This window comes from Anaerosporobacter sp., from assembly GCF_031551385.1.
Lineage (GTDB): Bacteria > Bacillota > Clostridia > Lachnospirales > Lachnospiraceae > Anaerosporobacter.
The window spans coordinates 1-42235 of sequence record NZ_JAVBNS010000036.1; the positions used below are offsets into that span (position 1 = coordinate 1).

General features: G+C 36.2%; 43 protein-coding genes and 1 riboswitch. Of the genes, 34 read left to right on the forward strand and 9 right to left on the reverse strand.

The window, feature by feature from the left end; genetic code table 11:
- The coding region (locus RMR19_RS04520; RefSeq protein ID WP_310602308.1) for a GGDEF domain-containing protein at positions 1 to 633 on the forward strand (633 nt) is incomplete at its 5' end.
- 147 nt (positions 634 to 780) lie between these two features.
- Here RMR19_RS04520 and RMR19_RS04525 read toward each other — a convergent pair.
- The gene (locus RMR19_RS04525) at positions 781 to 1536 is read right to left on the reverse strand and encodes a hypothetical protein (protein WP_310602309.1); all 756 of its coding nucleotides are present in this window, start codon (positions 1534 to 1536) and stop codon (positions 781 to 783) included.
- 207 nt (positions 1537 to 1743) lie between these two features.
- Between RMR19_RS04525 and RMR19_RS04530 the strand changes: the two genes are divergently transcribed.
- The 8 genes from RMR19_RS04530 to RMR19_RS04565 all read left to right on the forward strand — a co-directional run bounded on the left by RMR19_RS04530 (position 1744) and on the right by RMR19_RS04565 (position 6854).
- On the forward strand, positions 1744 to 2304 hold the full coding sequence (locus RMR19_RS04530) for an RNA polymerase sigma factor (protein WP_310602310.1): 561 nt from the start codon (positions 1744 to 1746) through the stop codon (positions 2302 to 2304).
- Positions 2301 to 3296 (forward strand): hypothetical protein, encoded by a 996-nt coding sequence (locus tag RMR19_RS04535; RefSeq protein ID WP_310602311.1) that lies wholly within the window; start codon positions 2301 to 2303, stop codon positions 3294 to 3296. The genes RMR19_RS04530 and RMR19_RS04535 overlap by 4 nt, the downstream gene beginning before the upstream one ends.
- A gap of 131 nt (positions 3297 to 3427) precedes the next feature.
- Complete coding sequence (locus tag RMR19_RS04540) at positions 3428 to 3865, forward strand: DUF4869 domain-containing protein (protein WP_310602312.1); 438 nt, start codon at positions 3428 to 3430, stop codon at positions 3863 to 3865.
- 9 nt (positions 3866 to 3874) lie between these two features.
- Complete coding sequence (locus tag RMR19_RS04545) at positions 3875 to 4474, forward strand: hypothetical protein (protein WP_310602313.1); 600 nt, start codon at positions 3875 to 3877, stop codon at positions 4472 to 4474.
- The gene (locus RMR19_RS04550; protein WP_310602314.1) at positions 4462 to 4773 is read left to right on the forward strand and encodes a hypothetical protein; all 312 of its coding nucleotides are present in this window, start codon (positions 4462 to 4464) and stop codon (positions 4771 to 4773) included. Before RMR19_RS04545 ends, RMR19_RS04550 begins: the two co-directional genes overlap by 13 nt.
- Before the next feature lie 36 nt (positions 4774 to 4809).
- The gene (locus tag RMR19_RS04555) at positions 4810 to 5088 is read left to right on the forward strand and encodes a hypothetical protein (RefSeq protein WP_310602315.1); all 279 of its coding nucleotides are present in this window, start codon (positions 4810 to 4812) and stop codon (positions 5086 to 5088) included.
- Positions 5089 to 5480: 392 nt separating this feature from the next.
- The gene (locus tag RMR19_RS04560) at positions 5481 to 5927 is read left to right on the forward strand and encodes a hypothetical protein (protein ID WP_310602316.1); all 447 of its coding nucleotides are present in this window, start codon (positions 5481 to 5483) and stop codon (positions 5925 to 5927) included.
- Between the two features lie 21 nt (positions 5928 to 5948).
- Positions 5949 to 6854 (forward strand): SIR2 family protein, encoded by a 906-nt coding sequence (locus RMR19_RS04565; protein WP_310602348.1) that lies wholly within the window; start codon positions 5949 to 5951, stop codon positions 6852 to 6854.
- Here RMR19_RS04565 and RMR19_RS04570 read toward each other — a convergent pair.
- From RMR19_RS04570 to RMR19_RS04585, 4 genes are read right to left on the reverse strand one after another with little or no spacing between them, the layout of a single operon-like run.
- Positions 6821 to 7591, reverse strand: coding sequence for a toll/interleukin-1 receptor domain-containing protein (locus RMR19_RS04570; protein ID WP_310602317.1), 771 nt, complete (start codon positions 7589 to 7591; stop codon positions 6821 to 6823). The two genes, RMR19_RS04565 and RMR19_RS04570, sit on opposite strands and share 34 nt — an antisense overlap.
- 16 nt (positions 7592 to 7607) lie before the next feature.
- Positions 7608 to 8384, reverse strand: a complete 777-nt coding sequence (locus RMR19_RS04575; protein ID WP_310602318.1) for an HAD family hydrolase — start codon at positions 8382 to 8384, stop codon at positions 7608 to 7610.
- Positions 8385 to 8415: 31 nt separating this feature from the next.
- On the reverse strand, positions 8416 to 9045 hold the full coding sequence (locus tag RMR19_RS04580; protein WP_310602319.1) for a dTMP kinase: 630 nt from the start codon (positions 9043 to 9045) through the stop codon (positions 8416 to 8418).
- A gap of 56 nt (positions 9046 to 9101) precedes the next feature.
- Entirely contained in the window at positions 9102 to 10031 is a 930-nt protein-coding gene (locus tag RMR19_RS04585; RefSeq protein ID WP_310602320.1) for a tyrosine-type recombinase/integrase, read from the reverse strand.
- Between the two features lie 245 nt (positions 10032 to 10276).
- On the opposite strand from RMR19_RS04585, the gene RMR19_RS04590 reads away from it, so the two are divergent.
- Positions 10277 to 10591, forward strand: a complete 315-nt coding sequence (locus RMR19_RS04590; protein ID WP_310602321.1) for a cyclophilin-like fold protein — start codon at positions 10277 to 10279, stop codon at positions 10589 to 10591.
- A 210-nt stretch (positions 10592 to 10801) separates the two neighbouring features.
- On the opposite strand, the gene RMR19_RS04595 is transcribed toward RMR19_RS04590, so the two are convergent.
- On the reverse strand, positions 10802 to 11977 hold the full coding sequence (locus RMR19_RS04595; RefSeq protein ID WP_310602322.1) for a coenzyme F420-0:L-glutamate ligase: 1176 nt from the start codon (positions 11975 to 11977) through the stop codon (positions 10802 to 10804).
- Between the two features lie 275 nt (positions 11978 to 12252).
- On the opposite strand from RMR19_RS04595, the gene RMR19_RS04600 reads away from it, so the two are divergent.
- The 8 genes from RMR19_RS04600 (at position 12253) to RMR19_RS04630 (ending at position 21860) form a co-directional block, all read left to right on the forward strand.
- Positions 12253 to 13401 (forward strand): VCBS repeat-containing protein, encoded by a 1149-nt coding sequence (locus RMR19_RS04600; protein WP_310602323.1) that lies wholly within the window; start codon positions 12253 to 12255, stop codon positions 13399 to 13401.
- Positions 13394 to 14053 (forward strand): response regulator transcription factor, encoded by a 660-nt coding sequence (locus RMR19_RS04605; protein ID WP_310602324.1) that lies wholly within the window; start codon positions 13394 to 13396, stop codon positions 14051 to 14053. Before RMR19_RS04600 ends, RMR19_RS04605 begins: the two co-directional genes overlap by 8 nt.
- 57 nt (positions 14054 to 14110) lie before the next feature.
- Positions 14111 to 15529 carry a sensor histidine kinase gene (locus RMR19_RS04610; RefSeq protein ID WP_310602325.1) on the forward strand — a complete coding sequence of 473 codons (1419 nt, stop codon included), beginning with the start codon at positions 14111 to 14113 and terminating at the stop codon, positions 15527 to 15529.
- Positions 15516 to 16346 carry a hypothetical protein gene (locus RMR19_RS04615; protein WP_310602326.1) on the forward strand — a complete coding sequence of 277 codons (831 nt, stop codon included), beginning with the start codon at positions 15516 to 15518 and terminating at the stop codon, positions 16344 to 16346. The genes RMR19_RS04610 and RMR19_RS04615 overlap by 14 nt, the downstream gene beginning before the upstream one ends.
- Before the next feature lie 152 nt (positions 16347 to 16498).
- Positions 16499 to 17902, forward strand: a complete 1404-nt coding sequence (locus RMR19_RS04620) for an N-acetylmuramoyl-L-alanine amidase (protein WP_310602327.1) — start codon at positions 16499 to 16501, stop codon at positions 17900 to 17902.
- A 239-nt stretch (positions 17903 to 18141) separates the two neighbouring features.
- Positions 18142 to 18247, forward strand: a riboswitch (NiCo riboswitch).
- A 110-nt stretch (positions 18248 to 18357) separates the two neighbouring features.
- A complete protein-coding gene (locus tag RMR19_RS04625; protein WP_331654648.1) occupies positions 18358 to 20124 on the forward strand; it encodes an HAD-IC family P-type ATPase in 1767 nt (588 codons plus the stop codon).
- A 27-nt stretch (positions 20125 to 20151) separates the two neighbouring features.
- Positions 20152 to 20889: a cation-translocating P-type ATPase gene (locus tag RMR19_RS21880; RefSeq protein ID WP_331654649.1), complete on the forward strand. Its 738-nt coding sequence runs from the start codon at positions 20152 to 20154 to the stop codon at positions 20887 to 20889.
- A 200-nt stretch (positions 20890 to 21089) separates the two neighbouring features.
- Positions 21090 to 21860, forward strand: a complete 771-nt coding sequence (locus RMR19_RS04630) for a DUF2087 domain-containing protein (RefSeq protein ID WP_310602328.1) — start codon at positions 21090 to 21092, stop codon at positions 21858 to 21860.
- 164 nt (positions 21861 to 22024) lie between these two features.
- Here the strand turns inward: RMR19_RS04630 and RMR19_RS04635 are convergent, their stop codons facing one another.
- On the reverse strand, positions 22025 to 22321 hold the full coding sequence (locus tag RMR19_RS04635) for a hypothetical protein (protein ID WP_310602329.1): 297 nt from the start codon (positions 22319 to 22321) through the stop codon (positions 22025 to 22027).
- A gap of 347 nt (positions 22322 to 22668) precedes the next feature.
- On the opposite strand from RMR19_RS04635, the gene RMR19_RS04640 reads away from it, so the two are divergent.
- The 4 genes from RMR19_RS04640 to RMR19_RS04655 all read left to right on the forward strand — a co-directional run bounded on the left by RMR19_RS04640 (position 22669) and on the right by RMR19_RS04655 (position 29593).
- Positions 22669 to 23475 (forward strand): tyrosine-protein phosphatase, encoded by an 807-nt coding sequence (locus tag RMR19_RS04640; RefSeq protein ID WP_310602330.1) that lies wholly within the window; start codon positions 22669 to 22671, stop codon positions 23473 to 23475.
- 89 nt (positions 23476 to 23564) lie between these two features.
- On the forward strand, positions 23565 to 24008 hold the full coding sequence (locus RMR19_RS04645) for a hypothetical protein (RefSeq protein ID WP_310602331.1): 444 nt from the start codon (positions 23565 to 23567) through the stop codon (positions 24006 to 24008).
- Positions 24009 to 24048: 40 nt separating this feature from the next.
- Entirely contained in the window at positions 24049 to 24468 is a 420-nt protein-coding gene (locus RMR19_RS04650; protein ID WP_310602332.1) for a hypothetical protein, read from the forward strand.
- Between the two features lie 40 nt (positions 24469 to 24508).
- Positions 24509 to 29593 (forward strand): DUF4132 domain-containing protein, encoded by a 5085-nt coding sequence (locus RMR19_RS04655; protein ID WP_310602333.1) that lies wholly within the window; start codon positions 24509 to 24511, stop codon positions 29591 to 29593.
- A 55-nt stretch (positions 29594 to 29648) separates the two neighbouring features.
- On the opposite strand, the gene RMR19_RS04660 is transcribed toward RMR19_RS04655, so the two are convergent.
- Positions 29649 to 29774 carry a hypothetical protein gene (locus RMR19_RS04660; protein WP_310602334.1) on the reverse strand — a complete coding sequence of 42 codons (126 nt, stop codon included), beginning with the start codon at positions 29772 to 29774 and terminating at the stop codon, positions 29649 to 29651.
- 43 nt (positions 29775 to 29817) lie between these two features.
- The gene (locus tag RMR19_RS04665) at positions 29818 to 31224 is read right to left on the reverse strand and encodes a serine/threonine-protein kinase (RefSeq protein WP_310602335.1); all 1407 of its coding nucleotides are present in this window, start codon (positions 31222 to 31224) and stop codon (positions 29818 to 29820) included.
- 84 nt (positions 31225 to 31308) lie between these two features.
- On the opposite strand from RMR19_RS04665, the gene RMR19_RS04670 reads away from it, so the two are divergent.
- The 12 genes from RMR19_RS04670 to RMR19_RS04725 all read left to right on the forward strand — a co-directional run.
- The gene (locus RMR19_RS04670) at positions 31309 to 31734 is read left to right on the forward strand and encodes a hypothetical protein (RefSeq protein WP_310602336.1); all 426 of its coding nucleotides are present in this window, start codon (positions 31309 to 31311) and stop codon (positions 31732 to 31734) included.
- Between the two features lie 99 nt (positions 31735 to 31833).
- Positions 31834 to 32607, forward strand: a complete 774-nt coding sequence (locus RMR19_RS04675; RefSeq protein ID WP_310602337.1) for a nitroreductase family protein — start codon at positions 31834 to 31836, stop codon at positions 32605 to 32607.
- Positions 32608 to 32618: 11 nt separating this feature from the next.
- Positions 32619 to 32960, forward strand: a complete 342-nt coding sequence (locus RMR19_RS04680; RefSeq protein WP_310602338.1) for an ArsR/SmtB family transcription factor — start codon at positions 32619 to 32621, stop codon at positions 32958 to 32960.
- A gap of 292 nt (positions 32961 to 33252) precedes the next feature.
- Positions 33253 to 34518 carry a Y-family DNA polymerase gene (locus tag RMR19_RS04685; protein WP_310602339.1) on the forward strand — a complete coding sequence of 422 codons (1266 nt, stop codon included), beginning with the start codon at positions 33253 to 33255 and terminating at the stop codon, positions 34516 to 34518.
- The gene (locus RMR19_RS04690) at positions 34508 to 34831 is read left to right on the forward strand and encodes a YolD-like family protein (protein WP_310602340.1); all 324 of its coding nucleotides are present in this window, start codon (positions 34508 to 34510) and stop codon (positions 34829 to 34831) included. The genes RMR19_RS04685 and RMR19_RS04690 overlap by 11 nt, the downstream gene beginning before the upstream one ends.
- A gap of 86 nt (positions 34832 to 34917) precedes the next feature.
- Complete coding sequence (locus tag RMR19_RS04695; RefSeq protein ID WP_310602341.1) at positions 34918 to 36387, forward strand: protein adenylyltransferase SelO; 1470 nt, start codon at positions 34918 to 34920, stop codon at positions 36385 to 36387.
- Between the two features lie 268 nt (positions 36388 to 36655).
- Positions 36656 to 38191 (forward strand): nitrite/sulfite reductase, encoded by a 1536-nt coding sequence (locus RMR19_RS04700; RefSeq protein ID WP_310602342.1) that lies wholly within the window; start codon positions 36656 to 36658, stop codon positions 38189 to 38191.
- A gap of 370 nt (positions 38192 to 38561) precedes the next feature.
- Positions 38562 to 38900, forward strand: coding sequence for a helix-turn-helix domain-containing protein (locus RMR19_RS04705; protein ID WP_310602343.1), 339 nt, complete (start codon positions 38562 to 38564; stop codon positions 38898 to 38900).
- 132 nt (positions 38901 to 39032) lie between these two features.
- Positions 39033 to 39674, forward strand: a complete 642-nt coding sequence (locus RMR19_RS04710) for a TlpA family protein disulfide reductase (protein ID WP_310602344.1) — start codon at positions 39033 to 39035, stop codon at positions 39672 to 39674.
- Between the two features lie 8 nt (positions 39675 to 39682).
- Positions 39683 to 39820 carry a CD1871A family CXXC motif-containing protein gene (locus RMR19_RS04715; protein WP_310602345.1) on the forward strand — a complete coding sequence of 46 codons (138 nt, stop codon included), beginning with the start codon at positions 39683 to 39685 and terminating at the stop codon, positions 39818 to 39820.
- On the forward strand, positions 39817 to 40695 hold the full coding sequence (locus RMR19_RS04720; protein ID WP_310602346.1) for a 4Fe-4S binding protein: 879 nt from the start codon (positions 39817 to 39819) through the stop codon (positions 40693 to 40695). The genes RMR19_RS04715 and RMR19_RS04720 overlap by 4 nt, the downstream gene beginning before the upstream one ends.
- 137 nt (positions 40696 to 40832) lie before the next feature.
- The coding region (locus tag RMR19_RS04725) for a GTP-binding protein (RefSeq protein ID WP_310602347.1) at positions 40833 to 42235 on the forward strand (1403 nt) is incomplete at its 3' end.

Sequence of the window (42235 nt, forward strand, 5' to 3'; positions counted from 1 at the left end):
CAGCTTATCGATTTGCTTGTGGCGATGTTGGTGACCTTTTCTGGAATATCAATTTTGGCAGTCTATGTCAGTAAATCCTATCAGGGCGAAACAAACCGCATTGAGCAACTGATGAAAGAATTAGCATTTAATAATGAAAAGCTAGAGGAGTCAGCAATACGTGATGCATTGACTGGTGTTTATAATCGTCGGTTTCTTACTGATTTTCTGGAACGAGAGCTGAAGTCCTGTGTCGAGACGAATAGTCATGTTTTTGTATTTATGCTTGATATTGACTTCTTCAAAAAAGTGAATGACCAGTATGGGCACGGTACGGGCGATGAAGTACTAAAAGTTTTTGCAAAAACGGTGCGAGATAGCTTGCGCCCTTCAGATGTCGTTGCACGATATGGTGGCGAAGAGTTTGTTGCGGTTCTTCACATTGAAGACTACAATGCAGCATTTGCGATTGCGGAGCGCGTGCGTCTGGCTATTAGTGCATTGGAATTTCGGTATGGTCTGAAAATTACCTCCAGCTTTGGTGTTGCTAAATCTAATACCAAGGACACCGCAGAATCTATTTTGGATAAAGCAGATGTCTGTCTGTACAAGGCAAAACAGACTGGACGGAATAAGGTCGTAATGGAGGAGTAATAAGAAAGAGAAGAAAACCCGTATGAACGTTGGGCTTTCTTCTCTTTTTTAAATCGTAAATATTGTGTTAATAATGAGTGATTGGTATATTAAGAAATTGTCTCCCCTAAATAGTTCGTTTTATTTTTTTTGTAATTCCTTTTCTATCTATTGCACTAAGGCATCTGCTTCCTGACACCATGAATCGTAGGAAATGGATAGAAGGGTTTTATCATAGCGTGAGAACGAAATTTGTGCCTGTTCTCCATTTTCACCTGTTACTCTGATATCAATGGTTGGGTCATTACTAGAAACACCCTGATTAGCATATTCAGCTGACTTGACCGAACCATGAACTGCATTGTATTTCTCTGCCATACTCTTTGCTAATGCCTCGTATGCTTCTGGATTTTTGGCGAGTTTTGCATCAAAACCTGTAGAGACTTTTTTCTTTAATGTTCTGGAATACTGTACAGAATGCAATTCACCTGTTTCAGCGTCTATACTGAAAAAATAGTTCTGTGTGCTTTTTCCCTTTCCATCAATCCACCAAGTGCCTACCCATGTTGCACGGTTATCTTCAGTTGCCGGATTATAAGCCATTTCCAGTGTTTTACCTTCTAAGTCAAGGTTATAGACTTCCCAGAAAGCTTGTGCACCAATTTCAGCCGCAGTGTCTCTTGTGATATCCTTTGCAGTAGGTTTTTTGTCGCGATAATATGGGAGGTTATCATCTACTACCGTATAATTTGCTTTCTTATATCCTTCTGCTGCGTTCTTCTGTGTTGATTGTGAATAGATTGAATCGTTAGACACCGCTGCTTGCGCAAACCCTTGTTGTAGTACAGTAGTGGAACCGATAATTACTGCAGCTGCTAAGGCTGCTTTTAAAAAATTTTTTTGTTTTACATCGTGTTTTTTCATCTCTGATCTCTCCTTTATTTTTTATTGTGTGATCACAAGAACAAATATATAGGTAGCAGATTATAGAGCTATAATAAAAATATTATCAAATTGTAAAAAATCAATTTATGCGATATTCACCAATGTAAGTGATTCTTTTTTATTTTTTATATAATGTGCATAATCTCTAAAATTTTGGTGTCTATATAAGTGAAAGGGGGTATTCTTATGGAAGATGACAGAATTATTGAACTATACTGGGAACGCAAAGAAGAGGCAATAGAAGAAACTAGTCAAAAATATGGTCGCTACTGCAAAAGTATCGCTTTGCGTATTTTAGAAAATATGGAATGTTGTGAAGAGTGCGTAAATGACACATGGTTCAACGCATGGAATGCTATACCACCACAGAGACCGACAACGCTCCGTATTTTTTTAGGTAGGATTACTCGAAATTTGGCATTAAACAGAGTGCGAGACCTTTCTTGTGAAAAACGTGGAGGAGGTCAAGCTGTTTTAGTGCTTGATGAACTAACAGATTGCATTCCTGTATCGCCTTCACCAGAGAAAGTTCTTGAAGATAAGGAAATCACAGCGTCTATAGAACGCTGGCTGGAGACATTATCAAAAGAAAAGCGAGTAGCATTTATTCGTCGATATTGGTATTGTGACAATCTGGCAGATGTAGCATCTTTTATGGGCTGGTCTGAAAGTAAGACAAATTCCCTTATCCAAAGGCTTAGAATTAATTTAAAACATCATTTACTAAAGGAGGGTATTACACTATGAAACAGGATAAACTTTCACGTTGTATTGGCAATATTGATGAAAAATTTATTAATGAAGCAGAGAACTATAGGAAGAAGAACAAAGGTATATGGGTTAAATGGAGTGCAGCAGTGGCTTGTATGTGTCTGATTATTGCAGTAGCAATACCGCTTGTTACAAAAGATAACAAGCAATCGCAGGTTATCAAGGACAACCCTAATGTTCCGGATGAAACAAATGAGACGAATGATATGATAAGTGATAATTATGATGTGTATGTGCCCAAGCTTCAATTGCCCAAGAATGCAAGTGCTGCCCAAATGGATATGATAGGTCTTTTTGTTTATCAGGGTAGAAGTTATACGCAAAGCAAGAGATATAGTATGGAAGAAGCTAGAGAAATAGAAGGTCTTGTAGGAGAATATATAGGTCACGCAATTGGCAATATTGATGAGTGGTCAAATCAAGATGAATATGCAGTAGAGTTTGCATCTACAGTCGAAGGAGATGTATATTCCGTAAAGGGATACAGCACACAATTTCGCCTATGTATGAAGGGAAGCTATAGCGATGAGAATGGCAATACCATAGCATATATAAACTTTTATGAAAATTTGAATGGAATAGGTCTTACAAATGGTAAGGATTTATTTGAAGAACGATTGAATCTTAGTGGGAATTGGAATACAGTAAAGTGTCAGGAACATGAGAACTGGAATAATGAGCCAACTTCAAATTATGTATATCATGATTTAGTTAATGTAATGGATGAAGATATCAATACATTTATAAAAGAGCTATGTGAGAGCAAATTTGAATACGTTTATGAAACCAATCCGAATATTTACGATGATTCTGTCAAGCAAAAACATTTATATTTCTATATGAATGACAATACTGTTGCGGAATTAAGATTGTTTGAAGGCGGATATGTGGGATACCAACATCTAGGATGGTATTTTGTGAAAATGCCTAGTGAGATATTTGAGTTGATATTTAGTGCATGCAAATAAAAAAGATATGAGGTTCTTCTTGAAAATTTACATTTAATAACTTAAACTTAAGATAATAGATTATAGTAGTGTATACTATAAATTGATGTTTTACGTTTGAAAAATCAATCAATAGAGAGAGGAGTACTATCATGCTAAATATATATTATGGCGATATGCCAGAGGCAATATATAATACTGCTGTATATTTTAAAAATGTATATGAAGAAGAATGGATTACGCAGCAGTTGTCGAGAGAGATGATAGCAGATGTGGATAAATCTATTGTTCTGGACAATGCAGTTGTTGATAGTCCTGTTTTAGGAAAGATTCCACCACTTAGCTTGTCGGGTGGAGTAAAAACACTGATTTTAATTGCAAATGTGCCAGAGAAAATCTTTAATGCATCTACCTGTGGAAATAATTGCGCAAAATGGCTATTGAAGATGGGCAGAGAAAAGGATATCACTATCAATCTACGCCATCTGATGGATTTTGGAAATGAGGAGTTTGAGGTGCGTATTCTGAACACAAATCAGATTGTTCACAATATGGCTGAATTGGTACCTATAGCTGGTTTGTATGTATAGAGGTGGATTATGAAAGGAAAATATAGAATCGTTATTGAAAACAAAAAAATCAAATACGATTTTGAGATAAAAAGAAATCTTACAATCATCAAAGGTGATAGTGCAACAGGAAAAACAACACTGGTGGACATGGTGGCGGAACCTTATGAAAATGGAGAAGATAGTGGTATTCATTTGCAATGTAAGAAAAACTGTGCAGTATTAGCAGGAAAGGATTGGAAAACGCTATTGGCAACGTTTCACAATAGTATTTTGTTTATTGATGAAGGAAATGCTTTTGTTGGCTCAAAAGAATTCTCGTCAGAAATTCAGAAGACAGATAATTACTTCGTAATTGTAACAAGAGAGGCATTGCCAACACTTCCTTACAGTGTTACAGAAATCTATGGTATTCGCAGCTCGGGGAAATATGGTATCTTGAAGCAAACTTATAATGAAATGTATAGCATTTATGGAAATCGGAATCAAAATGAGCAAATATGTCCAGATATAGTGATTACAGAAGATTCGGGCGCAGGATATCAGTTTTTTGATTATGTGTGCCACATGAGTAAGGCAACCTGTATTTCTGCGGCTGGAGTGGTTTTGGACCAGGAATGGAAAAGCTGATGACTTTGGTGAGTATTCGTAAGAAATTATACTTGTATCTTCCAGAATCCTTTGAATGGTTGATATTAAGTTCTGGTGTTGTGAAGGATAGTGAGTTGGAGAAGAATTTATCTGAGGCCTACAACTATGTGGAAAGTAGCAAATATGCAAGTTGGGAACAGTTTTTTACAGCATTGCTAGTAGAAAGAACAAAAGATAGTTATCTTGTATATATAAAGTGGGGATTAAATGAGGTGTACATTGAAGGCAATGTGAAAAAGGGGATTTTGGAGAAAATGGAGGAGATTATATTTCTATAAATGTAATGCGGAATTTATATGGAATGTGAGGATTTTATGACTTTACCTCATACTCTGATTAAAAGAACCATGTTGTCAGAATACCTTACTGAGTTAGAGTTTATATTTAATGAGAAACAGATTGTAATGAAAAGGAATGAGAAAATAGTTGATATAGAGAAATTGACTAGTTCATTTGAGGTGGTTCATGTAGATTTGCATGTTGATTTAGGACTCGGTTTTATTTTCACAGTAATGCTTCAATCTCCAAATTATATACTTGCGAGTGCTGACTATATTAAAGATATGTTTAGGGAATATACAGTTGAGTATTGAGTGTATAAAAAAAGAAAAAATTTTGGCGTACCTTATATGCTGTTTCAGCTTATAAGTAGAGGGATAAATCTTTCCGAAGCTAAAAGCGAAGTATTTGAAATCAAGATTCTGGTAAAATGATATTTAAGACAGATATGTATACCTTCTTGCTGTAAGTAATAGGGTATTAAAATAGAGCTATGCTTTAGTTTTCAAAAGATTTCAATCAGTAAAAAAATGTATGAATAATATTGAAATCTTTTGGTAAATGATGTAGAATGAATAAAGGATAATAATAAATTAACAGAAGTATTTATTCTGTCAGATGATAATTGATTATTGTAGATCTGCAGAGAATAGATAATTTGTTCTTATCGTTATATATTATTTTAAGAATAGGAAGTAGAAATGATATGCCATTAAATAAAGAACAATTCCTTAATCAATTTACACGTCAGGCACTGGATGAGAGGATTTCCCTATTTGTAGGTGCTGGCGCTTCGACTGGCGCAGGATATCCATCTTGGTATAACCTATTCAAGCCACTTGCAAAGGATCTTGGAACTGAACTGGATGAATCAACGAATTTCTATAGACTTGCACAATATTATTCTAATAAATTCGGACAAGCCGAACTCCGAAAACGAATTAACGATATCATAAACATAAATAATTTTCATAGCCCTTTGATTAATGAACTTATCGATATTGGATTTACAAATATATGGACTACGAACTTTGATAACGTTATAGAGCTTAATTACAAGAGCCGTAATATTTTGACTAATAAAGTGTTTAAGGATGCGGATTTGTCTAATATAGAGCTCAATAAGCGAATCAACATTTTGAAAATGAATTGAGATGTAACAAATATTGAAGGTATTGTTGCCACTCAAAAGGATTATGAAGAATACTCCGACAGTCATCGAATGATGCTGTTGTTTTTTAAGAGAGAGTTGATTTCCAGTACCTTTTTGTTTATAGGATATAGTTTTACGGATTATTTGGTGATGGACTGTTTAAGTGAAATTACAAGATATTTGGGTGACGCCGCTCCATTTCATTACACAATAATGAAGAATGACCCATGCAACCCATACTTTAACCATTTTATTGATGATATTGAACGCAGATACCATATCCGTGTACTTCTCGTGAACGAGTATACGGATATAATCTTTATACTTCGTGAATTGAATGATAGGATACGGAATAAAAGGGTTTTCATTTCAGGAGCATTCCGATCCTTTGACCAAAAAATTGAGGAGTATTCCCATAATCTGTCGCGTAGTATAACATCGCATCTTTTGGATAATGATTATCGTATCATAAATGGTATAGGCAGGCATTTCGGGACGCACATCATAGGGTATGCCAACGAGTATCTTGCAAAGAAGGGCGTTAAGGATACGGAAAAATATCTTATAGTTAAGCCTTTCGTTGGTCTAGGTGAAGAATCTTCGGAAGATAAAAAGAGGATGCGTGAGGAGGTCATCAGTAGGTGTGGTTCGGTAATATTTGTTTTTGGGGACTATAATCAACATTTCCCCAACCCCAACAGTGGTGTAAAAGAAGAGTTTGAAATTTCATTGGCAAACCATAAAAACATTATACCTATAGCATATCCAGGGATGAGGTCGGAGCTAATATGGAACGAAATAAAAAGCAACTTAACCAAGTATCCATACTTGGAGAAAAGTATTGATTTACTTACTTCCGGATATGATACAGATGAGCTTGCGAAAATAATTGTCTATATTTTAGACTCCGTACAGGATGTTATGTAATGTTCGATTAATATACATATTGAATTCTCCAATAACCATAACTCTCTGTAATCTATTGTCAAATTTAGGAGAGTTTCCGAGAATAACCTTTCGAATGCTTTGCTAGGCACCTCGCACAGAGGATCAATAGTTAGGCTCTTGGACTCTATAATTGTAAGATATGTAGCATAAAGTAACGCAACCCTGCTGTTAAGGTTTGCATTATCGACTTTTGTATACTTATCTAACAATGAATTCACTGGATTTGGAAGGAGTTGCGAATTGTCATCTACTATTTCCAAGATAGTTCTATATCTACAGTTATCCAAAATATCATGCGTGATTTTGCAAGCAATGTGATTGCATATTTCTAAAGTACCAGTGCTACGATAGGTTTCCTTAAATATTAAACTGCTGATCCAACTGAATTCGGAAGGGATTTCACAAGGTTTCAACTCATATAATACGGGAAAAATAACGACTTCTCTTTTATTGTATCTTGATTCAAGTATTTTTATTTCTTCTCTTGCGCATAATGAATCAACGGTGTTTCTTGACAAAATAATTAATGCGTATCCACACCTTCCAGCCCCTTCCTCAATATTTTTTTTTATACGATTATCCCCCATCACCATTTCATGTCTGTCGTACCAAATATCAACACCATAGTTTTTAAGATGGTAGACAACAGGTTGTACTATATCATAACGGTCTTTGGCGGAAAAACATACAAATAGCTTTTTGGAAAAATTTTTCATATTTACTCCTGATTTATTATTTCAAATTTATTAGATGTCTATATATCCAAGCTGCGATGCCATTGCAATCATTTGTTTCCGTGACATAATCGGCAGTTCTTTTAAGGAGGGGAATGGCATTGCCCATAGCCACACCGATACCGACATTTTTTATCATATCTATATCGTTTACGTCATCACCAAATGCTATCATTTGGGTAAGAGGTATACCAAACAATTCTGACGCTCTTTTGGCAGCATGGCCTTTGTTTGCATTTTTATGAACAATTATGGCATCACCAAATGTTGTGTGATAGAAAGTGCCTTCAATAGTCATATAATTTTGCAACGGGATGGATGTAAGGGAATCCGATTTCAACCGAATGCGTTGAACATCGCAGTTCGGTAATTTATTGAGGCTACACTCTTTCCTCTCCCCCGACTCCATATGGCATATTTCTTCGCGAATGCTTGAATAGCTCCATGGTTCATGATGTACATCAATTATCATGTCAGGAAAATCCTTGTTCAATCTTAGCAGCATCAAAGCTGCCTGTTTGTATGGCAACGCGTTGCTTTCAATTAAATGGTCTTTCGCATATATTTCCGCTCCGTTATAGAAAGCTATAAAATCGTATGGCAATCTATCCAAAAGGCGGATGTTCTTCTTTGACCTAGACCGCGCGGTAACAAAGCCTATATGATATCCTTTGTGTTTGCAGTCCTTAATGGCATTTTCTGTTATAGGGGACACAATGTTGTCAGAGGTTAATAATGTTCCGTCTAAATCAAACAGAATCATTTGGTTTTTCATTTAATTAAAACATTCCTTTCATATGAATAGGTTATTTGCGCCATTGGCAGCTTGCGTTATAACAAACGCATTCCTCACTTATTATCTCAAACACTGAAGAGTATACTTTATCAATATCCTGATTAGCATTTATTCTCAAAATAGCATACTTTTCATGAGGAATCATGGTTTCGTATCTTGCTTTTTTCATTATTAAAGATTCTTCGCTTTCGCTAAAATGTGGCATTATTCCGCTTCTTTCGCTTCTTTCTTTAATCCTATCTAAAACAGTATCAATGTCTGCATCAAAATAGATTCCTAGATCAGGAGTCGGTAAACATTCTAAAGCCCTTGATATACACTTATACGAAGGCTCCAGAAAAAGGTCAGCATATAATTTGATGCATATAGCGTACCTATCAAGGATTACATTTTGGCCATTGTTCAGAATAGGTAATATTGTATTAAACATCTTATAGATAACACTACCAATGTGAAGTACATGCTTAAATTCATGTGAAAAGAAATCGCATCTAGAAAAGTGCAGCTTGTTTTCTGCTCGATATAATTCTTCTTCAAATACAGCGGTTGTCAAGCAGGATGTATATACCGTATTCTCTAACCCACTATTCTCTAACATTTTTAAGGCGGTAGATTTTCCGCTTCCGTCTATTCCAAACAAAAAGATTAACTTACCTCTCACTTCATTACCCTCACTTATATAACGTTAATTTATTATTATCCTTTATTCATACTAATAAGATTCCGAGGATGCTTACTCGTCAATATATCTTTTTGTTTAGTCATAGAGACATGCGTATATATTTCTGTAGTAGTAATAGAACTATGTCCAAGCATCTTCTGAATATAACGTATATCAACATCTTCCTCTAAAAGCAGAGTCGCAAACGAGTGTCGGAACATATGAGGGGTTATGTGTAAGTTTATAGAAGCAATGTCTACATATCTATTTATCATAAAACGTACGGACTGATCGGAAAGTCTTTTTTTTAAACGATTCACAAAATAATAACCACAAACATTCATAGTGTCAGCAAATTCATGTTGATAGGCTTGTAAAGCTTGGATTACTTCTGGATTTCCTATCTGTATCATCCGTTCCTTTGAACCTTTTCCATAGATTAAGAGATTTTGACTTGCTAAGTTAACATCTTCAGGGGTTAACAAACATAGTTCAGAAATACGAATACCTGTAGCAAAGAGTAATTCAATTACAGCAATATCTCTAATAATACTCTTTCTTTGATATTCTGTTTCTGCTAAATCTTTTTGTTGGTAGATAGTCTTTAATAAGGTCTGTATTGTATGAAAAGGTATTGTCTTTGGTAATAGTTGTGGTTCTCTGAACTTTATATTGATTTTATTAAAAGGATTACTTGATATTATCTCTTCAAATTCTAAGTATTGAATAAAAGCTTTTAAACTTGCAATTTTGCGTTTAATAGATTTTGGCTTATATAATTTGTGGATTTCTGTGATATATCTATTTATAGAATTTTTCTCAAAAGGTTCGATATTCCACTGTAAAACCATATCTTTAAATTGTCTCAAGTCAATTGTATAGGCCTTTAATGTTTTTAAATCGAGATTTTTTCTAAATTTGCAATAATCTAAATATTCCATTATCTGTATTTCTAAATTGTTCATGTCATACACTCCTAAAGTTTTTATTATATTATGCACTATAAACGGATAAATTTCGACAAAATTTTTATTGCATTTTTTTAGTTATTGACTTAAACCTAACTTTAGGTTTTATAGTAATTATATTATTATAGACTCTGAGTTTATGGTGGGAGATGATTAAAAGAAGAGAATCATTTGAAGCAACAATAAATTTTATTAAAAGAGAGAAGAAGATACAATTAAAAAAATGATAGGATGTGTATAACATGTCACTCGAAAAATTTATAGAGCATGTAAATCAGAAAAATCCGATTATTGGAGCTTCAGAAATGCACTTGTATATCTGTGGTCTTGCACAGGAGGCCATGCAGATTACTGCAGAATTGAATAACTTTTGTCATGAACCATGCGATATTTATCTTTGGTCAGACAGCAGTCTGGTATTATTCTATACCTCATTTTCAAATTCATACAATTATGTTCCCATTGGATATATTGTTGATGTGACTGAATTGACAGATGCCTTGGGAAGCGGAAGTGTGAGCATAGAATTTAAAGCAGAGAGGGCAGATGCAAAATAAGAGATTGATATTTGAACTTTTTTTATAATCCTTTTTTGATTTAAAAGCTAACTTTGAAGAGGTTACTGTTAGAGCATGTCTGAAAATTGATTTACAGACAAAATAGAGGAGGTTGTAACAGTAAGTACAAAAATATACAAAAATGCCAGAATCCTTAAAATCAATAAGCAATTCTGGCATTTCCTTCATTAAATTTAATTCTATAAAAATCTACTTCGATGCAAAGTTTTCAAAATACCCAGAAATCCAAATAATCGGAGTTCCCTTATCACCACTACCACTCATTAAATCACATAAACTTCCTAGTAGGTCAGTATAACGACGAGGTGTTGTTCCAAGTGCTTGGTCACCTAATTCGTTATCTTTTGACTTAATAGCTTCTTCCATAGCGGCTCTAGCTTCTTCTTCGGATTTACCTGCAAAGTCATTGTCTAATAAGAACTTTAATTTCAATTCATTAGGTGTTCCGTTAAGTCCACTCGTGTAAGCAGGAGAAACAACAGGGTCAGCAAGCTCCCAAATCTTTCCTACAGGATCTTTGAATGCGCCATCACCATAAACCATAACTTCAACCCTTTTGCCAGTCTTTTCAAGAAGTGTTGCTTGAATTTGATCAACTAATCCTTGACAGTCTCTTGGGAAAAGTTTAACTTTGTCTTCTGTTGCTTTATTAGAACCTAATAAACCGTAGTTTTCATTATAGCCACTACCATCTACAGATTCAGCAAGGATTTCATCTAAACCATAAACAATTTCAGCACCAGCAGCTTTTAGAATACGTTTCGTTCTTTGGCGAGTATGGATATCACATGCTAATACATTTTTCGTATATGTAAGTACAGCGCGTGGATCATTAGCAAAGATTAACTCAATGTTATCACCAAAGCTTTTATAATATTCAGCATAATCCATTCCTGTAAATGGATGTTTTACGTCATAACCAAATAATTCACGGTATTTCTTTTCGTCTAATACGTCAGTATATGGATTTACTCCAGCTTTATCTAACATATCCCAATCAATTAATTGATTTCCAACTTCGTCAGAAGGGTAAGAAAGCATAATATAAAGTTTCTTACAACCACCAACAATTCCTCTTAGAAGATTAGAGAAACGATTTCTAGAGAGAATTGGGAAAACGATTGCAAGTTCTTCGCCATTGAATTTATTTCGTACATCAGTGGCGATTTGCTCTACTGTTGCAAAGTTATTTTGTGAACGTGCAACAATTGCCTCTGTCATACCGATTACATCTCTATCTTGAAGCTCAATTCCATTTTCATTTGCAGCATTAAGCACACTGTCTACTACGATATTTGCTAAGTTATCTCCAGGTTGAATCATAGGAGCGCGAACGCCTCTGGCTACAGTTCCTAAAGTACGCATATAAAAACCTCACTTTTATCCATATTTTTAATACTGTTATATTGTACCCTTTATCCAGTGATAAGTACAATCAATATTTCTAATGATAGATATAATCTTAGATTATATTACTAATTAGTTATCTACCCCAAGAATTTTGATAGAAAATATTGCTGAAAGAGAGGATTATATGTGGTATAGTAAATAATGTAATTTAATATTTGTCGTAAAAGTATGAAAAAATGATGCATTTATGATGTATAATGTATTAGGGTGTGTTTGGAAAGGTGGTGCATATGAGAAAAAGGAATTATTATATACTATTATTTGTATGTTTACTGTGTGTATTTCAATCTGCTGTATCTGTTACAGCTAGACCTTTAATAGGGGGAGTAGAGTCCTCTGCTAGTGAAGAAGATACTGTAGTGGGTGAAACAAGCGAATTGATGGTGCAATACCAAGAGTATGAACAGCGGTTTGCAGCGATAGAAGAGAGAAGCGATATTGTTGAAAACGGTTTTGATATTATAAAGTATCACGAGATCCCTGTTGTATTTGAGACATTTGGTGAGGAAGAGGTTACATTTATACTGGCACTAGATAGGCAGTATGCGCGTATGGTAATTTTTATAGCAGATAAGCAAGGTACTATTTTATATAAAACAAATCAATTAGAGACAAACAACCGATGCCTAGGGGAAATGAAACAGCCAACGAAAGGAAGTGTGGCAATATCGTTTCAAGATGTGAATAAGGATGGATTGACAGATATTATAATGATTACTAATTGTGAAAATAGTACAGGTGACTATGCGGGAAAGTCCTACAAGATTGGGGATGTATTGTTTCAAGGTGAGAAGACATTTTATCGGGACTATAGAATCTCAGACAAATTGAACCGTTTTAGTATGAACAAAAGTATTGCTTGCATCGTAGCATATGTTCGGGACGGTATCTCTACGGAAGTACTGTACACGGCATCTACATTGAAGGAATTGACAGATCAAAACTTTAAGATTATTCAAGAACAATGCTATTGGAGGGACTTTGAGAAGCAAGGAAGACTTCAAGTTGTGCCAGGAGTTATGTGTATTGCAGAATATAATATTTTTATGATTTACCTTGTGAATGAGCAGGGCAATATCGTGTGGAGTTTCCAGCCGATGGGTGACTATGCGAATCTTTATTCCTTGAAAGGTATGACGGGTAGAGATATGGACGGAGACGGCATGAAGGATTTGGTTGTACTTGCTAGGTACAGTAACGAAGGACCCGATGGAAAGCCGATTGTAGAAAGTGACTGTGCAATCTATTACCAACGAACTACAGGTTTCGATGTGGACACTGAATTTAAAAAGTTTTATAAATGTACGGAAGAAGATACGTTAGAAAAATTGGTAAAAAAGATAAGAAAATACTGGGGGTGGCCACAAGATAATGATTAAGATACTAATCGTAGATGACGAAAAACCAATTTGTGATTTAATTGATATAAACCTGACTGATGCGGGGTATTGTTGCAAAGCGGTGCAGGATGGACTAGAGGCCATAGATTTAATTGAACGGGAACCGTTTGACTTGATATTATTAGATGTTATGTTACCTGGAGCAAATGGATATGACATTATGGAATATATCTATCCGTTGAAGATACCTGTTATTTTTATTACAGCAAAGCATGAAGTAAAAGATCGTGTAAAAGGGTTGAAGCTTGGAGCAGATGATTACTTGGTGAAACCATTTGAAGTAGTGGAATTGGTGGCTAGAGTGGAAGTGGTACTTAGAAGGTATAACAAAGCGCAACGTTTACTTAGTGCGGGAGATATTGTGGTGGATATTGAAGCTAGAAAAGTAACTAGAGGAGGTCGGCCAGTCGTGTTGACAAATAAGGAATATGGTCTTCTAGTCTTGTTTATACGTAACAAAAACATTGCTCTTTTCAGAGAGAGACTATATGAAATGGTGTGGGGGGATGAGTACTTTGCAGATAGTCGAACTCTTGATTTGCATGTACAAAGACTTCGCAAGAAGATGGGATGGGAAGACAATTTGGTAGCAGTATATAAGATTGGTTATCGATTGGAGATAGAAGATTAGGGCGTGTATGAAAAATGATTTTTCGAGCAGGTTCGAGTATAACCAGAAAGGGATTGCATGAAATTTTCGTATAAAATCTTACTATGCACCGTTATTATCATGGCGGCGGCATTTGGGTTTAGTGGCTACTTTTTTGTAAACTATGTATTTGAGACAGCCCTAGACAGAGAAATAAATCAAGCAATGGATGACAGCAATATTCTTCAATTTGCTTTTGAGACAGCAGCACTTAATGTTCCGTCCAAATACAATATATTACAGGATACCGTTGTGGAACAAATTGGTTCAAAACTAGAGAGTAGCGGACAGGATACGGGGCGTTTGCTACGTCTATCAGGTGAGGAAAGAAAAGTCCTCTATGTTAGTGATGGTTTTGTGGAGGATGGATTACTTATTCAGAGTATAGAGCCAGATACTCACAATTATCGAATAATACAGCAACAGGAACATTATTATATTCAGACTGGAATTCAAGTTAATGCATTGAACAGAGTATTGTATTTGGAAACAATGAAGGATGTAACAGTAGTATTTGAGGAGAGAATGTTGGGTTTTTCTGTTTACCGTCAAGTAACGTTACTGATGCTTCTTTGTAGCTCCGTGGTAATGCTCTTTCTATCAAGTTGGTTGACTAGGCCTATTCGTTTATTGGCGGAGGCTACAGGGAAGATGGCGAAGGGAGACTACGGATATCGTGCAAAGCGAATTAGTAATGATGAGTTAGGTTCCTTGACTATGGACTATAATAGGATGGCAAATGCATTAGAAGAAAATATAGATCAATTAAAGGAAGAGGTTCAGTCAAAAGAAGACTTTATTGCGGCTTTTGCTCATGAACTAAAGACACCATTAACAGCAATTATTGGCTATGCAGATTTACTACGTTCTCGTAAGTTAGATGACGAAAGAAATTTTTTGTCAGCGAATTACATTTATACAGAAGGAAAACGGTTGGAGGCAATGTCTTTTCGTTTGCTAGATATTATAGTTACAAAGCGAGAAAGTATCAAACCACAGAAGATAGAGGCAGAGATTCTTTTTGAGTATCTGGAATACATATTCAGTGAGAATACAGAGATGAAGTTTGCATTTTCTTATGAGACAGGAAAGATTTATGCGGAAGTAGATCTATTAAAATCCGTGCTATTAAATTTGATTGATAATGCATGTAAAGCTTCCGAATCTGGAAGCATGATAGAAGTAAAAGGAACGTTAGTGGAGAATGGATATCAGTTTGAAGTAAAGGATTCTGGCTTGGGAATTCCTAAAGAGGATTTGAAAAAGGTAACACAAGCGTTTTATATGGTAGATAAATCACGCTCACGTAGTCGAAAGGGTGCTGGTCTTGGATTAGCACTGTGTGCAGAAATTCTATATCTACACCACAGTGAGTTGGAAATAGAAAGTGTGGAAGGTCAAGGAACTTGTATCCGTTTTATACTTCCTAAGGAGGAGGTGTGCTGTGAAAAGGAGTAAAAAAAATCTTTTTTTTCTACTAGTGGCTGTTTTGGTTATGGTATTGGCAGTGTGGGGACCAGAAAAGTTGGCAAGGTACAAAGATGACATGATTTTGAATCAGATTACGGCAGAACCAATGGAGACGGAAACGGAAGGATATCGTTATTCCATGAGTAGCAATGATAAGTTGTATCTGTTGTCAAAGTGTCTCAGTAATCAAGTTCAACCAGAAAGTGATCTAAGTGCTATGACAAGAACTAACTCAGGAGATATGGACTATCAAGAACTAACAGGAACGTATGCTTTTGTAGTCAGTCATAAAGATGGAACAGGTAGGGAAATAAGCGATGAAGAGGTTTTTGATACTTGTAATCAAGAACTTGGTATACTAAAAGAACTGGGGATTTTGCCGAACACGGTAAAGGATGTGCAGACGACTGCATATAGTGCGGTGTTGTATTCTGCTATTGATGTACCTGCACCACGTAATAACGTATTGGTGTGGAAGGTAGAACTTTCTACAGGAAAACAGAATGCCAATAAGAAAAACAGATTGCTAGATGCGTATATTGATGCAGATACAGGAAAATTATATGAGTTTTATGTACGTACCGAATTATCTTGGTCAGATATTAATCCTGATGAAATAATAGAAAAATGGAGTACCTATATGGGGTTAGAGGAGTGGGAAGCATATGAGCCAGTTAATCCTCTAGCAGAGACAACACCGTGCTTTCGAAAATACCGTTTTGCAGGTATGGATGGAGGATATACGGTGGTGACGATTGGTTTTTATGAAGGAATTAATGAGCTTTTTTTAAAAGTTTCTAAATAATAAGCTTTTCGTAACAAATGATGCAATTATGATGTGAAAAATATGACATTTTGATGTAGCTTCTGTGTAAACTGAAAGAAACAGTTACACAGGAGTTTGTTTTATAAATCCTCTATCATGGAAATACACGGGAAAAGAAAAGGAGCATCATTATGTACGGAAGTTTAACGGCAGGACACGGATATTTAAAAAGAAAAACATTGTTAACAAGGCATCGCAGGAGAAGATTATTTTGGTGTGGCTTATTGATCTCATCTGCTTTAGGAGTATGCTTGGGATTGCTTTTATGGTCGGATATGAAACAGGGGATACCTAGGGTTCAGCAGGCAGACAATTTCTCTGAAGTGACAACACCTGGTGGAACAGAAATAGTGCCTGAGGAAAATCTGTACATAGAAAAAATAGAAGAAGAGTCTCAAACACCTAAAATCGCCATTGATGCTGGGCATGGGGGAGTAGATGCTGGTTGTAATAGAGAGAATGTTTTAGAAAAGGAAATAAATCTAAGTATTGCAATGCTGCTAAAAGATCGACTTGAAGAAAAAGGATACGATGTAGTGATGATTAGAAATGGGGATTACGGTCTTAGTTTGGAAGAGCGAGTAAAAATAGCGGAAGAGGAACACGCAGATATTTTCGTCAGTATTCACCAGAATGTCTGTGAGGAATCTGATAAAGTAAAAGGAATTGAAACTTGGTATTATCCGGATGAATCTGGAAATAATAAAAGATTAGCAGGCGTCATTCATCAACAGACAATGCAAGTTATTGATACAAAGGATAGAGGATTGCGAGAAAGCGCAGAGTTATATGTGATACGTGAGACTTCTATGCCATCTTGTCTAATTGAAACGGGTTTCATGACAAATAAAAAGGAACGTGAGCTATTAGCTACGAAAAAGTATCAGAAGCAGCTTGCAGAGGGAATTGCTCAAGGAATAGAATTTTATTTTCATCCTAAGACAATGTATTTGACTTTTGATGATGGGCCATCAAAGGAAAATACAATTGCAATATTAGACATTTTAAAGGAAAGAAATATTAAGGCAACATTTTTTGTGGTAGGGGAAAATGTTCTTCGGTATCCTGAGATTGCAAGACGTATTGTGGACGAAGGACATACAATTGGTATTCACTGTAACCAGCATGATTATGAAGCAATCTATGCAAATGTGGACAGCTATGTGGCTGATTTTGAGAAGGCATACGAGATTGTCCGTGAGGTTACAGGTGCGGAAGCAAAGTTATTCCGTTTTCCAGGTGGCAGTATTAATGCTTATAATAAAGATACGTATGAAGATATTATTGCAGAGATGGAAGGGCGAGGTTTTGTTTATTTTGATTGGAATGCTGGTTTGGAGGACGCGGTGACAAAAGCCGATCCTGAAGTTTTGATAAAGAATGCAAAGGAAAGTACGTTAAAAAGGAAAAAAGTGATTATGTTAGCTCATGACACGGTTCATGCTACTGCAGTTTGTTTGGAGGAGCTATTGGATCAATTTCCAGAGTACCAGATGAAGCCACTGACTGAGGAGGTGCTTCCGATACAGTTTTAATCGTAAAAAGTCATCAAATTGATAGATTTTTATTTGCAAAAAAACCAATTGAATTATACTGATTTTAAAGTGGTTGAATTCGACCACTTTAAAACAGAAACTTATTATTGCATGAAGTGTATGAATCAGTTATAATGATTCTTGTAGATAAGTCACTTAACTGTAATATTGTTATATAATGATATTACAAGCAATCTCTTTGCACTGCATTACATTTCGATAGTAGAAATGCGCGATCAACAGTACAAACTGAGCAGGCGATGAACCTAATTGGTATTAGGTCATGGGGCCGGGCCATTAAGCATGGCAACAGATAGTAAATTATTACACATCTGTGGGACAGTAGTATGTTCCATTGGTGTGTTTTTTTATACCCACTAGGAACAAATAACGTTGTATGGAGTGCCATAGAGTTGTCAAAAAATTGCCGTTAAGGCGAAATGGAGGTAACTTTTATGACGGATTACAAAAAGAACCTGATGGGATTAAATTCAGGAGAGGTAAAGAAACTGCAAGAAAAGTATGGAAAGAATGAGCTTGTACAACAAAAGAATGAAAGCTTTATTAGAAAGGTGTTTCATATAATTTGTGAGCCGATGTTCCTGCTTTTGATTGTTGCAGCAGTCATTTATTTTCTTCTTGGAGAGCCAAGAGACGGTGCGATAATGCTTATTTTTGTTATCGGTATTATCAGTATTGATGTAATTCAGGAATGGAAAACAGACAAAACATTAAATGCTCTGAAGGATTTATCAGCCCCTCATGTCACGGTTATTCGAGATGGGAAAGAAATCATAATTGCCAGTGTGGATATAGTGCCAGGAGATCTCATGATGATTTATGAAGGGGTAAAGATTCCAGCCGATGGAGTCATCCTCCGATGTAACGATTTATGTGTGGATGAATCATCGTTAACGGGTGAAGCTGAAGGAGTATGGAAAGTAGCAACGGATGATTTACAACCGTCAAATGATTACTGGAGAAGGGATTACTGCTATGCAGGGACTTTGGTTACTCAAGGAATTGCAACTGTATTGGTTGAAACGATTGGTATTTTAACAGAATATGGGAAAATAGGAGTTAATGTTGCATCTGCTCCTGAGGAAGAAACATTGCTTCAAAAGCAGACGGGGAGTCTTGTTAAAGTTTGCGCTGGAATAGCTGCTGTATTGTTTGCATTTGTTGGTGTGGTTACGTACTTTAACATTCCAGATCACTCTTTTGGAGAGAGAATCATTGAAAGTATTTTGGCAGGGATTACGCTCGCTATGGCGATGATTCCAGAAGAATTTCCAGTTGTATTGACCGTATTTCTATCAATGGGAGCATGGAGACTTGCCAAGAAACAATCTCTTGTCCGAAAACTGCCGTCAGTAGAAACACTTGGAGCGGTATCCGTTCTTTGCGTGGATAAGACAGGAACAATTACAATGAATCAGATGTCTGTACAGGAGACATGGGCTTTACATGGCGATACTCATACATTAATTGAAACAATGGGACTTGGCTGTGAAACAGATGCCTATGATCCTATGGAAAAAGCTATGTTAAGTTATTGTAATGACCATGGAATTACAAAGGAGAATTTGTTTCAGGGAAAACTGATTACGGAATATGCATTTACAAATGAATTGAAGATGATGGGGCATGTTTGGCTTCGTAATAACGAGATTGTTATTGCAGCAAAAGGTTCACCGGAACGAATTTTAACAATCTGCAATTTGGATGATAAGGCAAGAGAACATGCGGAGAAGAAAATCACGGAAATGTCAGGAGAAGGACTTCGTGTGATCGCGGTTGCTACTATGAAGTTACATAGCGAAGAGGAGATTCCAAAAGAAATTACAGACTGTTCCCTTACACTTCTTGGATTGATTGGTCTTGCCGATCCACCAAGGGATAGCGTGAAGAAGGACATTGCAATATGTAACAGAGCTGGTATCCGTGTTGTAATGATAACAGGAGATAATGGTATCACAGCAGCTTCTATTGCAAAGAAAATAGGAATGCCAAATAGTGACCACATTATAACAGGAGATATGTTAAATACCATGAGCGATGAAGAACTTCGTGAAAAGGTAAAAGATGTGAGTATATTTTCAAGAGTTATTCCAGAACATAAGATGCGTATTGTAAAAGCATTTAAGGAAAATGGTGAAATTGTAGCTATGACAGGTTACGGAGTAAATGATGCTCCAGCTCTGAAATATGCGGATCTATGAATTGACATTGGAAAACGTGGTAGTGAGGTGGCGAGAGAGGCAGCAGACTTGATTCTGCTAGATGATAATTTTACGACCATAGTAGAAACTGTAAAAGATGGAAGAAGAATATATGATAATATAAGAAAAGCGGTTGGTTATATTTTTACAATCCATATTCCTATTGCATTTGCATCGTTGTTAGCACCAATACTAAAAATTTCGCCAGCGGCGATTTTACTACTTCCTTTGCATGTTGTACTTCTTGAATTAATCATTGATCCAACCTGTTCCATCGTGTTGGAACGACAACCAGCGGAAGAAGATATTATGGATAGAAAACCTCGTAGTCCGAAAGAAAAGCTACTAAGTCCTGGTTTGTTTGCAAAAAGTATAATTCAAGGCTTCGTGATTTTTGCAGCATCCTTTAGCACCTACTATATTCTGTTGGATAATAATGTAGAGAATGCACCAATTGCCAGAGCTATGGGGCTTGTCATAATTATGCTTTCTAACCTGTTTTTAGTACAGGTGAATAGTTCAAATCATGATTTCGTGTTTCAGACCATTGGAAGACTTATGAAAGATAAGGTTATGTGGGCAGTGAATATTTTTACAATTATCGGCATATTTGCAATACTCTATACACCAATAGCCCATTTCCTTAAATTCGAACCACTGTCTGCGATGCAATTTCTTGGAGCTGTTGTAATAGCAGGAGGCGCAGTGCTTTGGTATGAACTGGTAAAGTTAGTAAGAAAAATTAACAGGAAGGTAGGCAAATAGATATAATATCAGTCAAGCCACTGGCTTTTGCAGTTCGTTTTCTATATAACGATAGGAAACGAGCTGCTATTTTCTGCATACCTGTTTCTACATATATAAGATTGGTATTATTTATTATCATAAACAAAAACAAATAATGTCTATATAAATACAGACAAAATGCGAAAAAGCTGATAATATAATAGAGTGGATGTAAACAGATGGGAAAGGATAAGATAAAAATGATATGGAATTATGAAGTAGAAGAAATCATAGAAGGATATCATGAAACACAGGAGCAATTCTGTTGTGTCATATGTGAACAGAAGTATGATAAGGGACGTATCTATGAGGAAAATTCACTCCTCTATGATGCAGAAGGTGCAATTAGGTATCATATTAAGAATGAGCACAACAACGTAGCTTCCTTTTTGTTAAAGCAAGAATCTGCAATGACAGGGTTGTCGGATATTCAGAAACAATTACTTCAATGTTTATTAGAAGGAAAGACAGATAAGGAAATTGGCTCAGAACTTGGAATTGCGCAATCAACAGTAAGAAATCATCGATTTAAACTTCGTGAGAAGGAAAAACAGGCAAAACTATTTTTAGCCTTAATGCAATCGATTGCCAAAGAGACGAATCGTACAATAGAAAAAAGTGATACAGGAACAATTGAAGAACTTCATACGGCAGCAACAATGGTTGATGATCGCTATAATATATCAGATCAAGAACGAGAGAAAACGATAGCAACCTATATGGACGAGAATGGGGCGTTAAAGCAATTCCCTGCGAAGGAAAAGAAAAAAATCATTTTACTTGGAGAAATTATTAAGAACTTTAAGAATAATACAGAGTATACAGAAACAGAAGTGAATCGAATACTAAAGAGAATTTATGAAGTGGATTTTCCAACAATTAGACGAGCGCTAATCGAATATGGCTTTATGGATCGATCTGCAGATTGCTCTTCATACAGAGTTAAATAAGTATCTATATTGCCTAATAAAAGGGGCTGTTGCAAAATAAAATTTTCTACAATATACAGCGATATCTATTGAGAAATATCACTATATATTGTCACTAAAGTTTATTTTGGAAACAGCCCCTTTTAGATATTGGTATGTAATAATATAAAGCAATCAATTTCAAATTACATCTTACCAAGCTTTTGTAATTCTTCTGTGAATTTTTTGATATGTCTTGTTGCTAAAGATACTTTTCTGCCATCGTTAAGATGAAAACAGATACCGATATTCATAAACATAGCTTTAAATCGTGTTACGGATGTTATGTCATCTAAGGAATATTCGCTATGCCCTACGAGTTTTGATACAATTACACGACGATTTGTTAATGTTAATGTGGTGGTGTATCTTCTGAATGTATTAAAGAGTAACACATCAGCTGCTCCACTTAAAAGTACTTGTTCGTTATCTAATAAGTCCATGGTTTCCTCCAAGTTTTTTTATATAAATGATATCATGATTAGATAGTGTTGTCTATGTTTATATCTAATAATTATTTTAGTATAGCAAGGCAGAGATGCAATTGTTGCTGTGAACGTTTTGTGTGAACAGTAACATGCAATTTCCTCTGCTGATAGCATAAGATTTCTGCTGATTTATTAGTCTATAGTACCATTTATTTTTCGTCGATTTTCTTGTATTATATTTTATATAGAGTTACTAAGATGTGTTTTTGTATTAGCGTATGCTAATCAAGAAGCTTATACAAACAGAAATAGAGTTTTGCAATTATCTATAAAGATTCATCATGGAAAGGAAGGCAAAAATTATGGTTGGAATGAAACGAATTTTATTACAAGGAGCATATAACGTAAGAGATCTAGGAGGCTATCCTACAAGAGAAGCGAAGGTTACAAAATGGGGATTGTTGTTTCGAGGAGATTCTCCATCTGCATTAACAGAAGAGGATTGGAGTATTTTGAAGAAATTGAACGTCAAAACAATGATTGATTTGCGTAGCAATATGGAGAAAACTTCTGCAGGTATTACACCGAATTATGAGATGAACTACTACCATTGTTCCCTAATGCAGGAACTTGAGAATATTCCAGATATCAGCAAGTTAAGCAAGGGGGATATCTCATCTGATAAGATGACACAAATGTTGGGATCAGAAAAATTCATGGAAAGTATGAAGCTTGATTATGTGAGAACCTTATTTGGGAATATAGATGGTGCTGTTACGATTTTGAATTACATCTTAGAAGAGCTTCCACAGGGAGGAATTCTATTCTTCTGTTCTGCGGGAAAGGATAGAACAGGCATTATTGCTTCATTAGTCTTGTACTTGTGTGATGTTATTCGAGAAGATATTATTGCAGATTATATGGTAAGTAGCACATATAATACGAATGGAATTAATAAGAATTTTAGTTCTCCTCCTGCAAGCATGGTGAGTATGTTTGGCGATAAGGAAGTGTTAAAAGATCTTTTTGAATCAAAGGCAGAGACAATAATCAGCCTTTTAGATGCCTATAAGGATAGAGATATAAAAGAACTATTAGGTAAGAATGGATTTTCAAAAGAAAAGCAAGAGAAATTGAAAGAAATGTTTTTGCAATCTTGGGGAGATTAGGGACGAATATATAAGAGAAACGGAAAAATAGATAGAAAATAGATCTAGTGAAGGACGAGGTGACAATGAAAAAAGAGGATAAAATTTTTATGAAAATTGTTTTGATATTTATGGCAATCATGGTTTTAATAATAGTATCAATTCCACTTACGAATAATCATATTGCGAAGACAGTGAAAGAAGATTTAATAAAGATGCCATTGCCAGAAAAAACAGAGATTGTAGATTCTATCTCAGCAGCAGGAAAATTAATCGGAGCAGGAAATGGAATGCAGTATCTTGGTGCGATGCTAATTAAATCGGAATTGACACTGGAAGAGTTAGATGCCTATTATGCAAAGTACCGTGAAGATGAATGGGACTGGAATTATCAGGTGGAGAAACAGACAAGTAATAAAATAACGATAGTGGAGCATATTGATATATCGTTTGAAATTCTAGAGGAAGAGTTTGGGGCGAATACCTACTATATTGTTTACACTTGGGGAGAAAGTGACTATTTTTTTGCAGACTTTGACCTAAGAGCGCATTAGTCTCTTAGTGTAAAAAGCGTATAGAGTGAGGTTGATGGCAATGAAGATTAAGATAAATACGAAGCAGATTGGTAAGAAAAAAAATGCTGTTCAAACCATAGATTTTTGCTTGGAAAATACACCGAAAACCGTAGGAGAATTGCTTGATGAAACCGTGAAAACTTGCGTGAAGGAATACAAGCAACGACAGGAAAGTGGTGAAGTACTTCAGGTGTTATCTTCTACAGAAATTATTGATAAAGCAACAGCAGGGAAGGTGTCTTTTGGTAACAACAATGGGGAACATACACCTTCTCTTAACGAGGCGCAGGAAACTGCTAGACAAGCATTTCTTGATGGAATTGTAGTGGTGTTTATTGAAGAGAAGGAACAGGATTTGTTAGAGACACCGATATCGTTAAATGAGGATACTACGATAACATTTGTTAAGATGGCGATGCTTAGCGGACGAATGTGGTGAATAGGTAAGAAGTTCATAGGGAGAGGCGGGACAATGTATAATGAATCTATTTAATCCGAAAACGAGAAGTGAATTGTGGGAGAAGTACAAAGAAGAGTGGAAAAGTAAGTATGCGCTGAAGGATATGGACACACAGGAGTTGATACAGGAAGTAGGTGCATTTGGAGAGCTGCGATACAGGAAAACACCAAATATGGATAAAATCATATCGGATATGAAGAGACAGGAAAAATTATTACCATCGGAGTATATGAAGAAATTTGCAAAAAGGCTAGTGGAAAGTTTGGTACCAAGTGAGGAAAGAGAAGCATTTTACTATATAATTGATAAATACAACCAGTTTCAGTATTCGCAGGGAATCTACCGTCGTTCAAGAAGAAGTAAAGAGTATGCGCCGTTTTTAAAAAGAATATTCCGATTGATGAATGATTATGTTCAATTTAGTCTGTATAAGACAAGTCTAAGTGCATATCTGAAGAATGAATTATCGGATGAGTTATTAGATTATAAGAAAAACCAAACGGGTTACAAATCGATAGAGTGCCTGAGTGATATGATTGCTGCACATTTAGATATGGGAGATCAGGAATTAGCAGAGACAGTAAAGGAAATTCTTTTTAGCGAAAATAATACGGCGATTGTAACAGTAGAATTGATTCAAGGAATTGTAAAAAGCTCGGATAGAGAATTACATAAAATATTAGGGGATTTTTTGCTGGCAGCCCGTCTGCAGGAGGGCGTTCGTCAAGTTGTCTGTGAGAATATGGATTGTGGAACAACGGAATGTTTTCTTACTTTATTTGATGTGATTTGTGAACATAATCTGATACGTTATTCTTCCGTTAAGCGAGCAATTGCAACATGGACAGGACTCTGTGATGTGAGCAATATGGATCGGATTACGGAGAAAATAGTTGCATTAATGCAGAAGTCTTTACGAAATCGAGAATACAGTTATGAGCTTACTAGTAGTAATGACAGCATTGAAATTATGATTGGGTTGTGGAGCCTTGGTTTTTATGAAGTAAGTGATGCGATTGCTGTTATGAATGAGTATCTAAAGAGTGGGACAAAAAATCAAAAGCTAACAATGTCATATTTTAATTCTTCACTTGGTTATTCTAAATTCTCTGAGAATGTTGCAAAGAGGGTAATGGAGCAGGAATTCACCGATTTAGAAATGGTAGCTGCTTTTATGCCTACGTATCTTAGTGATATGGAAGAGTGTGTTCAAGACATAAGAGTAAATCCCAAAAGATATGATGGACGAGCAGAATCCTACAATGCTATCTCAATCTATGAATTTTTTGAAAGTGTAGAAGAGGCAGAGCAACATTTTGAGATAGGAAAGACGATATTAGAAGCTATGCCATCGAAGAAGATAGAGTATTCACCATGTATATTTCCATGGTATCAGATCTCTCTTAGTCAGAGTCAGATTGTAAAAAAAATCTGTGGTCTTGCGTATGCTCTTGCTGAGGAAGAAAAGATTGATTATGCAGCCGGATTACTTGGAAACATAGATACTTCAGGAACATATGCTGGCAGATACCGCTATATGGAAATGCTTCTTCATGCGCCCAAAACACCCATACAGGAAGATTTGTTGATTCAGTGTGTGGCAGATAAAGAAGGAATCACTCGAACAATTGCATTTGAACTGGTAGAAGGACTGGATTTAAAGGATAGACATTACGAGCAATTAGAGAAGATGCTTCGCTTTAAAAATGCACAGATTCGTCAGAACGTGATTACGCTTTTGACAGGACGAAAAGGTGAGAAGCTTGTGGAGACGGTAGGGCGTCTTCTACAGGGAGAGAAAGAAGAGATTCGAACAGGTGGCTTGGATGTAATTGTACAATTAAAAAAGAGCAAAGAAAGAGAAGAAGAATTACCTGCGTTAATGAAGCTTGCTACCAGCTTAGAAAATCCAACGCATAAAGAAGAAATCTTATTGCAAGAGATATGTGGAGATACGGCGAAAAAAGAAGAGTGCATAGAGGAAGGGTATGGCTTGTATTCCCCTAGCGAAGAGCTGAATTTGCCGATAAAGAAAGCGGATAAGAACGTATTTGAGTCCTATTTTAAACAGGATGAAAAAAAGCTTCGTAGCATATTCGATAAGTTGGTTGCATTTATAGAAGAGAACAAAACACGTTCTTATGTAGCTTCGGATGGAGAGGAATGCTTGCTGGGAAATGGACTCCGATGCTTGAGTTATAATAGCGACACCTCGTATGAGGACTGTTATCCGTTTAAAGAATTATGGATTTCGTTTTATGAGAAGGAGATTGGTTCGATACAACTTGTGTATCAGATGTTGTTAAGCATAGAACGTGGACTTACAGGACTAAAGAATCAAGCTGTTTATGATAAGTGGAACAGAAAAATCTTTGGTAAAGTATTAACGGCAGAAGGGAATAATAGTATTCGAGCTGTTTATGAAGGCATGAACAGGACACAGCGTGATACGATAGAGACGGTTTTGGATATTATGAAGGAAATCTATGATAAGCCACTTGAGATACGGGAAGTAGCAAGAAATATTTTTTGTTATATAATAGAAGAATTCCCAGAAGAGGCACTATGGTATGAAACAGTCGAGAAAAGATATTATAGCTATTGGGAAGAACCTGCCCCGTTCACAAGTTCAGGTATGATGGGAATCATTCGTAGTCAATTTGGTTGGAAGAACGACGAGGAGTTTTCGGAACATTTCTCTGTGCTACATCAATTAAACAAACGTTATCACTACAAGGATAAAGATAAAAAGTTCAAATCGAATGGATCGCAACTACAATTGTTTGATTATCTGAAGGCATATCATATGGGGTTTATATTAAAAAGTAATGTATACCAAGTGATATTTGAAAGTATTGGGCTGAAAAAGGCTTGTAGAGATTTTGGACTTCTATTTAAAGAAAAATTATCAGTATATGAAGAACGAAACATTGCGCGGTATAAAGATTGTTTAACACTTGAGTTATATCCAGAGTTGATAGATGCGGTGTTGAATGTAGAACTTCGCAGAGGGGATATGCCAACCGTTTTCTCAGAGGATATCCACAGTATTCCACGAATATTCGGCGCCAAACGCTTTGTAGAGATTCTACTGGCACTTGGAAAGGATAAATTAGAACGAAATAGATGTTATGAGTGGCAGAAGGATGTAGGAAGAACTTCTTGTTTAAGTCATCTTCTAAAAGTATGCTATCCAGTGGAGAGTGATTCGAAAGAAGTGGTGGAGAAACTTCTGAAAGGGAAGGGGATTACATCGCAACGCTTGGTAGAGGTAGCGATGTATGCGCCACAATGGATGGATTTGGTGGAAGAATATTTGGAGTATTCAGGATTTAAGAGTGGCTGTTATTATTTTATAGCACATACGGATGATTACTTTGCTGAGCGGGAAATGGCGATGATTTCAAAATATACGCCACTTACAAGGGAAGAATTGAATGTAGGAGCTTTTGATGTAACGTGGTTTCAAGAAGTGTATGAAATGTTAGGTGAGAAAGTATTTTCTCTGTTATATAACGGAGCAAAATATATCTCAAATGGCAGTAAGCATGCCCGTGCCAGAAAGTATGCAGATGCTGCACTTGGCAAGGTTACGGTAGAAGAGTTAGAGGAAAAAATATCGGATAAGCGAAACAAGGATTTGCTAATGAGCTATGGATTGGTTCCGTTATCAGGAAAAGCAGACATTTTGAGACGATATGAATTCTTGCAAAAGTTTTTAAAGGAAAGTCGCCAGTTTGGTGCTGGGCGTAGGGAAAGTGAAGGCGCAGCAGTGGAGATGGCGATGAAGAATCTGGCTACCAGAGCAGGATATCAAGATGTTATGCGACTTAAACTTTTTATGGAAACCGAGTTTGTGAAGGCTTACGAAAGTTATTTTCAATGGACAACGGTAGAAGATTCAGAGATTCGAATTGATGTGGATGAGATGGGAGTGCCAACACTTTTATGTCAGAAGAAAGGTAAGCTTTTAAAATTCATACCAGCAGCCATTAGAAAGAATGAGATTGTTCTTGGACGTAAAGATCTTCAAAAGAAATTGAAAGACCAGTATCGCCGAACCGTGCATATGATGGAGCAGGCAATGGAGGAGCAAGAAGCATTTGCGTTCGAGGAAGTAAGGAGTCTGCTTGAAAATCCTGTAGTAGCACCGATTATTAAGAAGCTGGTATATGTATGCAAAGAAGAGGGAAGTGAATCTGCAAAGGGAAAGAGCATTGGATTTCTTGAGAATGCAGGGCTACGTGATTATGCAGGAAAATTACATACACTTGAAGATTCGGCTTCGCTGTATGTGGCTCACCCTTTTGATTTGTATCAAGCGGAGTGTTGGACAGAATATCAGAAGTGTTTATTTACTGCGAATGAATCGGGAAATCGAATAAAGCAACCATTTAAGCAAGTGTTTAGAGAGTTATATGTGAAGTTACCAGAAGAGATGGAGAAACGGAAATCGCTACTGTTTGCAGGAAATCAGATTCAACCTAAGAAGGCAGTGGCTTGTCTGAAAGACCGACATTGGATTGCAGATTACGAAGATGGATTACAGAAGGTTTATTATAAGGGCGATATTGTTGCTCGAATTTATTGTTTGGCAGATTGGTTTTCACCAGCAGATGTAGAAGCACCAACATTGGAATGGGTGGAATTTTCTCATCGAAAAACATTTGCAGACTTAAAAATTGAAGAGGTTCCTGCTATTATCTATTCAGAAGTTATGCGAGATGTGGATCTAGCCGTTAGTGTGGCACATGTAGGTGGAGTGGATCCAGAAACTAGTCACTCCACTATCGAGATGCGAGCAGCTATTGTACAATTTAATTTACCGCTGTTTGGAATTACGAATGTCCGGATAGAAGGTAGCCATGCGTTAATTGAAGGGACACGAGGAGAATATAGTATTCATCTTGGCAGTGGAATGGTACATAAAATTGGCGCTGCACAAATCAATGTACTTCCTGTGCACAGTCAACAACGTGGAAAGTTATTCCTTCCTTTCGTGGATGAAGATCCGAAAACAGCAGAGATTATGTCAAAGATTGTGTTGTTTGCACGGGATGAGAAGATAAAGGATCCTAGTATTTTGAGTCAGATAGTTGGTTAAAAGAAGGATAATCAAATAGAAAAAATACCGCTTGGATAAATTGGCATATCATCAATTACCCAAGCGGTATTTTTCTATCAGTTGCGTCGTCTGTAAGTGTAACATAATTATCTTTTGCAGTAGTACTACCTACAAAACGGATGGACTCTGTCATGTCAGGAGATAATAGTGCAACAATCATAAATGAAAAATCATCATTATTAGCAATATAAATAGTAACTAATTTATAAACCATTAAGTGAATATATAATTGTTTCAAAGGAATCTAAATTATTTTCATAAGAAGATTCCGTACTTCCACACAAGATTTGCCCATAGTAATCCTGCCCGTCAATATAGGTTAGCAGTAACTTGAGTTTAATACCATCACTTACAGTAGAAACGGTTTGTTGAATGGCAGGGTTACCATTAATAGTAATGTTAACCTCATCTCCTATTACCATATTCTTCTCATCGGCAATAATGGTGGCGAATACAACTTCTTTCCATTCCTCAAATGTATATTCAAGGTCGCTTTTTGGATCAGCAAGTAATACAAAGTAGGAGAGAGTACTCTCATTTGATGCCTGCAGGTCAGCCGAGGCATTGATTGTATTGTCTTCTATCCAATTAGAAGGCATCTGTATTGTAAAGTTGCCGTCTTTAGAGGTTAGTGTATGAGTATCCTCTTTAGGTGAATTATCTGTATTGCCTGAAATGCCCAATTGGGTTGAAACCTCTATAGCATCCTCTATCGTATCTGAAATCGTATCTGAAATTTCAGAATTTTGTTCTGATAAAGCCCGTAAGAAAGGTGTTTCTGTATGTTCAGGGGAGTTTGTGATTTTGGAAAAAAACACAATGATAATACTAATGGATAGAACAGCGGATAATGCATAAATCCCTTTTTTTCTATATGGGGCAAGTTTTATTTTTTTTAAGGCTTTTTTTAATGCAAGAACACTTTGGTATCTTTGTTTTGGTTCAAGTTGCAGACATTTCGTTATAACTTTTTGTAAAGAACCTTTATATATAATATTATTTTGAGGCAGTTTACCTGTGAGTAGTTCGTGAAGGAGAGCGCCCATAGCATAGATATCTGTGCGACCATCAGTCTGTTGATAACCATATTGTTCCGGTGCAGCATATTCTTTCGTACCTAAAAATGTGGTATCTCTTTTGGCAGAAGGATTGAATTCACGGGCGATGTCAAAATCGATTAACTTTACTACACCATCAGTAGTGAGCATGATGTTTTCGGGCTTTACATCACGATGGATAATGGGGGGATCTTGGTCATGTAGATAGATTAGTGCATCGCAGACTTGCATAACGTAGTCTAAGGCATTGTCTTCGGATTGAATTCCTTCGTTTTCTAGTAGTGCTTGCAAAGTTTGCCCATTGATATATTCTTCAAAAACATAGGTATCATCATCGTAGAGAATTACATCATGGATTTTAATTAAGTTTTTATGATTCAAAGAGGCAAGACGAATAAAAAAATCAAAATACGCAGTGCCAGGTAATACCTTTTTCACATACAGTTTATTCGTAGTCTCCTCTATTACAATAGAGATTTTTTTTGATGAGTTTTCTGCGATTACAGAGACATCTTTATATGTAGAGAGTTTATATTGTTCGATTAAGGCCACATTGTTTCCTCCTAGTCTTTATTTCTTGTGAAATTTATTGTATCATATTTGATAAGGAATTACGAGAAGGTTAAAGGTGAAATTATGGATAAGAAGACAGAAGAATTGGACTTTAAATTAAGAAACGCTACGAATATTGATAGTTTTTTTGAGAACAATGCCACAGAATTTGACGATAAGAGTTTCTATAAATTACTGAATGAATTAATAAAAGAGAGCGGAAAAAGTAAGTTTAGTATCGCAACGGAAGCCTGTATCAGTGAACCATTCATCTACAATTTATTAAAGGCGGAGAAACGTCCAACGAGAGATACGGTTATAAAACTAGCATTTGGCTTAAAGCTTTCGGTAGAAACGGCAGAGCGTCTTTTAAAACTTGCAGGATATAGCGAATTATATGTACGCCATAAGCGGGATTCCATTCTTAAATTTGCTCTGAATAATGGATTGAGTCTTATGGAGGCAGATGGGTTATTAATAGAATATGGATATTCGATTATATCGGATTGAGGAAGAGTTGTATTGGTAACGATTTTCTTTACCAATAATGCATTTCTTATTATGTCTGTTATAATGGTTAATATATATTAACGAAAGGCGGAGATGATAATGAAAATGCATGAGATTATAATCGATAAAGAAAAATGTACTGGTTGTGGAATGTGTAAGAAAGAGTGTGTAGCGTATAACCTCACGATAGAAGAGAAGAAAGCAAAAGCAATTGCAAATGATTGCGTTATGTGTGGGCATTGTGTAGCAGTCTGTCTTAAAGGTGCGATAGCAATTAGTGGGTACGATACAGAACCTATAGAAAAAGAGCAAGAGACATTTCTTAATCCAGAAGATGTGATGAATGTAATTCGTTTTCGTAGAACGGTAAGGCAATTCAAGGAGAAACAAATTCCACAAGAAGTGATAGAACAGATACTGGAGGCGGGAAGACTAACGCATACTGCTAGAAATAAACAAGACGTTTCTTTTATTGTGTTAGATAAAGAAAAGGATAAAGTAGAGGAATATGCAGTTGGCTTCGTCCATAAGATAAAACCTGTAATGAATCTGTTCAGTCCTATGATAAGAAGAAACAAAATTGGGAATCACTTTTTCTTCTATCAAGCACCAATTGTGATTGTAATTACTGCAAAAGATAAGATAAATGGTATCTTGGCGGCGCAAAACATGGAGTTTGTTGCGGAAGCAAATGGCCTAGGTGTATTATTTAGTGGTTTCTTTACTAATGCGGCAAATGTCTCATATAAAATAAAAAAGATACTGGGAATTCAAAAAGGAAAGAAAGTTGTTGCAACTTTAGTGATAGGATACCCAAAGGTAAAATACCAACGTTCTGTACAACGTGAGAAAATAGATGTTAAATATAGATAGGAAGGTGACAGATGGAGAAGGAATGTCAAAAGCGAATAGAAGAGATAACATCAGGTTTTAAGGAATGCCAGAATGCATTTACTGCAATAGGGGATCAGACAAGGCAATTGATACTCTTAGTTTTATTACAAAGCGATTTGTCAGGAATTCGCGTTGGAGAGATTGCGGAGAAAACGCATCTGACAAGACCGTCTGTATCCCATCACCTTCAGATATTAAAAGAGGCAGGAATCGTAAATATGAGAGAAGAAGGAACAAAAAACTATTACTATATCAGTGCGGATGAGAGTAGATGGAAAAAAATAGTTGACTTGATTAATCTTGTTTACGAAGGGGTATTGCATATAAAGTAAAAAACGTCAACAAAACCGTATTAAAATTTCGAGGTATATAGGAGTGCTGTTTGTAAGGGCTGTTGCAAAATGAATTTTTCCTATGATATATAATGATAGTTTAATAATATCACTATATATCATAGGAAAATTAGTTTTGTAATAGCCTTTTAATTTATGCTAGAGTTAAGAAGAAATTTTGAAAATAGTCATTGCAAATGGTATAAAGTCACAATTTACAAACATATGTTCGGGTGATATAATGTCTATAGAAAGTATTATAAAAACAGAACGAGCAGGAGGAATTTTCAAGATGGAGAATCGGACATATATGTGTATAGACTTAAAATCATTCTATGCATCCGTAGAATGTGTGGAGCGTGGACTTGATCCATTGACAACGAATTTGGTAGTAGCCGATCCAGAACGGAGTGAAAAAACCATTTGTCTTGCTATCTCTCCATCTATGAAAGCACTGGGGATTAAGAATCGATGTAGGGTGTTTCAGATACCGAAAAGTGTAGAGTATATTATGGCACAACCACGAATGAAGCTTTACATTAACTATTCTGCCGACATTTATGCTATTTATTTACGATATATTGCGAAAGAAGATATTCATGTATATTCTATAGATGAGGTGTTTATGGATGTGACGAATTATCTGCCTCTATATCATATCAATGCAAAAGAGCTTGCAGTGAAGATAATGGAAGAGATAAAAGAATATACGGGAATAACTGCTACAGCAGGAATTGGTACGAATCTTTACCTAGCCAAGATTGCAATGGATATTATGGCGAAACATGCAAAAGATAATATCGGTTATCTGGATGAATTACTCTATCAAAGAATGCTATGGAGTCACAAACCGTTGACTGACTTCTGGAGAGTGGGTTCAGGAATTGCAAAAAGGCTTGCTAGTATGGGGATCATGACAATGGAAGAAATAGCGAGGGCTGATGAAGATGCACTCTATCAAGTGTTTGGGATTGATGCGGAGCTTCTTATTGATCATGCATGGGGAAGAGAGACTACCTCAATGGCAGATATAAAGGCATATAAATCAAAAAGTAGTTCCTTATCTAGTGGACAGGTTTTACCGAGAGATTACAATTTCGAGGAAGGTAAATTGATTGTTAAGGAAATGACAGAAACGCTTTGTCTTGATATGACAGACAAAGGTATCGTGACGCAATCAATTACGTTAATGATAGGGTATTCGAATGAACTTGGGATAAAGCATGTGAATGGAACTGCTTCAATGACGGTATGTTCCAATTCGTATGGAACGATTATTCCGTATGTTCTGAACTTGTATGAACGTATTGTCGATAAGGAAAAATCAATTCGACGCTTGAGTGTGACTTGCAATAAAATCTGTGATGAGACATATGAACAATATGATCTTTTTACTGACTATGCTCAAGTTGAGCGAGATAAGAAGTTGCAAAGAACAGCACTGGAAGTGAAGAAGAGATTTGGAAAAAATGCAATTGTTCGAGGCATGGATTTACAAGAGGCAGGAACTACAATGGAACGTAACAAACAGATTGGAGGGCATAAGGTTGGCGAGTAGATATGGAAAGATGAGTTGCGCAGACAGAGCAAAACAGTTTATGCCTTTTGATGCATTAAAGGGATTTCGAGAAGCGTTGGCAGAGAAAGAACGTATCGTTGTGGCTCGAAGGGAATTGTCAGAGGAGCAGAAATCGGAATTAGACTTAAAACTTCACCAAATAAAAAAGAAAGATATCGTTGTGGTAGAATTTTTTTGTAATGGGGAGTATGCGAAAGTTACGGGAATGGTAACAGGGATAGATGAAATCAGTAGGGTACTGAAGATTTTGGATACAAGCATTGACTTTGATGATATTTCAGACTTGCATTGAAAAACCGATTGGGTAAAATATAATCTATAAAAATGGATAACCTAGTTGTAGTATACTTTATAAAATATTAAGAACGGGGTATCATAATGGAGCAATATTTGAATCTTTCAGCAATAAAATTAGAAAATACGTATGCAACACTGCCAGAAGCATTTTATACGAAGCAATATCCAAGTAAAGTCCCATCACCGAAATTAGTTATCTGGAATAACTTATTAGGAGAAGAGTTAGGAGAGAATTTGGATTTTTTAAAACAGAAACAAGGAATAGAGATTCTTGCAGGGAATCGGATAGTAGAGGGGACAACACCGATTGCACAGGCATATGCAGGGCATCAATTTGGACATTTTACGATGTTAGGAGATGGACGAGCTGTTCTTCTAGGGGAATATGTTACAGGTAAGGGAGAGCGATTTGATATTCAACTAAAAGGCTCAGGAAGAACACCGTATTCAAGAGGTGGAGATGGAAAAGCGGCACTAGGGCCAATGTTACGAGAATATATTATTAGTGAGGCGATGAATGCACTTGGAATTCCTACTACACGAAGCTTGGCAGTTCTGATGACAGGAGAAGGGGTAGTTAGAGAAGCGGTATTACCAGGAGCTATATTGGTAAGAATCGCAAAGAGTCATATTAGAGTTGGAACTTTTGAGTATGCAAACCAGTTCAGAAACAAGGAAGAACTGAAGGCTTTGGCTGATTATACATGGAATCGGCATTTTAAAGAAAATCAAGAACAGGAACAACCATATGTATCTCTGCTTCAAGAAGTGGTGAAAAGGCAGGCTAAATTAATTGCGCAGTGGCAGTTAGTGGGATTTATTCATGGCGTAATGAATACTGATAATATGGCGATAAGCGGAGAAACAATTGACTATGGACCTTGTGCATTTATGAATCGTTATGATCCTGATACGGTATTTAGCTCAATTGATATGAGTGGAAGATATTCCTATCAGAATCAACCGAAAATGGCATCATGGGACTTGGCAAGATTTGCAGAGTCACTATTACCATTATTAGCGGATACGGGGGAAGAAGCAATCAAAATAGTACAGGAAGAGATTGATAAATTTCCTGAGATATATCATGCATTCTGGTTAGAAGGGATGAGAGAAAAACTAGGATTGTTTCATTTGGTTGATGGTGATAATGCATTAATAGAGGAGTTGCTAAGAATTATGTTTGAATGCCATGCAGATTATACGAATACATTCAGAGATTTAACATTAGGAGTGAAATCAAGTTCACAATTTGCAGATTCTGAGGCATTTGAGCAATGGTATCAATTGTGGCAAAAGCGTCGTGAGAATCAACAAGAGTCGTTGGAAGAATCGAAAGCGTTAATGGAGAGTAAAAATCCAACGGTGATACCTCGGAATGAAAGCGTAGAAGATGCACTTAAGCAAGCAGTAGAAAATCAAGATTATAGTGCGGTAGAGTCTTTAGTTTCACTACTTCGTAATCCTTTCGACTATAGTAATAGAGAAGTGTTTTATGAAATGCCATCGGATTTTAGTGATTGTGGATATAAAACGTATTGTGGAACGTAGGACAATAATAAATTATTTTCTCAATTGTCACTTGAGGCGATTAGCAATTCTATCATTTTCGTAGCAATATATTCATCATTCTCCTAGCAACATTAAAACTTGAAATCCAACGTAATGTGCGTTATTATGAAATGTATTAATTACAATTCGAGAGTTAGATATGACAATCGAAACATGATGAAAGTGAATTCGAAACCTATGTCATTGGACATTCTATAGGTTTTTGTGATTGATTATATTGTATGATGTTGAAAAGGAGGGCACTTAAGTGGCAAAAAATCATGTGGAAGAATTTCGTGCAGATTTAAAACAATTTCACGAGATAACAAGAAAATTTTATCAAAAAGAGATAAATGCAGCAGAATATAAAGGCGTATCAGGCGGTTTTGGTAGCTATGCGCAAAGAGGTGGCGAGAGTAGTATGCTTCGTTTGCGTTTAGCTGGTGGTGAGGTTAGCAAAGAAAATTTAGAATTTGTAGTAGATAGTATTAAAAAATATAATATAGACCTTGTACATTTTACAACTTGTCAAGCAATACAGTTACACAACTTAAAGGAAGAGACAATTTGTAAATTAGCAGAGGAAGCGTTTGATTATGGAATTATAACAAGAGGCGGAGGCGGTGACTTCCCAAGAAATGTTATGTGTTCACCTCTTTCAGGAGTAGAGGAAGGGGAATATATCAATGCACTTCCCTGTGCAGAAGAAGCAGCAGATTATCTTCTTGGATTTATTCATAAAGTAAAACTTCCAAGAAAGTTGAAAGTATGTTTTACGAATACAGATAGGAATGACACGCATGCGACATTTCGTGATTTGGGGTTTGTTGCGAAACCAAATCAAACATTTGATGTCTATGCAGCAGGAGGTCTTGGAATTAAACCTAAGATGGGCGTATGTGTTGCGAAAGACGTAGAGCCATCAAAGGTATTGTATTATGTAAAGACAATGGTAGATGTGTTTGCAGAGTATGGAAATTATACGAATCGAGCAGCTTCACGAACTAGATTCTTACAAGATACCCTAGGTGTAGAAGGATTTATAAACACATATCAAGAAAAACTAGCTTACAATTTAGAAAATGAGAAATTAGATATTACGGTAAAACCAAAAACAATTAGTAAAACTGGTGATGGAGAAATCTCGAATCCAAGAGTTATAAAACAAAAGCAGGCTGGTTTATATACGGTATCCTACCATCCAATCGGTGGTGACCCAAAACCAGAGTTCTTTGAAAAAATCAGTGGAGTTATTAGCAACATGAAAGACGTAAAATTGCGTATAGCGCCGAATCAAGGACTATATATAATAAATTTGACGGCAACAGAAGCGCAAAGAGTGTTGGAGACTACGAAAGATGGAGCAAATACTCTTTTTGAAAGATCAACTGCCTGTGTTGGTGCGACAATATGTCAAGTAGGAATTGGTAAATCAGGGGAATTACTAGATGCCTGTATTGAACGAGTTAGGCAAGAAAACTTTGAAGATAAGGTGCTTCCAGCTATCTATATCTCTGGTTGCCCATCTTCTTGTGCAACGCATCAGGTCGGAAGACTTGGTTTTCGAGGTGGTAAGAAACCGACAGAAGATGGTCCTAAGTTTGCATTTGCAGTATATGAAGATGGTTGTGAAACGTTAGGTGAGGAAGCATTCGGCAAGGAACTGGGTGTTATGATTGAAGAGGACATTCCAGAATTCTTAGTGGATATCGGAAAAGAAGTAACGAGTTTAGGATTAACCTATGAAGAATACCGCAAAGAGCATCCAGAAAAATTAGGAGAACTAGCGGCAAAATATATATAGATTTTGAAAAAAAGAGTTATCACGAATGACAAAAGCTGTTATCCACTTGTTAAGAGGATTCGTTTGTATTCTGTGATAACTCTTTTTGCTCATAGCAAGAGACCCCGTACGTTTCATTTTGTCTCATAGCTAAGAAAAAAACTATAGAACAAGTATATCGTATGTGGGAGATGAAAATTAATCTAATAGCAGAAAGTATAGGGCTGAAGGTTAAAATTTATATTGAAAACAAGGAATTATATTTTAAATCGGCTATTAGATTAAAATAACAATATACTTGTATATTATTATATAATACAACAATGCTGTTAGTCAACTTCTTTTACAATAAATTCTATTGTATAATTGCAAAAGGGAAGGTGAAACGGCAATGAACATAGGAAAAAGATTAGCAAGGCAAAGAAAAAAGCATGGGTATACGCAGAAACAATTGGCTGCCGAGTTGAATTTATCACAACAAATAATAAGCAATATAGAGAGAGATTTGTCAGCGCCAGATATAGGATTTCTAAAAGGTGCGGCTGATTTATATAAAATGACAATTGATGAATTGGTTGGTAGGGAAAATACTTACGAAACGAAAGATAGTATAGAGAAGCAGATATTAGATGTCGTGAAAGAAATGGATGGTTATGGAAAGGAATTAAGCTTGGGACTCTTGAATCAAGTAGCCGAACATAGAAAAAACAAAAAAGATACAAAAAAGTAAGGTATTGTGATGTTGTCACCGTCACGATGCCTTACTTTTTTGTATAATAAAAGAGGGTTTTGGAATGATTTATATATAATGTAGTAAAATAAAGAGTAGATGCTAAGAAGCTATTACAGTAAGGAGGACGCAATGAAAAGATTTTTTAGAAAACAAAATATAATGTTACTTGGAGTATTTGTGATGATATCTCTAGGTGCTTGTGAGAAGAGGGAGAGTGTGAATGGTACAAATGACAAGATTACTCTAGAGCAAGAGACAGAAAATTTGAATAAAGATGACGTAGATAATAAAGATATAAGCAAAGAAAATACAGTGAATGAAGAAGTGGCTGCAAAAGGGGAATTTTCATCCTTTGTAAGTTATGATTTAGAAGGAAATGAAGTGACGCAAGACATTCTTGCGGATGCGGATCTTACTGTTTTAAATATATGGGGAACATTTTGTGGTCCTTGTATTAGGGAGATGCCAGAGTTAGGGGAAATCGCAGAGGAATATACGGAACGCGGTGTACAGATTATTGGTCTTGTTTCTGATGTATCTGATGAAAGTGGCATTACAAAGGCAAAAGAAATCGTAGAAAAGACAGGTGCGAACTATTTGCATATCCTACCAACACAAGATTTGTATGATTGCTATCTTAAAGATGTAATGGCAGTACCAGAAACATTATTTCTTGATAGAAATGGTAATATATTAGATAGTATAGTAGGAGCAAATGATAAGGCAACATGGATATCATTAATAGATGCGGCATTAGAGAATCTACAGTAGGAGAAGACATGAAGAAGAATAAAATAGGGGTGGCATTACTCTCTTTGGGAGTGCTGTTTTTCATAGTTGGATTTTACAATGGAGAAGTAATGGTTGTGCTAAATAAGGCAATAAGAATATGTCTGGAGTGTGTAGGAATCGGATGAAGAAGATAAGGGAAGGAAAGAGAAGAATTGTACAAATGATAGCGACGGCATTATCCAATGGATATGTTGCTGGTTTTATGAATGGAACAATATATAAGGGGGAGTCTAAGCGATTTTGTGTGCCAGGGTTGAATTGCTATTCCTGCCCTGGTGCGTTAGGGTCGTGTCCGCTTGGTTCATTACAGGCAGTAATAGCAAGCCCGGAACATCGTATCAGTTTCTACATGGTAGGATTTTTCTTAATGATTGGTTCATTACTCGGAAGATTTGTCTGTGGCTGGTTATGCCCTTTTGGATTTATTCAAGATTTATTATATAAGATACCGTTTTTTAGAAAGAGTAAAAGTTTACCGGGGCATTCCGTACTAAAATATATGAAATATGTAATATTAGCACTGTTTGTTATTATCCTGCCTATGTTTGTCGTAGATATTATTGGACAGGGAGAGCCTTGGTTTTGCAAATGGATTTGTCCTGCAGGAACATTAGAAGGAGGTTGGTTACTTTCTATTCTAAATCCTAAGATTCGTGGGGCAATTGGTCTATTATTTGCATGGAAAAGTGTCTTACTTGTTATCGTAATTATATTATCCATCTATGTATATCGTCCATTTTGTAAATATATCTGCCCACTTGGAGCAATCTATGGATTTTTCAATCGTTTTGCATTTTATCAATTAACTGTAAGTGAGACAGCTTGTACGAAATGTGGTGCTTGCACAAAAGCATGTCCAATGGAAGTGCAAGTGCCAGAGAAACCATATAGTGCGGAATGTATTCGATGTGGCGTGTGCAAATCCATATGCCCACATCAAGCAATTCATATGGGCATAAATAAAAGCCCTGCATCAAAAGCAGATAATACGCAAGTGTAGGAATATAACAATTGTTGGTTTCTAATTAAGAGTATGATAGAATAGAAGTGACTATTCAGAGGGACGCAGTCCTGAATCGTTATGATTAGAAGGAATAAGGATTAGTTACACAAGAATACAAAAAGAGAGAAAAATAGATGAAGAGATTAACAATTGGAATTTTAGCACATGTAGATGCTGGGAAGACAACGCTGTCAGAGAGCATGTTATATATAAGTGGAAGCATACGAAAGCTAGGAAGAGTGGATAAAGGCGATGCCTTTTTGGATACATTTACACTAGAGAGGGCAAGAGGAATTACCATATTTTCCAAGCAAGCGGTATTTAATTGGAGAGATACTACGGTTACATTACTTGATACACCTGGTCATATAGATTTTTCTGCGGAGATGGAAAGAACGCTACAGGTACTTGATTACGCAATCTTAGTGATTAGTGGTGCAGATGGCGTGCAAGGACATACAAGAACGTTATGGAATCTGTTAACGAAATATAATATTCCTGTGTTTCTATTTGTGAATAAGATGGATCAGAATGGAACGAATAAAGACAACATAATGAAAGAGTTAAAGCATGTATTTGATGATGGTTGCATTGATTTTGCTGATATGCAGTCGGAAGAGTTCTATGAGAATGTGGCAATGTGTGATGAAATATTATTAGAACGATACATGGAGGACGGAAGCATTGAGTTAGAGGAGATAAGGGAAAGAATTAGACGAAGAGTGATATTCCCTTGTTTCTTTGGTGCAGCTCTTAAACTAGAAGGTGTAGAAGAGTTGATGAATGGAATAGAACATTTGGCAGTGAATCCAGTATATCCAGCCGAATTTGCTGCTAAGATTTACAAGATTGCTAGAGATGAGCAAGGAAACAGGTTAACATACTTAAAAGTCACAGGCGGAAGTCTTAAAGTGAAAGCCTCGCTTACGAACCAGAGAGATTGGGAAGAGAAGGTAAACCAAGTACGAATCTATTCTGGAGTGAAATATGATACAGTGAATGAAGCAGAGGCTGGGACAATCTGTGCTGTTACAGGTCTTACGAAAACATATCCAGGGGAAGGTCTAGGAATCGAGGCAGAATCGAGAAAACCGATTTTGTCACCAGTCCTAACCTATCAGATCCAGCTACCAGAAGGTTGTGATGCCAGTCTTATGTTGCCTAAATTACGACAACTAGAAGAGGAAGAACCAGAACTGCATATTGTTTGGGATGAGAATCTGCAAGAGATACAAGCACAACTTATGGGGGAAATACAAGTCGAGATTTTACGTAGTTTAATTGCAGAGCGTTTCGATGTACAAGTAGAATTTGGAACAGGAAATATTGTGTATAAAGAATCGATAACAAATGTTGTAGAGGGCGTTGGACATTTTGAGCCACTACGACATTATGCAGAGGTGCATCTTTTATTAGAACCAGGAGAGCCGGGATCGGGAGTACAGTTTTCTACCTTGTGTAGTGAAGATGATTTAGATGGAAACTGGCAGAGACTTATTCTAACACATCTAGCAGAAAGAGAACATAGAGGTGTATT

Excerpts from the sequence above, each read along its gene's own strand:
- RMR19_RS04575 (WP_310602318.1), bottom strand. The coding sequence starts at position 8,384 with ATGAAAAACCAAATGATTCTGTTTGATTTAGACGGAACATTATTAACC.
- RMR19_RS04605 (WP_310602324.1), top strand. The coding sequence starts at position 13,394 with ATGATTAAGATACTAATCGTAGATGACGAAAAACCAATTTGTGATTTA.
- RMR19_RS04600 (WP_310602323.1), top strand. The coding sequence starts at position 12,253 with ATGAGAAAAAGGAATTATTATATACTATTATTTGTATGTTTACTGTGT.
- RMR19_RS04650 (WP_310602332.1), top strand. The coding sequence starts at position 24,049 with ATGAAGATTAAGATAAATACGAAGCAGATTGGTAAGAAAAAAAATGCT.
- RMR19_RS04610 (WP_310602325.1), top strand. The coding sequence starts at position 14,111 with ATGAAATTTTCGTATAAAATCTTACTATGCACCGTTATTATCATGGCG.
- RMR19_RS04715 (WP_310602345.1), top strand. The coding sequence starts at position 39,683 with ATGAAGAAGAATAAAATAGGGGTGGCATTACTCTCTTTGGGAGTGCTG.
- RMR19_RS04595 (WP_310602322.1), bottom strand. The coding sequence starts at position 11,977 with ATGCGTACTTTAGGAACTGTAGCCAGAGGCGTTCGCGCTCCTATGATT.
- RMR19_RS04670 (WP_310602336.1), top strand. The coding sequence starts at position 31,309 with ATGGATAAGAAGACAGAAGAATTGGACTTTAAATTAAGAAACGCTACG.
- RMR19_RS04545 (WP_310602313.1), top strand. The coding sequence starts at position 3,875 with ATGAAAGGAAAATATAGAATCGTTATTGAAAACAAAAAAATCAAATAC.
- RMR19_RS04570 (WP_310602317.1), bottom strand. The coding sequence starts at position 7,591 with ATGAAAAATTTTTCCAAAAAGCTATTTGTATGTTTTTCCGCCAAAGAC.
- RMR19_RS04530 (WP_310602310.1), top strand. The coding sequence starts at position 1,744 with ATGGAAGATGACAGAATTATTGAACTATACTGGGAACGCAAAGAAGAG.
- RMR19_RS04630 (WP_310602328.1), top strand. The coding sequence starts at position 21,090 with ATGGGAAAGGATAAGATAAAAATGATATGGAATTATGAAGTAGAAGAA.
- RMR19_RS04695 (WP_310602341.1), top strand. The coding sequence starts at position 34,918 with ATGGAGCAATATTTGAATCTTTCAGCAATAAAATTAGAAAATACGTAT.
- RMR19_RS04710 (WP_310602344.1), top strand. The coding sequence starts at position 39,033 with ATGAAAAGATTTTTTAGAAAACAAAATATAATGTTACTTGGAGTATTT.
- RMR19_RS04635 (WP_310602329.1), bottom strand. The coding sequence starts at position 22,321 with ATGGACTTATTAGATAACGAACAAGTACTTTTAAGTGGAGCAGCTGAT.
- RMR19_RS04680 (WP_310602338.1), top strand. The coding sequence starts at position 32,619 with ATGGAGAAGGAATGTCAAAAGCGAATAGAAGAGATAACATCAGGTTTT.
- RMR19_RS04560 (WP_310602316.1), top strand. The coding sequence starts at position 5,481 with ATGCCATTAAATAAAGAACAATTCCTTAATCAATTTACACGTCAGGCA.
- RMR19_RS04585 (WP_310602320.1), bottom strand. The coding sequence starts at position 10,031 with ATGAACAATTTAGAAATACAGATAATGGAATATTTAGATTATTGCAAA.
- RMR19_RS04620 (WP_310602327.1), top strand. The coding sequence starts at position 16,499 with ATGTACGGAAGTTTAACGGCAGGACACGGATATTTAAAAAGAAAAACA.
- RMR19_RS04540 (WP_310602312.1), top strand. The coding sequence starts at position 3,428 with ATGCTAAATATATATTATGGCGATATGCCAGAGGCAATATATAATACT.
- RMR19_RS04640 (WP_310602330.1), top strand. The coding sequence starts at position 22,669 with ATGGTTGGAATGAAACGAATTTTATTACAAGGAGCATATAACGTAAGA.
- RMR19_RS04550 (WP_310602314.1), top strand. The coding sequence starts at position 4,462 with ATGGAAAAGCTGATGACTTTGGTGAGTATTCGTAAGAAATTATACTTG.
- RMR19_RS04625 (WP_331654648.1), top strand. The coding sequence starts at position 18,358 with ATGACGGATTACAAAAAGAACCTGATGGGATTAAATTCAGGAGAGGTA.
- RMR19_RS04645 (WP_310602331.1), top strand. The coding sequence starts at position 23,565 with ATGAAAATTGTTTTGATATTTATGGCAATCATGGTTTTAATAATAGTA.
- RMR19_RS04685 (WP_310602339.1), top strand. The coding sequence starts at position 33,253 with ATGGAGAATCGGACATATATGTGTATAGACTTAAAATCATTCTATGCA.
- RMR19_RS04590 (WP_310602321.1), top strand. The coding sequence starts at position 10,277 with ATGTCACTCGAAAAATTTATAGAGCATGTAAATCAGAAAAATCCGATT.
- RMR19_RS04720 (WP_310602346.1), top strand. The coding sequence starts at position 39,817 with ATGAAGAAGATAAGGGAAGGAAAGAGAAGAATTGTACAAATGATAGCG.
- RMR19_RS04675 (WP_310602337.1), top strand. The coding sequence starts at position 31,834 with ATGAAAATGCATGAGATTATAATCGATAAAGAAAAATGTACTGGTTGT.
- RMR19_RS04535 (WP_310602311.1), top strand. The coding sequence starts at position 2,301 with ATGAAACAGGATAAACTTTCACGTTGTATTGGCAATATTGATGAAAAA.
- RMR19_RS04525 (WP_310602309.1), bottom strand. The coding sequence starts at position 1,536 with ATGAAAAAACACGATGTAAAACAAAAAAATTTTTTAAAAGCAGCCTTA.
- RMR19_RS04705 (WP_310602343.1), top strand. The coding sequence starts at position 38,562 with ATGAACATAGGAAAAAGATTAGCAAGGCAAAGAAAAAAGCATGGGTAT.
- RMR19_RS04660 (WP_310602334.1), bottom strand. The coding sequence starts at position 29,774 with ATGATTGTTGCACTATTATCTCCTGACATGACAGAGTCCATCCGTTTT.
- RMR19_RS04655 (WP_310602333.1), top strand. The coding sequence starts at position 24,509 with ATGAATCTATTTAATCCGAAAACGAGAAGTGAATTGTGGGAGAAGTAC.
- RMR19_RS04555 (WP_310602315.1), top strand. The coding sequence starts at position 4,810 with ATGACTTTACCTCATACTCTGATTAAAAGAACCATGTTGTCAGAATAC.